The 57,671-nt window shown below is 74.1% G+C and carries 52 protein-coding genes, 1 tRNA gene and 1 pseudogene (1 of these 54 running past the window's edge); 18 read left to right on the top strand and 36 right to left on the bottom strand.

The window, feature by feature from the left end; genetic code table 11:
• From C5507_RS12000 to C5507_RS22310, 3 genes are all read right to left on the bottom strand, one after another.
• On the bottom strand, positions 1-415 hold the 5' portion of the coding sequence (locus tag C5507_RS12000; protein ID WP_104528792.1) for a DUF427 domain-containing protein. Its footprint begins 380 nt before the window's first position; the window shows 415 of its 795 coding nt (coding positions 1-415); the start codon lies at positions 413-415; the stop codon falls past the left edge of the window.
• Positions 416-632: 217 nt separating this feature from the next.
• Positions 633-1,337, bottom strand: a complete 705-nt coding sequence (locus C5507_RS11995; protein WP_242611403.1) for a TVP38/TMEM64 family protein — start codon at positions 1,335-1,337, stop codon at positions 633-635.
• A 163-nt stretch (positions 1,338-1,500) separates the two neighbouring features.
• Positions 1,501-1,653: a hypothetical protein gene (locus C5507_RS22310; RefSeq protein WP_158657590.1), complete on the bottom strand. Its 153-nt coding sequence runs from the start codon at positions 1,651-1,653 to the stop codon at positions 1,501-1,503.
• A gap of 408 nt (positions 1,654-2,061) precedes the next feature.
• On the opposite strand from C5507_RS22310, the gene C5507_RS11980 reads away from it, so the two are divergent.
• The 6 genes from C5507_RS11980 (at position 2,062) to C5507_RS11960 (ending at position 6,026) form a co-directional block, all read left to right on the top strand.
• Complete coding sequence (locus tag C5507_RS11980) at positions 2,062-2,772, top strand: Crp/Fnr family transcriptional regulator (protein ID WP_104528751.1); 711 nt, start codon at positions 2,062-2,064, stop codon at positions 2,770-2,772.
• Between the two features lie 196 nt (positions 2,773-2,968).
• Positions 2,969-3,619 (top strand): cysteine hydrolase family protein, encoded by a 651-nt coding sequence (locus C5507_RS11975; protein ID WP_242611335.1) that lies wholly within the window; start codon positions 2,969-2,971, stop codon positions 3,617-3,619.
• Positions 3,620-3,735: 116 nt separating this feature from the next.
• Positions 3,736-4,275, top strand: a complete 540-nt coding sequence (locus C5507_RS11970; RefSeq protein WP_104528750.1) for a carboxymuconolactone decarboxylase family protein — start codon at positions 3,736-3,738, stop codon at positions 4,273-4,275.
• Positions 4,276-4,349: 74 nt separating this feature from the next.
• Positions 4,350-4,478, top strand: a complete 129-nt coding sequence (locus tag C5507_RS23320) for a glutaredoxin domain-containing protein (protein ID WP_104528749.1) — start codon at positions 4,350-4,352, stop codon at positions 4,476-4,478.
• A 6-nt stretch (positions 4,479-4,484) separates the two neighbouring features.
• Positions 4,485-4,592 (top strand): thioredoxin domain-containing protein, encoded by a 108-nt coding sequence (locus C5507_RS23615; RefSeq protein WP_479722889.1) that lies wholly within the window; start codon positions 4,485-4,487, stop codon positions 4,590-4,592.
• Positions 4,593-4,628: 36 nt separating this feature from the next.
• Complete coding sequence (locus C5507_RS11960) at positions 4,629-6,026, top strand: dihydrolipoyl dehydrogenase family protein (RefSeq protein WP_104528748.1); 1,398 nt, start codon at positions 4,629-4,631, stop codon at positions 6,024-6,026.
• Between the two features lie 166 nt (positions 6,027-6,192).
• Here C5507_RS11960 and C5507_RS11955 read toward each other — a convergent pair whose 3' ends face one another.
• Positions 6,193-7,008, bottom strand: a complete 816-nt coding sequence (locus C5507_RS11955) for a discoidin domain-containing protein (RefSeq protein WP_158657589.1) — start codon at positions 7,006-7,008, stop codon at positions 6,193-6,195.
• A gap of 286 nt (positions 7,009-7,294) precedes the next feature.
• Here C5507_RS11955 and C5507_RS11950 point away from each other — a divergent pair, with 286 nt between their 5' ends.
• Positions 7,295-7,861 carry an AMIN-like domain-containing (lipo)protein gene (locus C5507_RS11950; RefSeq protein WP_104528746.1) on the top strand — a complete coding sequence of 189 codons (567 nt, stop codon included), beginning with the start codon at positions 7,295-7,297 and terminating at the stop codon, positions 7,859-7,861.
• 27 nt (positions 7,862-7,888) lie between these two features.
• Here C5507_RS11950 and C5507_RS11945 read toward each other — a convergent pair whose 3' ends face one another.
• On the bottom strand, positions 7,889-8,230 hold the full coding sequence (locus C5507_RS11945) for a hypothetical protein (protein WP_104528745.1): 342 nt from the start codon (positions 8,228-8,230) through the stop codon (positions 7,889-7,891).
• Entirely contained in the window at positions 8,227-9,114 is an 888-nt protein-coding gene (mca, locus tag C5507_RS11940) for a mycothiol conjugate amidase Mca (RefSeq protein WP_104528789.1), read from the bottom strand. The genes C5507_RS11945 and mca overlap by 4 nt, the downstream gene beginning before the upstream one ends.
• A 244-nt stretch (positions 9,115-9,358) precedes the next feature.
• Here mca and greA point away from each other — a divergent pair, with 244 nt between their 5' ends.
• The gene (gene greA / locus C5507_RS11935) at positions 9,359-9,862 is read left to right on the top strand and encodes a transcription elongation factor GreA (RefSeq protein ID WP_104528744.1); all 504 of its coding nucleotides are present in this window, start codon (positions 9,359-9,361) and stop codon (positions 9,860-9,862) included.
• 7 nt (positions 9,863-9,869) lie between these two features.
• Entirely contained in the window at positions 9,870-10,202 is a 333-nt protein-coding gene (locus tag C5507_RS11930; protein WP_165400491.1) for an RNHCP domain-containing protein, read from the top strand.
• Positions 10,203-10,350: 148 nt separating this feature from the next.
• Here C5507_RS11930 and C5507_RS11925 read toward each other — a convergent pair whose 3' ends face one another.
• The 5 genes from C5507_RS11925 to ilvA all read right to left on the bottom strand — a co-directional run bounded on the left by C5507_RS11925 (position 10,351) and on the right by ilvA (position 16,769).
• Complete coding sequence (locus C5507_RS11925; RefSeq protein WP_104528743.1) at positions 10,351-11,277, bottom strand: DUF5996 family protein; 927 nt, start codon at positions 11,275-11,277, stop codon at positions 10,351-10,353.
• Positions 11,278-11,390: 113 nt separating this feature from the next.
• Complete coding sequence (locus C5507_RS11920) at positions 11,391-13,454, bottom strand: M3 family metallopeptidase (protein ID WP_104528742.1); 2,064 nt, start codon at positions 13,452-13,454, stop codon at positions 11,391-11,393.
• A 144-nt stretch (positions 13,455-13,598) separates the two neighbouring features.
• Entirely contained in the window at positions 13,599-14,405 is an 807-nt protein-coding gene (locus C5507_RS11915) for an ABC transporter permease (protein WP_104528741.1), read from the bottom strand.
• Positions 14,402-15,403, bottom strand: a complete 1,002-nt coding sequence (locus C5507_RS11910) for an ATP-binding cassette domain-containing protein (RefSeq protein WP_104528787.1) — start codon at positions 15,401-15,403, stop codon at positions 14,402-14,404. Before C5507_RS11910 ends, C5507_RS11915 begins: the two co-directional genes overlap by 4 nt.
• Before the next feature lie 139 nt (positions 15,404-15,542).
• Positions 15,543-16,769, bottom strand: a complete 1,227-nt coding sequence (gene ilvA / locus C5507_RS11905; RefSeq protein ID WP_207225915.1) for a threonine ammonia-lyase — start codon at positions 16,767-16,769, stop codon at positions 15,543-15,545.
• Between the two features lie 220 nt (positions 16,770-16,989).
• Between ilvA and C5507_RS11900 the strand changes: the two genes are divergently transcribed.
• The 3 genes from C5507_RS11900 to C5507_RS11890 are packed head-to-tail and all read left to right on the top strand — an operon-like array spanning position 16,990 to position 20,931.
• Entirely contained in the window at positions 16,990-18,453 is a 1,464-nt protein-coding gene (locus tag C5507_RS11900) for a sigma 54-interacting transcriptional regulator (protein WP_242611334.1), read from the top strand.
• 1 nt (position 18,454) lies between these two features.
• Positions 18,455-20,440 carry a VWA domain-containing protein gene (locus C5507_RS11895; protein ID WP_104528739.1) on the top strand — a complete coding sequence of 662 codons (1,986 nt, stop codon included), beginning with the start codon at positions 18,455-18,457 and terminating at the stop codon, positions 20,438-20,440.
• Positions 20,441-20,448: 8 nt separating this feature from the next.
• Positions 20,449-20,931 carry a GNAT family N-acetyltransferase gene (locus tag C5507_RS11890; RefSeq protein WP_104528738.1) on the top strand — a complete coding sequence of 161 codons (483 nt, stop codon included), beginning with the start codon at positions 20,449-20,451 and terminating at the stop codon, positions 20,929-20,931.
• On the opposite strand, the gene C5507_RS11885 is transcribed toward C5507_RS11890, so the two are convergent.
• A complete protein-coding gene (locus C5507_RS11885; protein WP_242611333.1) occupies positions 20,885-22,237 on the bottom strand; it encodes a DUF2252 domain-containing protein in 1,353 nt (450 codons plus the stop codon). The genes C5507_RS11890 and C5507_RS11885 overlap by 47 nt on opposite strands.
• An 89-nt stretch (positions 22,238-22,326) precedes the next feature.
• On the opposite strand from C5507_RS11885, the gene C5507_RS11880 reads away from it, so the two are divergent.
• Together C5507_RS11880 and C5507_RS11875 are read left to right on the top strand one after the other, a co-directional pair.
• Positions 22,327-23,358, top strand: a complete 1,032-nt coding sequence (locus C5507_RS11880; RefSeq protein ID WP_104528736.1) for an SGNH/GDSL hydrolase family protein — start codon at positions 22,327-22,329, stop codon at positions 23,356-23,358.
• Positions 23,359-23,492: 134 nt separating this feature from the next.
• Positions 23,493-24,713, top strand: coding sequence for an acetyl-CoA C-acetyltransferase (locus tag C5507_RS11875; RefSeq protein WP_104528735.1), 1,221 nt, complete (start codon positions 23,493-23,495; stop codon positions 24,711-24,713).
• Between the two features lie 213 nt (positions 24,714-24,926).
• Here C5507_RS11875 and C5507_RS11870 read toward each other — a convergent pair whose 3' ends face one another.
• The 5 genes from C5507_RS11870 to C5507_RS11850 all read right to left on the bottom strand — a co-directional run bounded on the left by C5507_RS11870 (position 24,927) and on the right by C5507_RS11850 (position 29,337).
• Entirely contained in the window at positions 24,927-25,808 is an 882-nt protein-coding gene (locus C5507_RS11870) for a Bax inhibitor-1/YccA family protein (RefSeq protein ID WP_104528785.1), read from the bottom strand.
• A 152-nt stretch (positions 25,809-25,960) separates the two neighbouring features.
• On the bottom strand, positions 25,961-26,251 hold the full coding sequence (locus tag C5507_RS11865) for a hypothetical protein (protein WP_104528734.1): 291 nt from the start codon (positions 26,249-26,251) through the stop codon (positions 25,961-25,963).
• Positions 26,252-26,314: 63 nt separating this feature from the next.
• The gene (locus C5507_RS11860; protein WP_104528733.1) at positions 26,315-28,504 is read right to left on the bottom strand and encodes an MMPL family transporter; all 2,190 of its coding nucleotides are present in this window, start codon (positions 28,502-28,504) and stop codon (positions 26,315-26,317) included.
• A gap of 5 nt (positions 28,505-28,509) precedes the next feature.
• On the bottom strand, positions 28,510-29,103 hold the full coding sequence (locus C5507_RS11855) for a TetR/AcrR family transcriptional regulator (protein ID WP_104528732.1): 594 nt from the start codon (positions 29,101-29,103) through the stop codon (positions 28,510-28,512).
• 160 nt (positions 29,104-29,263) lie between these two features.
• Positions 29,264-29,337: transfer RNA gene (locus C5507_RS11850), tRNA-Leu, on the bottom strand.
• A gap of 55 nt (positions 29,338-29,392) precedes the next feature.
• Between C5507_RS11850 and C5507_RS11845 the strand changes: the two are divergent.
• A pseudogene (locus tag C5507_RS11845) lies at positions 29,393-29,824 on the top strand (alpha/beta hydrolase fold domain-containing protein); the annotation flags it as partial.
• A gap of 4 nt (positions 29,825-29,828) precedes the next feature.
• Here C5507_RS11845 and C5507_RS11840 read toward each other — a convergent pair.
• From C5507_RS11840 to C5507_RS11775, 15 genes are all read right to left on the bottom strand, one after another.
• Positions 29,829-30,599, bottom strand: coding sequence for a uracil-DNA glycosylase (locus C5507_RS11840; protein WP_104528730.1), 771 nt, complete (start codon positions 30,597-30,599; stop codon positions 29,829-29,831).
• A 62-nt stretch (positions 30,600-30,661) separates the two neighbouring features.
• The gene (locus C5507_RS11835; RefSeq protein ID WP_104528729.1) at positions 30,662-31,612 is read right to left on the bottom strand and encodes a Ppx/GppA phosphatase family protein; all 951 of its coding nucleotides are present in this window, start codon (positions 31,610-31,612) and stop codon (positions 30,662-30,664) included.
• Positions 31,609-32,178 (bottom strand): DUF501 domain-containing protein, encoded by a 570-nt coding sequence (locus tag C5507_RS11830; RefSeq protein ID WP_104528728.1) that lies wholly within the window; start codon positions 32,176-32,178, stop codon positions 31,609-31,611. The genes C5507_RS11835 and C5507_RS11830 overlap by 4 nt, the downstream gene beginning before the upstream one ends.
• 1 nt (position 32,179) lies before the next feature.
• Positions 32,180-32,788 carry a septum formation initiator family protein gene (locus C5507_RS11825; RefSeq protein WP_104528727.1) on the bottom strand — a complete coding sequence of 203 codons (609 nt, stop codon included), beginning with the start codon at positions 32,786-32,788 and terminating at the stop codon, positions 32,180-32,182.
• A 10-nt stretch (positions 32,789-32,798) separates the two neighbouring features.
• Positions 32,799-34,076 (bottom strand): phosphopyruvate hydratase, encoded by a 1,278-nt coding sequence (gene eno / locus C5507_RS11820; RefSeq protein WP_104528726.1) that lies wholly within the window; start codon positions 34,074-34,076, stop codon positions 32,799-32,801.
• 33 nt (positions 34,077-34,109) lie between these two features.
• Positions 34,110-35,351, bottom strand: a complete 1,242-nt coding sequence (locus C5507_RS11815) for a mechanosensitive ion channel family protein (protein ID WP_104528725.1) — start codon at positions 35,349-35,351, stop codon at positions 34,110-34,112.
• 131 nt (positions 35,352-35,482) lie between these two features.
• Complete coding sequence (locus tag C5507_RS11810) at positions 35,483-36,397, bottom strand: nucleoside triphosphate pyrophosphohydrolase (RefSeq protein WP_104528724.1); 915 nt, start codon at positions 36,395-36,397, stop codon at positions 35,483-35,485.
• A 4-nt stretch (positions 36,398-36,401) separates the two neighbouring features.
• Positions 36,402-37,439 (bottom strand): SurA N-terminal domain-containing protein, encoded by a 1,038-nt coding sequence (locus C5507_RS22840; protein ID WP_211295517.1) that lies wholly within the window; start codon positions 37,437-37,439, stop codon positions 36,402-36,404.
• A gap of 34 nt (positions 37,440-37,473) precedes the next feature.
• Complete coding sequence (locus C5507_RS11800) at positions 37,474-38,853, bottom strand: phenylacetate--CoA ligase family protein (protein WP_104528723.1); 1,380 nt, start codon at positions 38,851-38,853, stop codon at positions 37,474-37,476.
• Between the two features lie 225 nt (positions 38,854-39,078).
• The gene (gene mfd / locus C5507_RS11795) at positions 39,079-42,624 is read right to left on the bottom strand and encodes a transcription-repair coupling factor (RefSeq protein WP_104528722.1); all 3,546 of its coding nucleotides are present in this window, start codon (positions 42,622-42,624) and stop codon (positions 39,079-39,081) included.
• 67 nt (positions 42,625-42,691) lie between these two features.
• On the bottom strand, positions 42,692-43,825 hold the full coding sequence (locus C5507_RS22300; protein WP_158657588.1) for an acyltransferase family protein: 1,134 nt from the start codon (positions 43,823-43,825) through the stop codon (positions 42,692-42,694).
• Positions 43,822-44,580 carry a hypothetical protein gene (locus C5507_RS22295; RefSeq protein ID WP_158657587.1) on the bottom strand — a complete coding sequence of 253 codons (759 nt, stop codon included), beginning with the start codon at positions 44,578-44,580 and terminating at the stop codon, positions 43,822-43,824. The genes C5507_RS22300 and C5507_RS22295 overlap by 4 nt, the downstream gene beginning before the upstream one ends.
• 160 nt (positions 44,581-44,740) lie before the next feature.
• Positions 44,741-45,223: an FAD synthase family protein gene (locus C5507_RS11785; protein WP_104528721.1), complete on the bottom strand. Its 483-nt coding sequence runs from the start codon at positions 45,221-45,223 to the stop codon at positions 44,741-44,743.
• A gap of 136 nt (positions 45,224-45,359) precedes the next feature.
• Positions 45,360-45,944 carry an arsenate reductase/protein-tyrosine-phosphatase family protein gene (locus C5507_RS11780; RefSeq protein WP_104528720.1) on the bottom strand — a complete coding sequence of 195 codons (585 nt, stop codon included), beginning with the start codon at positions 45,942-45,944 and terminating at the stop codon, positions 45,360-45,362.
• On the bottom strand, positions 45,941-47,368 hold the full coding sequence (locus C5507_RS11775) for a tyrosine-protein kinase domain-containing protein (RefSeq protein ID WP_158657586.1): 1,428 nt from the start codon (positions 47,366-47,368) through the stop codon (positions 45,941-45,943). Before C5507_RS11775 ends, C5507_RS11780 begins: the two co-directional genes overlap by 4 nt.
• Positions 47,369-47,614: 246 nt before the next feature.
• Between C5507_RS11775 and C5507_RS11770 the strand changes: the two genes are divergently transcribed.
• The 3 genes from C5507_RS11770 to C5507_RS11760 all read left to right on the top strand — a co-directional run bounded on the left by C5507_RS11770 (position 47,615) and on the right by C5507_RS11760 (position 52,720).
• On the top strand, positions 47,615-50,026 hold the full coding sequence (locus C5507_RS11770; protein WP_104528718.1) for a GumC domain-containing protein: 2,412 nt from the start codon (positions 47,615-47,617) through the stop codon (positions 50,024-50,026).
• A gap of 92 nt (positions 50,027-50,118) precedes the next feature.
• Entirely contained in the window at positions 50,119-51,108 is a 990-nt protein-coding gene (locus C5507_RS11765; protein ID WP_158657585.1) for a glycosyltransferase family 2 protein, read from the top strand.
• Entirely contained in the window at positions 51,101-52,720 is a 1,620-nt protein-coding gene (locus C5507_RS11760) for a lipopolysaccharide biosynthesis protein (protein WP_104528716.1), read from the top strand. The genes C5507_RS11765 and C5507_RS11760 overlap by 8 nt, the downstream gene beginning before the upstream one ends.
• On the opposite strand, the gene C5507_RS11755 is transcribed toward C5507_RS11760, so the two are convergent.
• The 4 genes from C5507_RS11755 to C5507_RS11740 form a co-directional block, all read right to left on the bottom strand.
• The gene (locus tag C5507_RS11755; protein WP_104528715.1) at positions 52,642-53,385 is read right to left on the bottom strand and encodes a polysaccharide deacetylase family protein; all 744 of its coding nucleotides are present in this window, start codon (positions 53,383-53,385) and stop codon (positions 52,642-52,644) included. The genes C5507_RS11760 and C5507_RS11755 overlap by 79 nt on opposite strands.
• Positions 53,382-54,392 carry a glycosyltransferase family 2 protein gene (locus C5507_RS11750; protein ID WP_207225913.1) on the bottom strand — a complete coding sequence of 337 codons (1,011 nt, stop codon included), beginning with the start codon at positions 54,390-54,392 and terminating at the stop codon, positions 53,382-53,384. The genes C5507_RS11755 and C5507_RS11750 overlap by 4 nt, the downstream gene beginning before the upstream one ends.
• Complete coding sequence (locus tag C5507_RS11745; protein WP_158657584.1) at positions 54,389-56,488, bottom strand: glycosyltransferase; 2,100 nt, start codon at positions 56,486-56,488, stop codon at positions 54,389-54,391. The genes C5507_RS11750 and C5507_RS11745 overlap by 4 nt, the downstream gene beginning before the upstream one ends.
• Before the next feature lie 279 nt (positions 56,489-56,767).
• Positions 56,768-57,671: PKD domain-containing protein (locus tag C5507_RS11740; RefSeq protein WP_158657583.1), on the bottom strand; the 904-nt coding region annotated here is incomplete at its 5' end.

Here is a 57,671-nt window from a genome sequence, read left to right as displayed (position 1 = left end):
TCAGCCAGGTGTCGAGGCGCTCGGGGTAGAAGGAGACCAGCCCGGCCAACGGGGGGCACCCGGGAACCGGATCGGGATAGGACCAGGCGGCGTCCTCCACCCGGTGCTCGCCGACCTGCAGGTGCCAGTAGGTGGCCTCCCCCTTGAACGGACAGGTCGTGCGGGTGTCGCTGGCCTGCAGCAGGCCGGGTGCGATGTCAGCCAGCGGGAGGTACCAGCGGGGGAGCAGCCCGGTCTCGTGCAGCAGCAGCGCGCCGGTGGTGTCGACGACGGTCTGCCCGGCCAGCACTCCGCGGATGCGCTCCTGCAACGGGTGCAGGTAGAGCGCATGCGCCGGGGCGACCGACCACAGGTCGGCGTTCAGGCTGCCCTCCGAGGGCCGGGCGAGCGGGCCGGTGCCGAGAGTCAGCGACATGATCCGACCGTAGGCGGGACCGCCGGGATCCGCTCGGTCGTGCCGCGGCACCCCCCGATGGCCGGGCGGCACGGCAGGGCGCCGGGAGACGGGACGCCGGACCCGTCACCCGTGTCGGCCGGCGGGAACCGGTGCCTTCCTGCGCCGCCCTGGCCGGTCGGGCTCGGCGGCCGAACCGGTCACCGAGACGACCTCCGGCACGGCCCCGGAAGCGTCCTCACGATTCCGGCACCGTTCCGCGGCGGCGGTAGCGGCGCGCGGCGACCACGCCTCCGGCGGTCAGCGCGACGAGGACCAGGGCGGCCACGACGAACGGCCACGATCCCGGGGACGTGCCGTATGCGCCGAGCGCGACGTACGCGACCGTGCCGGGGATGATCCCGAGGGCGGTGCCGAGCACGTAGTCGCGGATGCGGACGGCGGTCAGCCCGGCGGCGTAGTTGATCGCGGTGAAGGGCAGCACCGGCACCAACCGCACGCCCAGGACCGCCAGCAGCCCATGCCGGCTGAGCAGCGCATCGACGCGGGCCACCCGTGCGCCGGTGAGTCGTTCGACCGCATCCCGGCCCAGCGCCCGTCCCAGCGCGAAGGCGGCCAGCGCACCCAGCAGCGCCCCCAGCAGGACGACCCCGACCCCCTCGACGAGCCCGAACAGCAGACCGGCCGCCGCGCTGAGCACGTTCTTCGGAAGCGGCGCGAGGGTCGCCCCGGCGTACAGCAGGATGAACAGCGCAGGCGCCGCCCGCCCCATCGCGGCGACGTCCGCCCGCACCTGCTCCGCATCGGGCAACCCGACCAGGGCCGCGACCACCGCCCCCATCGTGACCACGAGCACCAGCAGGGTCAGCCGGCCCCACACGAAACGTCGTCGTCCCTCGTCCTCGACGGGCCGGTCCGCTGACGGACCGAGGTGGGCGGTCATCGCCGCCACGGCCCGTCCCCGGCCCGTCCGGGGTCGACGCGCACGTACCGGTTGCCGACCGGGACGGGAGCGACCACCTCGACGATCCTCGCGTGGGCGGGCCCGGTCATGGCCGGCCGGCGTGCGGCACGGGCGAGGCGGAGCAGCGCGCTCCCGTGCACCATCACGTGCCACCCCACCCCTGCGGATCGATGTGGGCCGGGGACGCATCGCCCGGTGCACGCCGGAGGTCGCGGCCGGCGTCCAGGACGCCGGCATGCAGGACGCCGGCGTCCACACCGGCCAGGACGAGGACTGCGGGACCTCCTGCACTCACGACCAGCACCCGGACGTCATCCTCGTGGTCGCCGACGACCACCGCCAGGCGACTGCCGCGGCGGCGGTGCCGCGGTGCCGGCTGAGCTACCGGTGTGCGCCCGGTCGTCGAGGGGCCCGCGGTAGCCGGTGGCTCCGGCCGGTGCCGCGTCGCTGACCAGCTCCCTCGTGACCATCACTCCTCCTTGCGCCGGCGGACGGCACCAGGCCGGCGACTGGCGCGGTACAGCGGACTCACGAGCTGGTGCTCGACACGGCTCCGGTGACACTGTCACCGCACTCGAGGTGACAGTCAGGGCTTCGCACCGCCGCTCGTGCGTGGCTCGGCTCTCGGCGGTGCGCGCGCACGGAGCACCGACCGGCGGGCACGTGCACGATCCGAAGACCACCGCACACCAGAGGAGAGCACATGACCGTGGGGCCGCGCGGTCGCTGGATCAGCGGAGTCTCCGCCCGGCACGACCTGACGCTCCTGGAGGGTGAGATGCTCGCCCATCTGCGCAAGACCGGTACCCCGCGAGGGGCTGCGGCCGGGCAGCTCGTCGCCGCAGCCGGCCAGGAGACCCACCGGGTCCTGGTCGTCCTCGACGGTGAGCTGGAACTGCTGGCCCGGCTGCCCAGCGGCGGGCGGGTGGTCATGGCACTCGTGCGCCGCGGCGGCGTCATCGCCGACATCCCCGTCCTGCTCGGATCGCCGATGCCCTTCGACGCCGTCGCCTCCCGCGATACCTGGGTGATCGAGATCACCGACGATGAATGGATCCGCCTGTTGCAGCAGTTCCCGGCGCTCTCCCTGCGCTGGATGGCTTCGATCGCCCGCCGCCTGGATGCCGACCGCCGTCGGCTGGCCGTGATGATGACCCGCCGCCTGGAGGCGCAGGTGACCTTCATCCTGCTGGAACAGCAGGAGCAGCAATCCGGCCGGGTCGTCGTCCGGCTCACCCACGAAGTGATAGCCGACCTGGTCGGGGCCCGACGGCAGTCGGTGAGCCGGGTCATGCGCACCCTCACCGAGGCCGAGCTCATCAGGAACGGCTACGGCCAGGTGGAGCTGCTCGACGTCCCGGGGCTGAAGGCACTGCTCGGTGGGGATCTCCTGCCGCAACCAACGCGCGGATAGCCACCTGAGGCGCATTCACCTCTCGGCAGTGCCGGGTTCAGAGACGGCACCCACCACGGAGCACGGCAGCCGTCATTCACCGGGAATGGCCGGTGCCGACCGACTCGGCATCCGGGATGACAGTCGACGCCTCGACCTGCCCGCGCTGGGGATGGCCGGAGCACGACGAATCCCGTCCGACCGCCCTGGAGGACCCGTGCAACTCACCACCGGCGACACCGCCCTGGTACTGACCGACCCGCAGAACGACTTCCTCAGCCCCGACGGCGCCACCTGGGAACTGGTGGGCACCAGCGTCGAGGAGAACGGCACGGTCGAGCACATCGAGCAACTGCTGACCGCCGCCGAGCAGACCGGTATTCCCCTCTTCGTCAGCCCGCACTACTACTTCCCGCACGATCACGAGTGGGAGTTCGGCGGCACGCTGGAGCAGAAGATGCACGAGATCGGCATGTTCGACCGCCCCGGCCCATTGCAGATGCAGGGCTTCACCGGTTCCGGCGCCGACTGGCTCGAGCAGTACAAGCCCTACCTCGAGGACGGGCGGACCGTCGTGTGCAGCCCGCACAAGGTCTACGGGCCCGAGCAGAACGACCTCGTCCTGCAACTGCGCAAGCGCGGCGTCACCAAGGTCGTCCTCGCCGGCATGTCCGCGAACCTGTGCGTCGAGAGCCACCTGCGCGAACTGCTCGAGCAGGGCTTCGAGGTGGCCGTCGTCTCCGACGCCACCGCCGCCGCGCAGCACCCCGAGATGGGGGACGGGTACGCCGCCGCGCTCACCAATTTCCGGTACATCGCCGGCGCTGTCCTGACGACGGACGAGACGGTCCAGTCGCTCGCCGCGTGACGGATCGCCCCCAAGACTGCAATCCAGGTGACAAACCCGGCACAGCCACGCAGCCGGCGGCGCTGTGCCGCCGAGGCCGCAGGGCCGCATCTCCCACCTCCGACGAAAGGCGAACCATGCCCCGCATCCCCGTCCACACCGTCGACTCCGCGCCCGAGGGCAGCCGTGACGTGCTCAAGGCCCTCGAGGCCCGGTTCGGCAAGGTCCTCAACATCCACGGCGGGATGGCGCACTCCCCCGCCGTGCTCCAGACCTACGCCGCCATCCAGCAGGTCATGCAGGACACCGGCACGTTCGACGGCCGGACCCGTGAGGCCATCGCACTCGCCGTGGCCAACGTCGACGAGTGCTCCTACTGCCAGGCCGCGCACACCGCCGGCGGCAAGGCAGCCGGGCTCAGCCAGCAGGAGACGATCGACATCCGCCGCGGCCAGGTCGAGGACCCGAAGCTGGGTGCGCTGCTCGCACTGGTGCGCGAACAGACCAGCGAGGTCGGGCACGTCCAGGACGCCACCTGGCAGGCGGCGCTCGACGCCGGCTGGACCGACGCCGAGCTCACCGAGACGTCGGCGCACGTCGCGCTGAACCTGTTCACCAACTACTTCAACCACCTGGTCCAGACCGACCTGGACCTCCCCCCGGCCCCGGCCCTCTGACCCGAGTCGCCGCCGTCGCGGGCCGGGGCGGGAGCACCCGGCCCGCGACACCCCCACGAACGCAGGAGCGACCCATGCGTCGGGAACTCACCGTCTACAGCCCGCCGTGGTGCGGCTACTGCCATCGACTGATGAAGCAGCTCGACCGTGCCGGTATCGCCTACACCGCCGTCGACATCGAACGGGACCCCGATGCCGCGTAGTACGTGATGAGCGTCAACGGGGGCAACCAGACCGTCCCCACGGTCGTGTTCGACGACGGGTCGGCACTCACCAACCCGCCACTCGACGACGTCGTCGCCCGGCTCGGCGCGTAGCGGGCCATCCACCCTGAGACCCTCGGAGGGCACTCGATGAGCACCACCTACGACGTCATCGTCCTGGGAGCCGGATCGACCGGCACTAACGTCGCCTGGTACGCCCGCGACAACGGGCTGAGTGTGGCCGTCGTCGAGCGAGAGCTCGTCGGCGGGGAGTGCTCCTACTGGGCGTGCATCCCGAGCAAAGCGCTGCTCGGCCCCACCCATGCCCTTGCTGCCGCGCGCCGGCTGCCCGGCGCCGCGGAGGCGGTGACCGGGGACGTCGACACCGATGCGGTGCTGCGCCGGCGGGACGGCTTCATCTCCCACCTGCACGACGACGGGCAGGTGCAGTGGCTCGACGGCATCGACGCCACCCTGGTCCGGGGGCAGGCACGGCTGACCGGCGAGCGCGAGGTCACGGTGACCTCGGCCGACGGTGCGAGGCAGCGGTTGCTCGCCCGGCGAGCCGTCGTCGTTGCGACGGGGTCGCGGGCCACCACTCCCCCGGTCGACGGACTGGACGAGATCCGGCCCTGGGACAACCGCGACGTCACCACGGCCAAGGACATCCCCGACCGGCTGCTCGTCCTCGGTGGCGGCGTCGCCGGCTGCGAGATGGCCCAGGCGTACCGGCGACTGGGCGCGCGCGAGGTCACCGTCGTGGAGCGGTCCGACCGCCTGGTCGGCGGCTTCGAGCCCTGGGCGAGCGAGCTGCTCGCCGACGCGTTCCGCACCGAGGGCATCACCGTGCGCACCGGCAGGTCCGTCGTCCACGCCTCCCGGGACGGCGTGGACGGGCCGGTCACCATCGCGCTGGACGACGGCACCCAACTCGTCGGCGAGGAGCTCCTCGTCGCGGCCGGCCGGGCCGCCAACACCGACGACCTCGGCCTCGAGGCCGTCGGCCTGGAACCAGGCGGGCCGTTGCGGGTCGACGACCAGCTGCGGGTGACGGCGGTGGACGGCGGCTGGTTGTACGCCGCGGGGGACGTCAACGGGCGCGCGCTCCTCACGCACCAGGGCAAGTACCAGGCACGGCTGGTCGGCGACATCGTCGCCGGCAAGGACCGCTCGGCCTGGGCCGACCACACAGCCGTGCCCCAGGTCATGTTCACCGACCCGGAGCTCGCAGCGGTCGGGCGGACCGAGCAGCAGGCGCGCGACGCCGGGGTCGACGTGAAGACGGTCACCTACGAGATCGGCTCGGTGGCTGGTGGGGCGCTGCTCGGCGACGAGGTGCGCGGCCGGGCCCAACTGGTGATCGACCAGCAGCAGCGGGTCGTCGTCGGCGCGACGTTCGTGGGGCCGAACGTCGGCGAGATGCTGCATGCGGCGACGATCGCCGTCGTCGGCAAGGTTCCCATCGACACCCTGTGGCACGCCGTGCCCGCGTTCCCGACCGTCAGCGAGGTCTGGCTGCGACTGCTCGAAGCCGACCGGGGCCTGTGACCGCATCCAGCACCCGCCGCAGCGCCGGGCGACGCCCCGCACGGAACACGCGATCGTCGGGGTCGTCACAGCGCTCCTCGCCGCGAGGATCGACCCGGGAGCTCGCGTGGTCACCTGCTCGGCCTCGCCGGGGTGGACGTGGGCCACACCTCGGCGGCGCTGCGGCTCACTGCCGCTCGTAGACCTCGATCTCTGCAGCACCGGTGTTGCCGCCGCTGGTCGTCACGGCGTCGATCCTGAGCACCTGGCCGGTGAAGTCGGCCTCGTTGACCACGACGTCCGTGCCCGCCTCGAAGGGACCGTGGACCTGCCCACCGTCCACCGTGACGGTGAAGGTCTCGATGACCGACGAGCCGTCGCTCATCGACCGGCTGCGCAGCGCCACTCCCACCACGTCGACCGGTCGGCCCAGGTCCAGGGTGACCGACGCGTCGTCGCCATCGCCGTCACTGGACCACTCCGTGGCGAGGTCGCCGTCGACGGCGTTGGCTGCGGCGTAGGCAGCGGAGAACTCGGAGCTGACCCCGGCGACGTCCGCCTCCGGAGCCACGTTCGCACCGGGCACGGTGACGGTTTCCGCCGGCGCCGTCCGGAAGCTCATCAGCTCACTGCGGTAGAGGCTGCCGTCGGCGCCGGACCCCTGCACCCGGTAGAAGTACTCGGTGTCGGGCTCGAGCCCGCGCATGACCGCCTGGTGCTGGGCGTGGGCACCACCGCCCATGTCGGCATCCGTGGCGATCCCGTCCCCGAGGGACTCGTCGCGGCCGAACACCACCGCGCAGGCCATGTCGATGTCGGTCGAGACCTCCAGGGTCGCCGACGTACCCGAGGGATCGGGCACCACGGCCGGAGCCGCCGCGAACACCTCCTCCGCCGCGAGCACCTGCGGACCGGCGGACGTCGGGGCGGCCGGACCGGCACAACCGGTCAGGACGACGACGGCGCCGAGCACCAGCAGGAGCCGCCGCAGGCAGGAGATCACGACCAGCCCAACGGCGCGGCCGCACCATGCGTTCCGCCCCCCGCCCCGGAGACGTCGGAACGGCGGGCGCGGCGCCTGCCCGGGCAGCCTCGTGGAGCGCCGCCGTCCACCGGCGACATCCGCCCGATCACGATCAGTCACAGACCCGCGCATCACCACACATCCTGCCGGACGACACGCCGGAAGATCGGCAATACCTGGCATTCGCGACCCGTGGTGGTACGGGGCGTGTCGGCGGACTCTGACGGCGACGCAGCCGCGTCCGAAGCGCGCCAGGGAGGCCGCCATGACCAGTTCCATCCACCGCCCGCTCGTCCTCCTCGCCATCGCGGCGGTCGCCGCCGTGATGGCGCCCGCACCGGCGCAGGCCGCGCCCTACTGCGGGATCTCCTGGGGCTCGCTGGCGGAGACAGCAGCGTCCGGGGACCGGGAGATGGTCCACGACGTCCGATCCGGCCGGCATGCGTGCTTCGACCGCCTCGTCATCGACCTCAACGGCGAGGACACCCGGTTCGCCACCTTCGACGTCGGCTACGTGCCCACCGTCCACGAGGACGGTTCGGGCCGGCCGGTGCCCGTCCGCGGCGCCGCGGACCTGCAGGTCGTCGTCGGCGCACCGGCCCACGACCAGTACGGCAACGCGACCTACCGGCCGCCGAGCCGCACGGAGGTCGTGGACGTCACCGGTTACACGACCTTCCGGCAGGTCGCCTGGGCAGGCAGCTTCGAAGGACGGACGACCCTGGCGCTCGGGGTGCGCGCCCGGCTGCCGTTCCGCGTGTTCGTCCTGCCGGGCGTCGCGTCGTCCGGCGAGGGGCCGCGCCTGGTGATCGACGTCGCCCACCGTTGGTGAGGCATCCCCCGGCGGCGGCCGGACGGGTCACCCGCGCTCGGCGGGCCCACCCGTCCGGTCGTCGCCGGCGTCCGGGCGCGGCGGCTCGATCGCCAGCGGCGCGCGGCGCAGCGTGTCCAGGACGTCCTGCCCCGGCCGGGGCTCGTCCAGCTCGGAGAGGTCGTCGGGAACCTCGACGAGCGGCTCCTGGTCGACCGGGTCGAAGCTGCGCGGCAACCGCTTGAGGTGCGTGGTCATCGACCGCACCAGCAGCGCGGCGGCGATGAGCAGCAGCACCAGCAGCAGCAGGCCGAGCGGGCCGGCCTTGCCGACGTCCTCCGGCTGTTGGTTGACGGCGACGGCGAAGAGTTCTGTCACGGACGTGCTCATGGGACGGTCACCTCACTGCGGACTCCGGCGAACAGGTCGTCCTCGGGCGTCTCGGTGTCGACCAGCGAGCGGGCCAGCTCGTAGTCCTCGGTCGGCCACACCTGCTGCTGGGTGTCCACCGGGCAGGCGAACCAGCGCCCGAGCGGGTCGATCTGGGTGGCGTGCGCGATCAGCGCCGCATCGCGCACCGGGAAGTACTCGGCGCACGGGACGCGGGTCGTGACGCGGTGGGAGATGTCGTGAGCCGGGTCCCAGTTCGCCAGCCATTCGGCGTAGGGCGACTCGGACCCGGTGGCGAGGATGGCCTCGTGCAGCGCCTTCGTACGGGGCAGCGTGAAGCTCATGTGGTAGTAGAGCTTGCTCGGCTGCCACGGCTCGCCGAGCTCGGGGTACCGGTCGGGGTCACCGGCGGCCTCGAAGGCGTGGACCGAGATCTCGTGGGTCTTGATGTGGTCCGGGTGGGGGTACCCGCCGCGCTCGTCGTAGGTGGTGACCACCTGCGGCTTGAACCGGCGGATCAGCGCGACCAGGGGTGCCGCGGCCTCCTCCAGCGGGACGAGGGCGAAGCAGCCCTCCGGCAGCGGCGGCAGCGGGTCGCCCTCGGGCAGCCCGGAGTCCACGAAGCCGAGGAACTCCTGCTCGATGCCGAGGATCTCGCGGGCCTTCGCCATCTCCTCGACGCGGATCTGCGGCAGCCGCTCCCACACCTCGGGGCGGTCCATGGCCGGGTTCAGCACCGAGCCCCGCTCGCCTCCGGTGGCGGTCGCCACCATCACGCGCACGCCCTCGGCGACGTACTTCGCCATCGTGGCGGCGCCCTTGCTCGACTCGTCGTCCGGATGAGCGTGCACGGCGAGCAGCCGCAGCCGATCGGTTGAGGTCACCTGCACAGTGTCCCTCGCCCGGCCCGGCAGACGACGGAACCCCGGTCAGGTGTGGTCGACGCCTCTCCGCGGGCCACCCGGTCGGGCGTCTCAAGAGGTCCGGCACAACCGGATACCCTGGCGTCTCGTATCCGGTGCAGCGCGCCGCGTGACTGCATCGCGCTGTTTCGCGGTGTTAGCTTGGCTGGATCGACCTACGGCCGCCCGCCCGGGTGGCCTACCCGAGTTCCAGGAGTTCCTCCACGTGTCCACCCCCACTGACGAGCACGACCAGGGCATCTGGCTGACCCAGGACGCCTACGACCGGCTGAAGGCCGAGCTCGACCAGCTGGTGGCGAACCGCCCGGCCATGGCCGCCGAGATCAACGCCCGCCGCGAGGAGGGCGACCTCAAGGAGAACGGCGGGTACCACGCCGCCAAGGACGAGCAGGGCAAGCAGGAGGGCCGGATCCGCCAGCTCACCGACCTGCTGCGCAAGGCCCAGGTGGGCGAGCCGCCCACGAAGGTCACCCACGCCGCCACCGGCACCGTGATCACCATCCGGTTCGAGGGCGACGACGACACCGAGAAGTTCCTGCTGGGGTCCCGCGAGATCGCCGGGACGACGGCACTGACCGTCTACTCGCCGGAGTCGGCGCTCGGCTCGGCGATCATGGGTGCGAAGCCGGGCAAGAAGGTCACGTACCAGGCGCCGAACGGCCGGGACATCACCGTCGAGGTCGTCGGCATCGAGCCGTTCGTCCCCTGACCGTCAGGTGACGGCACCGCGCGCCCGCTCCCGGCGGGCGGAGAACACCGGCTTCCCGTGCGTGCACTGCGCCGCACCCGTACCGGCGAACACCGACGGGCACTACCGCAACCACTGCCCGTACTGCCTGTGGTCGCTGCACGTCGACGAGCTGCCCGGTGACCGCGCCAGCGGGTGCCGGCAGCCCATGGAGCCGATCGGCCTGGTGGAGAAGTCGGGCAAGGGCTGGCAGGTGGTCCACCGCTGCACGGCGTGCGGCCACCGCCAGCCCAACCGGCTGGTCCGCGACGGCGACGCCCCCGACGACCTCGACCTGGTGCTCTCGCTCCCCTGGCTCTGAGACCCCATGGCCTTCGGTCGCCTCGAACGGTGGAAGTCGCCGACTTCCTGCACAGCGGCCGACCACCCCGCGGCTCGGGGTCGGACTCGCGCGTGTCCTGCCCGGGTCCCCGACCGCGAGAAGAGCCGGCTGTCGCGAGGCCGTGGGCTCAGGCCCCGAGCAGGGGGTCGGTCACCCCGCCGTGGCAGGCCAGCCCCTCGACGTCCCACCCGGCCCGCGTGGCCCCCGCCTGGTACGCGGCCTCGAGGAAGTCCAGCACCGCTGCCTTCGGGTCGCCGGCGGCCCGCGCGGCGTCGTAGGGCAGGACGGCCAGGTGGCTGCCGCCCCGCGGGACCCAGGTAGCGCCGTGCGGCAGGGCCGCCTCGGCCAGCCCGGCAGGTTCAGGTGCTGTGTAGGAGTAGAAGGCCGGCTCGGGGAACGACGCGTCGCCGAACCAGAACCCGGAGCTGACCACCTCGCGGGAGTACGCCTCCCGGGTCACGGGGTCGGCGCCGTCGGCCGGCCGGACGACCCGGTCGGAGAACCGGGTGACCGCGATGTCGAAGGTGTGCCAGAAGTGGTGCACCGGGCTGGTCTTGCCGGAGAACCGGCCGGCGAACTCCTCGAGGACCACGTTGACCTGGCTGAGCACCTGCCAGTACCGGGTCACCGCCGCCGGGTCGTAGCTCGCGTGCTCGGTGTCCTCGGCGAACGGCCGGTCGGCGTCGGGCAGGTCGAACGGCCGCGCCCCGGCGATGTCCACGCCGTGCACCCCGACGGCCGCCAGCGCGTGCTGCAGCTCGCCGTGGAAGTCGGCCACGGAGCGGCCGACCAGGCCGAAGGACGCCCGGCGGCCGCTCACCGTGCTCACGTCGACCCGGTGGTCGAGCAGGTCGAGGTCGACGGTGAACGTGGGCTCCAGGCCCATCGGGCGGGTCGTGAGCCCACGCCCGGTCAGGTGCAGGGGCACGTTCCACCAGTGGTTGCGCCGCGGGCTCCGGAGCAGGCGGACCCGGCCGACCACCTGCGCGAACCGGTGGATCGTGGCAAGGGTGTCCGACCACGCCGCGTACGGCATCGGCGGGAAGAGGTCCATCGACTGCCTCCACGTGCAGTGGGACGACCGGCCTGGCGACCGGCCGCTTCGGGGGTGACCTTCGTGCTCGGCACGTCCTGCAGACGGCTCCGGGCGAACACTTCCAGAGCCGCTCAGGTGGCGGGTGCGAGGCCGCGCCGCCGGAGCAGCGGCTGCGGGTCGGCGTCCCGCCCCCGGACGGCGCGGAAGGCGGCCAGCGGGTCGATCGACCCGCCGACGGCGAGCAGCAGCTGCCGGAACGTGTCGCCGTTCTCCCGGCGCAGGCCGCCGTTCTCCTTGAACCACTCCACGGTGTCGGCGTCGAGCACCTCCGACCAGATGTAGGAGTAGTACCCGGCCGAGTAGCCGCCCGCGAAGACGTGCTGGAAGTACGTGGTGCGGTAGCGGGGCGGCACCAGCTCCGAGGCCACACCGGCGGCCTCCAGCGCGGCCCGCTCGAACTCCACCGGGTCGCCCACCTCCGTCTCCGGCGTGATGCGGTGCCAGGCCTGGTCGAGCAGCGTGGCGGCCAGGTACTCCAGGGTCCCGAACCCCTCGCCCCACAGCTGCGCGGCGTCGATGGCCTCCACGACGGCCGACGGCAGCGGCTCCCCGGTCTCGACGTGCCGGGCGTAGTGGGCGAGGACCTCCGGCCACATCGCCCACATCTCGTTGACCTGGCTCGGGAACTCGACGAAGTCCCGCGGCACGCTGGTGCCCGAGAACCGCGGGTAGGTCACCGCGGAGCTGAGCCCGTGCAGCGCGTGGCCGAACTCGTGGAAGAGAGTGTTCACCTCGTCGAGGGTGAGCAGCGTCGGCCGCCCCTGCGGAGCCCGCGAGACGTTGAGGTTGTTGACCACCACGGGGCGGGTGCCCAGCAGGCCGGACTGCCGGACGAAGGAGCTCATCCAGGCCCCGCCCCGCTTGCCGTCCCGGGCGAGGAAGTCGCCCAGGTACAGCCCCACCGCGGTGCCGTGGGAATCGGTGACCTCCCAGACGCGGACGTCGGGGTGGTACCCGGCCAGGTCGGCGCGGGGGGTGAAGCGGAAGCCGTAGAGCAGCTCGGCGGCGTGGAACACGCCATCGACCAGGACCCGGTCCAGCTCGAAGTACGGCCGCAGCGTCGTGGTGTCGACGGCGTAGCGCTCGGCCCGCACCCGCTCGCTGTAGAACGCCCAGTCCCAGGCGGCCAGCTCCACGCCGTCCCGGGCGGCCGCCTCGCGGAGGATCGTGGCCTCGGCCTCGGCGTTGGCCACCGACGCCGGCACCATCGACCCCAGCATCGCGTCGACCGCCCCGGTCGTCGCGGCGGTCTGGTCGGCCAGCACGAGGTCGGCGTGGGTGTCGAAGCCGAGCAGCCGGGCACGCTCGGCCCGCACCCGGGCGATGCGCTCGGCGACCGGACCGTTGTCGTACGCCCCGGTCGAGGCGCGGCCGGCCGACGCCTCGAACACCCGCCGGCGCAGCTCCCGGTTCCGCAGCTTCGCCAGGACCGGCTGGCCGGTGGGCAGCACGAGGGTGAGCAGGTACCCGTCGAAGTCGCGGTCACCGGCTGCCCGCGCGGCCGCGGCGATCTCCTCCTCGCCCAGCCCGTCGAGCTCCGCCGCGTCGGTGACGTGCACCGCCGCCGCCTCGGTGGCCAGCTGGAGGTTCTGCCCGAACGTCGTCGAGAGCTCCGAGAGCTCCTGGTTGAGCTCGCTCAGCCGGGCACGCCCGCTGTCGTCGAGCCGGGCGCCGGCCAGCACGAAGTCGAGGTGGTACCGCTCGACGAGGCGCAGCGCCTCGGCGTCCAGGCCCGCCTCGTGCCGCGCGCCGTGCACCGCGTCGACCCGGGCGAAGACGGCCGGGTCGAGTCGCAGGGCGTCGTCGTGCGCGGCGGCCAGCGGGGCGATCTCCCGCTCGATCTCGCGCAGCCGCGGCGTGGCGACCGAGGAGGAGAGGTTGCCGAAGACCGACCAGGCCCGGTCGAGCAGCGCCCCCGACCGCTCCAGCGCGACGATCGTGTTCTCGAGGGTGGGCGGCTCGGGGTCCGCGACCATGGCGGCCACCTCGCGCCGGTGCTCGGCCATGCCCGCCAGCAGTGCCTCCCGGCAGTGCTCGAGGGTGATCCCGGCGAACGGCGGCAGCCGGAACGGCAGCTCCGACGGCCGGGCCAGCGGGTTGTCGACGGACATCGTGGTGGCGTCGTCAGCAGTCATCGTCGCCCATTACATCGTGATCCTCCGGGTCACATCGCGGCGAGGAGCCGTGGTCGACCCGCGCGGCGCCCCGTCGTCGCACCTGCACGGAGTCCATCGGGCCCATTCGGTGCGACCAGGCACCGCTGGTCGGGGAGGCATCCCTCAGCGGCTGGCGGTCCGGCGGTAGGTCCGCACGGCCAGCGGCACGAAGACGGCGAGGAAGACGGCCACCCAGATGAACACGTACAGCACCGGGTTCTGCAGCGCCCACCCGTTGGGCTCCGGCGCACCCGGGACGACGTTGCCGAACAGCTCCCGGGCGCCCTGAACCACCGCCGACACCGGGTTCCACTCCGCGAACGTCTTCAGGACCGACGGGAAGTTGTCGATCGGCACGAACGTGTTGGCGATGAAGGTGATCGGGAAGATCACGATGAAGCTCGCGTTGTTCACCACCTCCGGCGTCCGGACCAGCAGCCCGACGAACGCCATCACCCACGACATCGCGTAGGCGAAGGTCAGCAGCAGGAGGACGCCGAGGACCGCCTCCCCGATGGAGGTGTTGATCCGCCACCCGACCACGAAGCCGGTGATCATCATGACGGCGATGGTGAGGACGTTGAGCAGCAGATCGGCGACGGTGCGCCCGACCAGCACCGCCGACCGCGCCATCGGCAGGGACCGGAAGCGGTCGATCAGGCCCTTCTGGAGGTCCTCGGCCAGGCTGGCGCCGGTGATGGTGCTGCCGAAGACCACGGTCTGGGCGAAGATCCCGGGCAGCAGGAACTCGGCGTAGCTGAGGCCGCCGGGCACGGGGATCGCGCTGCCGAAGACGTAGCGGAACAGCAGCACGAACATGATCGGCGAGAGCGTCGCGAAGACGATCAGGTCCGGCACCCGCTTGACCTTGATCAGGTTGCGGCGGGTGATCGTCAGGCTGTCGGAGACGGCCATGGCCAGCGCGGTCATCGGGTCCCTCCTGCGGCGGGCACCGGCTCGGACGTGGTCTCGTCGGCGGTCGGGACGTCCTCGGCCGCATGTCCGGTCAGGGTGAGGAAGACGTCGTCGAGGTCGGGCCGGCGCAGGCCCACGTCGAGCACCTCGACGCCGCTGCCCTCAAGCAGCCGCAGTGCCTCGGCCAGCAGCTCCGTGCCGCCGTGCACCGGCAGGCTCAGCCGCCGGGTCTGCTCGTCGGTCCGCGCGTCCTCGAAGGCCAGCGGACGCAGCCGGGCCGCTACCTCCGTCAGGTCCTCGGCCCGGCTCAGCGTGAACTCCAGCCGCTGCCCACCGACCTGCGCCTTGAGGTCGTCACCGGTGCCGCGCGCGATGACCCGGCCGCGGTCGATGACGACCATCCGGTCGGCCAGCCGGTCGGCCTCCTCCAGGTACTGGGTGGTGAGCAGGATCGTCGTCCCACCGTCGGCGAGCTCGGCGATGAACTCCCACATGGCCAGCCGGCTGCGCGGGTCCAGCCCGGTGGTCGGCTCGTCGAGGAAGAGGATGCGGGGGCGGTTGATCAGCGAGGCGGCGATGTCCAGCCGCCGGCGCATGCCCCCGGAGTACGTCTTGGCCGGCCGATCGGCCGCGCCGGACAGGTCGAACCGTTCCAGCAGCTCGCCGGCCCGGGACCGGGCCTCCGCCTTGGGCAGGTGGTAGAGGCGCCCCACCATCTCGAGGTTCTCGAAGCCGGTCAGGTACTCGTCGACCGCGGCGTACTGGCCGGTGAGGCCGATGGACGCGCGCACCGCATCGGCGTCGCGCACCACGTCCAGCCCGAGCACCTCGGCCCGTCCCGCGTCGGCGAGGAGCAACGTGGTGAGGATCCGCACCACCGTCGTCTTCCCCGCGCCGTTCGGGCCGAGGAGCCCGAGCACCGAGCCCTCGGCCACGGTCAGATCCACTCCGTCGAGGGCGGTGGTGACGCCGAAGCGCTTCGCCAACCCCTCGACGACGATCGCGTCGGTCATGACGGTCATGACGGCCACGCTAGGCGTCGACGGTGACAGTTCCCGACCGCTTTTTCCGGCCGGCTCGACAACTCCTCGAGAAGTTCCACGGAAGCCAGGACAGCCCCGGCGACCGGAACTCATCGGCGCCGGGGACCGCTCACTCCGTCGTGACGGCGTAGCCCCCGCGGCGCAGCGCGGCGATGACCTCCCCGGCGTGCACCGGGCCCCGGGTCTCCAGCACCACGAAGACCTCGACCTCGCCGACGCCGAGCCGGGCCGTCGTCCGCTCGTGCTCGACCTCCAGCACGTTGGCGCCCACCGCGGCCAGCTCCGCCAGGACGGCGGCCAGCGAGCCCGGGCGGTCGGGCACCTGCAACCGCAGCGACAGGTACCGCCCGGCCGCGGCCATGCCGTGCTGCACCACCTTGAGCAGCAGCACCGGGTCGATGTTGCCGCCGGAGAGCACCGCGACCACCGGCGGCGCGAAGGCGGTCGGGTCGGCCAGGACCGCCGCGACGGCGGCCACCCCGGCCGGCTCCACGACCAGCTTGGCCCGCTCCAGGCAGAACAGCAGCGCCCGGGAGAGCTCCTCCTCGCTGACCGTGCGCACCTCGTCGACGAGGCCCTGCACGTGCGCGAACGTGAGGTCGGTGGGCCGGGGGACGGCGATCCCGTCGGCCATGGTGGACATGGACTCCAGCGCCAGCGGCCGGCCGGCGGCCAGCGACCCCGGGAACGCCGCCGCCTCCTCCGCCTGCACCGCCACCACGCGGACGTCGGGGCGGCGGGCCTTGACCGCCGCGGCCATCCCCGAGACCAGTCCCCCGCCCCCGGCGCACACCAGCACCGTGGCCACCTCGGGGCACTGCTCGAGCACCTCGAGCCCGACGGTTCCCTGCCCGGCGATGACGTCGGGGTGGTCGAACGGGTGGATGAAGACGGCGCCGGTGCGCTCGGCGTGGTCGGCGGCGGCGAGCAGCGGCTCGGCCAGCGACTGGCCGAACATCTCGATCCGGGCGCCGTAGGCCTCGGTGGCCGCGACCTTCGGCAGCGGCGCGCTCTCGGGCATGTAGACGGTCGCGCGGGTGCCGAGCAGGCGGGCGGCCAGCGCCACGCCCTGCGCGTGGTTGCCGGCGCTGGCGGCCACGACACCGCGGGCCCGCTCCTCGTCGGTCAGCCGGGCGATGCGGCTGTAGGCGCCGCGGATCTTGAACGAGCCGGTGCGCTGCAGGTTCTCGCACTTGAGCCACACGGGCCCACCGACGCGGTCGGCCAGCCCCCGGGAGTGCTCCAGCGGAGTGCGCCGGACGACGCCCGCGAGGAGCTCGGCCGCCGCCTCGACGTCCGCGCCGCTGACCAGTGGGGCACTGCCGGGATCGACCACGCCCCCGATCCTGGCAGCAACGACCGGCCGCGGCGGTGCGCCGCCCGGGTGCGTCGCTCGCGCGGGTCGACCCGCACGCCCGGCAGCCGAGCCGCGCCGTGGCGCGGGCAGAGGGCCGGCCGCGCGGGTCGACCCCGGCCGGCGTCGCGGCCGCTGCGGCGCGACGGCGCGACGGCGCGACGGCGCCATGGACGCGCTCGACCGTCGTACCGTGGCTGAGGTGACGGACACCCCCGCACCGGCCGCCCCCTCCCCCGCCCCCACCACGCTCGGCGAGCTCCGCGCCACCGGCACCGCGTTCCGCCCGGTCAAGGCCGAGATCCGCGCCAACCTGCTGGCCCGTCTCGCCGCAGGCGTTCCGTCCCTGCCCGGCATGGTCGGGTTCGAGGACACCGTCCTGCCCGAGGTCGAGCGCGCGCTGATCGCCGGCCACGACCTGGTCCTGCTCGGTGAGCGCGGCCAGGGCAAGACCCGGCTCATCCGCACCCTCGTCGGCCTGCTCGACGAGTGGACCCCGGTCCTGGTCGGCAGCGAGCTCAACGAGCACCCGCTCGCCCCGATCAGCGTCTGGGGGCACCGGCAGGTCGCCGAGCACGGCGACGCCACCCCCGTCGGCTGGCTGCACCGCAGCGAGCGCTTCGGCGAGAAGCTGGCGACCCCGGACACCAGCGTCGGCGACCTGATCGGCGACGTCGACCCGATCAAGGTGGCCGAGGGCCGCACCCTCGGTGACCCCGAGACCGTGCACTACGGGCTGGTGCCGCGCACCAACCGCGGCATCTTCAGCGTCAACGAGCTGCCCGACCTGGCCGAGCGCATCCAGGTGGCGCTGCTCAACGTGCTGGAGGAGCGGGACATCCAGATCCGTGGCTACCGCGTGCGGCTGCCGCTGGATCTGCTGCTGGTCGCCAGCGCCAACCCCGAGGACTACACCAACCGCGGCCGGATCATCACCCCGCTGAAGGACCGGTTCGGCGCCGAGGTGCGCACCCACTACCCGATCGAGCTCGCCGACGAGATCCGGCTGCTCGAGCAGGAGGCCGCGGTCACCTGGCCGACGGCGTCCGGCGCCGACCACCTGGCCCAGCCGGTCGTCCCCCACCACCTGGTCGAGATCGTCGCCCGCTTCACCCGCCTGGTGCGCGAGTCCAGCCACGTCGACCAGCGGTCGGGCGTCAGCGCCCGCTTCGCCATCGCGGGGCTGGAGACGATCGCCGCCTCCGCCGTCCGCCGGGCCGCCGTCGCCGGGGAGACGCGACCGGTGGCCCGCGTCGTGGACCTGCCGAGCATCGTCCCGGCCAGCCGGGGCAAGGTGGAGTTCGCCGACGCCGGCTCCGACCCCGACGACGACCGCGAGGTGGAGATCCTCGAGCACCTGCTGCGCCAGGCCACCGCGCAGACGTTCCGGGCGCGGTGCGCCGGACTGGACCTCACCGGCCTGCAGGAGCACTTCACCGGCGGGGAGACCGTGGAGTCCGGCGAGCTGGTGCCCGCACCGGCGCTGCTCGGGCAGCTCGGCACCATCCCGAAGCTCGCCGAGCTGCTCGGCCGGCTCGGCGTGCCCGAGGGCGACCAGTCCGCCGAGCAGGCCGCCGCCGCGGTCGAGTTCGCGCTGGAGGGCCTGTACCTGACCCGCCGGCTGGCCAAGGACACCGACGGCGGCCGCACGGTCTACGGGGCCTGACGTGCCCGCCCGACCGCCACGCGGCTACCGGTACGGCAAGTGGCACGGCGGACCCGACCCGCTGGCGCCACCGTACGACCTGGGCAACGCCGTCGACGAGATCGGCGACTCGGTGCTCGGGGGCAGCGGCGTCCGGGAGGCGCTGCGCGAGCTGCTGCGCCGCGGCACCGAGGGCCGCCGCGGGCTGGACGAGCTGCGCCGGGCGGTGCGCGACCGGCTGCGCAAGGCCCGCACCGCCGGCCGGCTGGACGGCACGTTGCAGGAGGTCCGCGAGCTGCTCGACCGCGCCGTCGAGGCGGAGCGGCGGGAGCTGTTCCCCGACCCGGACGACGCCGCGCGGCTGGCCGAGGCGGAGCTGGACGCCCTGCCGGAGGACACCGCCGGTGCCGTGCGGGCGCTCAAGGACCGGCAGTGGCGCTCGGAGGAGGCGCGGCAGGCCTACGAGCAGATCCAGGACCTGCTGCGCCGGGAGGTGCTCGACAGCTCCTTCGCCTCGATGAAGCAGGCCCTGGAGAACGCCACCGCCGAGGACATGCAGGCGGTCAAGGACATGGTCGCCGACCTGTCCCGGCTCGTCGACGCGCACAACCGCGGCGAGGACACCGACCAGCAGTTCACCGAGTTCATGGCGAAGCACGGCCAGTTCTTCCCGGACGACCCGCAGTCGGTCGAGGAGCTCATCGACTCCCTCGCCCGCCGCGCCGCCGCCCAGGAGCGGATGATGGCCGGCCTCTCCCCCGAGCAGCGCGCCGAGCTCGGCGAGCTGATGGCCCAGACCATGGAGGACATGGGGCTGGCCAGCGAGATGGCGCACCTGTCGGACGCGCTGCGCCAGGCCCGTCCCGACCTGCCGTGGGGGCAGCGCGGGCAGGTCCCCGACGGCGAGCAGGCCCTCGGCCTCGGGGACGCCACCACCGCCGTCGCCGAGATGGCCGACCTGGAGGCGCTGTCCAACCAGCTGTCGCAGGGCTACGCCGGCGCCTCGCTCGCCGACGTCGACGAGGAGCTGCTGGCGCGCGCCCTGGGCCGCTCGGCCGCCGACGACCTGGCCGCCCTGCGCCGGCTGGAGCGCGAGCTGGAGCGCCAGGGCTACCTGCACCGCACCGACGGCACGCTCGAGCTCTCCCCCAAGGCGGTCCGCCGGCTGGGGGCGACGGCGCTGCGCCGGGTGTTCGCCAAGCTCGACGCCGCCGGCCGCGGTGAGCACGACGTCGCCGACGCCGGGGCCGCCGGTGAGCTCACCGGGAGCTCGCGGGAGTGGCGGTTCGGCGACGAGCAGCCGCTCGACGTCGTCCGCACGGTGAAGAACGCCGTCCTCCGGACGGCCGGGATCCCTCGGGGCGACGGCGACCGACGCGTCCGGATCGCCGTCGAGGACTTCGAGGTCGTGGAGACCGAGCGGCGCACCGGCGCCGCCGTGGCCCTGCTGGTCGACCTCTCCTACTCGATGGCGCTGCGCGGCACCTGGGGGGCGGCGAAGTCGACGGCGATGGCGCTGCACTCCCTGGTGACCACCCGATTCCCGCAGGACGCCATCGAGATCATCGGGTTCTCCTCCACCGCGCAGGTGCTGCGTCCGGAGACCCTCGCCGAGCTGTCGGTCGACACCCTGCAGGGCACGAACCTCCAGCACGGCCTGATGCTGGCCCGGCGCTTCCTCGCCCATCACCGGGATGCCGAGCCGGTGGTCCTGGTGGTCACCGACGGCGAGCCGACCGCGCACCTGGAGGACGACGGGACGCCGTTCTTCTGCTGGCCGCCGATGCCCGAGACGATCGCCCGCACCGTGGCCGAGGTCGAGCGGGTGGCCCGGTCGGGCGCGACGGTGAACGTGTTCGCGCTGGACCCCGACCCGGGGCTGATCCACTTCGTGCACGACCTCACCCAGCGCGCCGGCGGCCGGGTGTTCCAGCCCGATCCCGAGCGGCTCGGCGAGTACGTCGTCGCCGACTACCTGCGCACCCGCCGCGGCCGCCGGGCCCGCTGAGCCGCCGGGTGGACGACGACAGCGGCACGGTCACCGTCGAGCGGTCCGACGCCGCGACGACCTACCCGCTGTGGCGGGACGTGCTGCGCGACGGCCGTCCCGTCGACCGGCCCGCGGACCCGCCGGGAACGCTCCACCTGGCGGCGCGGACCCCCGACGGTCGGGTGGTCGGCGTCGTCCGCTTCGTCCCCGCTCCCTGCCCGTACCGGCCCGGGGCGCTGGCGCCCTGGCAGCTGCGCGGCATGGCCACCGACCCGTCGGTCCGCGGCTCGGGGGTCGGCCGGGCGCTGGTGACCGAGGGCCTGGCCCGCGTGGCCGCCCTCGGCGGCGACCTCGTCTGGTGCGACGCCCGCACCACCGCGGTCGGCTTCTACGAGCGGCTCGGGTTCTCCGTGGTGAGCGGTCCGTTCGACAAGCCGGACGTGGGCCCGTCCGTCGGCATGCTCACCGCCGTCGGTCCCCGGGCAGCGGGTGCGAGCCGCTCGAGCTGATCCCCGGGATCTGCCCGGCCCGGAACGCGTCGACGAACAACCGGAAGTCTTCCTGCGTCCGCCGCGCGTAGGAGTGCGCGAACTCCACCAGGTCGGCGACGAACTCCTGCCGCCGATCCCCGACCATCGCGGAGATGGCCTCCTCGGTCTGGAACGGCACGAGGGAGTGGTCGCTGTCGGCGTCCCCCACGCAGTGCAGCTTCGCGGTGGCCCGTCCCAGCTGGACCATGACTGGGGCGATGTCCTCCGGCTCGGTGAGGTCCTCCCAGTCCAGGTCCAGCTCGTACGGCGAGAGCTCGGCGACGACGAAGCCGCGGCCGTCGATCTCGGTGTAGCCGAGGAACTGCGAGGTGTTGGCCTGCAGCGCCCGCTGGCTCACCGCGGTCCGGTGGCCCTCGTTCTCGAAGTAGGCCCGGATCTCCGGATCGGTCACCACCCGGCTGGGCGCCGGCACGTTGCCCTGCTTCAGCGACAGGACGACGTCGTTCTCCAGCGCCTGGTCGTACCCCTCCAGCAGCACGTTGTAGGCCGGGAGCCCCGCGCTGCCGATGCCGAATCCGCCGGTGGCGATGACGTCCTTGACGTCGTAGGTGACCTCCCGGCGCCGCTGACCCTTGGGCACGGTCTCCCGGTAGCGCTCGAGGGCGGCCAGCACGCGGTCGCGCTCGTCGTCCTCCAGCCGCCGGTTGCGCGGGCGGTCGGCGAACCGCCGGTGGTACCCCTCGATGACCGTCATCCGCTCCAGCAGGCCGAGCCGGGTGCGGGTGGTGGTCTCGTGGATGACCTCGCGGACCGCCCCCTCGGTGTTGTCGGCCCGCAGCGCGAAGGAGCGGTCCTCGTCGGAGTGGGTGAAGGCCTCCACCTGGTCGAGGTAGGCCTGCAGGTAGCCGCTCAGCAGCTCGGAGATGACGTCGTCGCCCAGCGCCTTGCGCCAGGCCAGCAGCGCGAAGCTGGCCGCGAACCGGCGCAGATCCCAGCTGACGTGGCCGAGGTAGGCCTCGTCGAAGTCGTTGACGTCGAACACGATCCGGCCGGCGCTGTCCATGTACGTGCCGAAGTTCTCCGCGTGCAGGTCACCCTGGATCCACACGCGCGACGTCCGCTCGTCGCACCACCGGTCCTCGACCGTCGCCATGTCCGCGTAGAACAGGGGTGCACTGCCGCGGTAGAAGGCGAACGGATCGGCCGCCATCTTCCGGAACTTGGTGCGGAACGCGTCGGCGTCGGCGTCCATCAGGTCGCCGAAGGCGTCGACGAGGACGTCGACGATCTGCCTGGTCCGGTCGTCGTCTGTGGGACGGGTCACACCAGCGGGGGAGGAGGCCACAGCTTGCACCGTAGGCGGCCGATAACGTCAGTGGTGCTACGACGGCGCCGAGCAGGGACGGAGGCACGATGATGCGTACCGATACCGCCCGACGGCTCGCGCCCTACGCCGCCTACGGCGGTGGCAGCGTGACCATCGCCGGAGCGGCCCTGGTGGCCCTCCTCCGGGAGGAGGCCCGCGCCGCACGCCGCAAGGTCGAGGCCCGGACGACGAAGCTGGACCCGCCGTCGGGGGACGGCGTCTACGGACGCGGCCGCGCCGAGCCGATCGTCTTCACGGTGCTGGGCGACTCCAGCGCCGTCGGCCTCGGCGTCACCCGGGCGTCGGAAACCCCCGGGGTGCTGGTGGCCGCGGGGCTGACCGAGCTCGCCGAGCGGCCCGTGCGCCTCGTCCGGCTCGCTGTGTCCGGTGCCCGGGCGCGTGACCTCGACGCCCAGGTCGACCGCGCGCTCGAGGAGCGCCCCGCCGTCGCGCTGATCATGATCGGCGCCAACGACGTGACCAGCCGGACGCCCACCTCCGTCTCCGTCGCCCACCTCACCGACGCCGTGCGCCGGCTGACCGCCGTCGGCTGCGAGGTCGTGGTCGGCACCTGCCCCGACCTGGGCACGATCCGGCCGATCGCCCAGCCGCTGCGCACCCTCGCCCGCCGATGGAGCCGGCAGATGGCCGCCGCGCAGACCGTCGCCGTGGTCGAGGCCGGCGGGCGCACGGTGTCCCTGGGCTCGCTGCTGGGCCCCGCCTTCGCCTCGGACCACGGCATGTTCAGTAATGACCAGTTCCACCCCAGCGCGGTCGGCTACGCCGCGGCCGCCGCCGTCCTGCTGCCGGCGGTCGCAGACGCGGTCGGCGTGTGGCCCACCGGAACCGGACGCGGTCTGCGGGCGCTGCGCCGCGAGTCGGTCCGGCCCGTGGCCCTCGCGGCCGCGCGCGCGGCCAACCGGCCGGGCACCGAGGTGCAGGGCACCGAGGTCGCGGGCTCCGACACCGGACCGCGCGGGCCCTGGGCGCTGCTGCGCCGCCCGCGCCCCACCGAGGTGCCCACCCCGGAAGAGGCCGAGCGCGCCGAGACCGAGGCGGAGGCGGAGGCGTCCCACTGACCGCTGCGTGACGCGGACCACAACGGGCGATCGGGGCCCCGACGGCAGGATCCCGCGACCCGGGGCCGGGGTAGTTTCCGAGGTGACCGACGTCCGGCGACCCGCCCGGACCCGCCTCATCGTGGAGGACTCCCATGCCCGAAGCCGTCATCGTCGCGACTGCGCGCTCGCCCATCGGCCGCGCGTTCAAGGGGTCGCTCAAGGACATGCGGCCCGACGACCTGGCCGCCGCCGTCGTCCGCGCCGCCCTGGACAAGGTGCCCTCGCTCGACCCCACCGACATCGACGACCTGATGCTCGGCTGCGGCCTCCCCGGCGGTGAGCAGGGCTACAACATGGGCCGCGTGGTGAGCGTGCTGCTCGGCATGGACCACCTGCCCGGCACCACGATCACCCGCTACTGCTCCTCGTCGCTGCAGACCACCCGCATGGCCATGCACGCCATCAAGGCCGGCGAGGGCGACGTCTTCATCTCCGCCGGCGTCGAGACCGTCTCCCGGTTCGTGAAGGGCAACAGCGACGCGCTGCCCGACACCCAGAACCCGGTGTTCGCCGACGCGCAGGCGCGGGTGGCCAAGGTCGCCGAGAGCGGCGCCGACTCCTGGACCGACCCGCGCGAGAACGGCGATGTCCCCGACGTCTACATCGCCATGGGCCAGACCGCCGAGAACCTGGCGCTGCTCAAGGGCGTCTCGCGCCAGGAGATGGACGAGTTCGCCGTCCGCAGCCAGAACCTGGCCGAGGAGTCCATCGACAACGGGTTCTGGGACCGCGAGATCGTCCCGATCACGCTGCCCGACGGCACCGTGGTCACCAAGGACGACGGCCCGCGCCCCGGCACCACGCTCGAGGGCATCTCCGGCCTCAAGCCGGTCTTCCGCCCCGACGGCCGGGTCACCGCCGGCAACGCCTGCCCGCTCAACGACGGCGCCTCCGCCGTGGTGGTCATGAGCGACACCAAGGCCGCCGAGCTGGGCCTCACCCCGCTGGCCCGCGTGGTCTCCACCGCGGTCACCGGCCTGTCGCCGGAGATCATGGGCTACGGCCCGGTCGACGCCTCGAAGCTCGCCCTGCAGCGCGCGGGCATGACCATCGACGACATCGACCTCGTCGAGATCAACGAGGCGTTCGCCGCGCAGGTCATCCCCAGCTACCGCGACCTGGGCGTCGACATCGACAAGCTGAACGTGCACGGTGGCGCCATCGCCGTCGGGCACCCGTTCGGCAGCACCGGCGCCCGCATCACCGGCACGCTGATCAACGGCCTCCAGACTCGGGACAAGACGTTCGGTCTGGAGACCATGTGCGTCGGCGGCGGCATGGGCATGGCGATGGTGCTGGAGCGCCTCTCCTGACCCACCCCAGCATGGGAAGCGATACACCCGTTCTGGCCGCCCCAACGGGTGTATCGCTTCCCATGCCCGGGGGTTGATCGCTCTACTGCGAGTCCCCGGATCCGGACATGACAGTGGCCCGGCCCCCTCACGGGGACCGGGCCACTGCTCGTTCTCAGGCCCCCTGCAGGGTCCCGCCGCGAGCTTGCGCGGCGGGGGCAGGGAGTGCTTCTGTCAGTCGTCCTGGAGGTAGCTCAGGAGACGCAGGATCTCCAGGTACAGCCACACCACGGTCACGAGCAGACCGAAGGCGATGTACCAGGCGAACTTCGCCGGGGCGCCGCGGCGGATGGCCTCGTCGGCCATGTCGAAGTCGAGCAGCAGCGAGAACGCCGCCACACCGATCACGACCAGGCTGAAGATGATGGCCAGCGGGCCACCGTCACGCAGGCCCAGACCGCCGTCGGTGAAGAAGCCGGCGACCAGGTTGGCGACCATCAGGACCAGGACACCGATCAGCGCCGCCATCATCCAGCGGGTGAACTTCGGCGTCACGCGGATGGCGCCGGTCTTGTAGACCACCAGCATGCCGGCGAAGACACCGAACGTGCCGATCAGCGCCTGCACCACGATGCCGGGGTAGATGCTGTTGAAGGCCTCGCTGATCGCGCCGAGCGCGACGCCGTACAGGGCGCCGTAGGCCAGCGTCGCGACCGGGTTGGCGATCTGCTTGAAGGCGATCACCAGGCCGAGGACGAACGCGACCAGCACTGCCGGGAGGGCGAAGCCCCAGGCGGCGTTGCCCGGCAGCGCCCAGACGGCGGCCGCGGTCAGGACGGTCACCAGGAACGAGAGGCCCGTCTTGGTGACGACGTCGTCCATCGTCATGTAGCGCGTGTCCGGCGTGGTCCCGTACGGGGACGGCGCGGCGTACTGGTCCTGCTGGGGGGCGGGCGCACCGTACTGCGGAGCACCGTACTGCGGAGCGCCGTACTGGGGCGCCCCGTACTGGGGGGCCCCGTGCTGCTGCTGCGGAGCGTTGCCCCAACCCGCGTACGGCTGGCCGGGGCCCGCGTTGCCGAAGCCACGGCTGAACGCCGGGTTCTTACTGGGCATCGTCATCTCCTCGAGGTGACTCGTCGGTCGTGGAGTCAATTTCCTGCACTCCACTCGGTCAGGTCAACGCCCGACACGCCTGAAGCGTTCCACGGAGCCGCACCGATCCCCCGCGCGGGTGGCGCACGGGGGGCGGTGCGCACCGTGTGCGGTCAGGGGCGGGGGTCGGTGCGCTGCCAGCCGCGGTCGTCCCGGCGGCCGCCGAGGCCCGCGCGGCAGCGCCGGCACACCGACCGCACCTCCTCGGCGTGCCGGCCGGACTCGGGCTGGACGTCGGCCCAGGGCACGTGCGGGAAGCGCGCCAGGGCCGATCTGCTCAGGGAGAGGCCGCAGACCGTCTCGTTCCGCCCGGGCTCCCACCCGTGGACCTCACCGGCGGGATACCGGATCCCGTCGTCGGGATCGACCCACCGGCCGGTCGCCGCCACCCGCGCCGCCGTCACCGGCTGCCCGTTCCCGTTCCGGCCGGCGATCGAACCACCGTGCCCGGGAAAGGCCGGGAACGCTCAGCGGCGGGTCGCGCCGACCAGGTCCGGCCGCTCGGCGTGCCGGCCCGCCGCCTTCTCCAGCGCCGCGCCCTCCACGTCCAGGACGGGCAGCCACCGGAGCCAGCGGGGCAGCCACCAGGCCCGCTCACCCAGCAGGGCGAGCGCGGCCGGGACGATGACCATCCGGACGACGAAGGCGTCGAAGAGGATGCCCGACGCCAGCGCGAAGGCGATCGACTTGATGGTCGCCTCACCGGCGGGGACGAAGCCGGCGAAGACCGAGGACATGATCAGCGCGGCCGCGACGACCACCGGGGCGGCCTGGCGGAAGCCGGTGCGGATGGACTCCAGCGGCGAGACACCGTGGCTGTGCGCCTCGTGCATCCGGGACACCAGGAAGATCTGGTAGTCCATCGCCAGGCCGAACAGGATGCCGATCACCAGGATGGGCGTGAGGCTGATCAGCGGGCCGGTCGAGTCGAGGTTGACCGCGTCGGCCAGCCAGCCCCACTGGAAGACCGCGACGGTCGCGCCGAGCGAGGCGCCGATGGTGAGCAGGAAGCCCAGGACGCCGACCAGCGGCACCAGGATCGAGCGGAAGACCAGCACGAGCAGCACCAGGGCCAGGCCGACGACGAGGGTCAGGTACACCGGCAGCGCGTCGTCCAGGCTGCGCGCGACGTCGACGCTGACGGCGGTCTGGCCGGTGACGGAGGCCTGCACGCCGCCGTCGAGGTCGGTCAGCTCCGCCCGCAGGTCGGCCACGAGCTGCTCGGTCGCGGGATCGGTCGGTCCCGACTCCGGGATCACGGTGAGCAGCGCCGCGTCCCCGTCGGCGTCGGGGATGGGCGGGGTGACGATGACGACGTCGTCGAGCTCGGCCACGGCCGGGGTTACCCGGGCCGCCGTCTCGGCCGCGCCGTCACCCTCGAAGAGCACGGTGAGCGGGCCGTTGAAGCCCTCGCCGAAGCCCCGGGCGAGCAGGTCGTCGGCCCGCGCCTGGGTGCTGCCCTCCGGCGGCATCTGCACGAGGGTCGTCTGCATCGAGAAGAACGGGACGGAGATGACGGCGAGAGCCACCACCGCGAGCAGCAGGCTGCCGACGCGGCGGCGGGTCACCGTGCCGGCCCACCCGAGGAGGAACCCACGGCCGCCGGCCTCGCCGCCGCCGTCGGCCGCGGCGCCGCGCTGCGTGCGCGGCAGCGCACGCAGGCCCAGGAAGCCGAGGGCGGCGGGCACCAGGGTGAGCGCGACCAGGACGGCGACGACGATGGTCGCGGCCGCGGCCACACCCATCTGGGTCAGGAACGGGATGCCGACGACGAACAGACCGGCCAGCGCGATGACCACGGTGAGCCCGGCGGTGACCACGGCCGAGCCGGCGGTGCCCACGGCGGTCGCGATCGCGGTGCCGACGTCGGAACCGTGGCGCAGCTCCTGCCGGTAGCGCGTGATGATGAAGAGGGCGTAGTCGATGCCCACGGCCAGGCCCAGCATCGCGGCCAGCGTCGGGGTCGTGGACGACAGGTCGACGAACCCGGTGGCGATCGTGACGCCCATGACGCCGATGCCGACGCCGACCAGTGCCGACAGCAGGTTCATGCCGGCGACGGCCAGCGCGCCGTAGGTGACGGCCAGGACGAGCAGCGCGACGACGACGCCGATCGCCTCGGCCGGCCCGCCGACGTGCGGGGGTTCCTGGGTGGCCTCGCCGGTCACCTCGACGGTGAGACCGCCCTCGCCGGCGCCCTCGACCACGTCGAGCAGCGCCTCCTGCTGGGCCGGCGTCACCTCGCCGGGCGCGGCGTCGAAGGTGACCGTGCTGTAGGCGGTCGTCTGCTCGCGGTTCACCGAGGGGGCCGCCGGGTCCAGCGGGTTGGTGGCGGAGGTGACGCCGGGCAGCTCGCCGATCTCGGCCACCAGCGCACCGAGGGCACCGGCGTTCTCCGGCGTCGTGACGGTCTGGCCGTCGGGGGCCACCACCACGACCCGCGCGGTGGCGCCCTCGCTGCCGGCGCCGAACTCCTCGCCGATCCGGTCCAGGGCCACCGTGGACTCCTGGCCCGGGATGTCGAACCTGCTCGACGTCTCACCGGCCAGGGTCACCGCACCGACGCCGCCCGCGACGAGGACGACGAGCCAGACGAGGACCACTGCCAGCCGGTGCCGGTGCGAGAAGGCACCGAGTCGGGACAACGCAAGAGCCATGCTGATCAGGCCTCCACCTGGTCGGAGCTGGGACGTTCGGCGCCGGGTCGGCGGTGGCCGAGCGCGTCGAAGCAGGTGGCGGCGACGTGCGCCCGCCACGCGGTGGTCTGGCCCTCGTGGTGGGCCGCGAGCGACAGGACGGCGAGCGCACCGAGGGCGCCCAGCACCCGCACCAGGCGCTCGGGATCCGACGTCTCCAGGTCGACACCGAACGCCGCGAGCGCGGCCCCGGAGGCGCCCTTTCCCGCCCCGGGGTCGGCGTCGGCCTGCAGCACCGGGGCGAGCATGAGCGCCACGAGCCCGGGGTGGGCGAGGGCGACGTCGAGGACGACGTCGACGGCGCGGCGGTCGCGGGCCTCGCCGAACGGCAGCGGCCCGACCTCGTCGAGCACCCCGCGGGCCTTCGCCTCCGCCTGCGCCAGCACGGCCTCGTGGAGCGCGTCCTTGCTCGGGAAGTGGTGCAGCAGCCCGGCCTTGGACAGGCCCACGGCGTCGGCGACGTCCTGCAGCGAGGTCTTCGCGAAGCCGCGGCGGGCGAACAGCGCGGCGGCACGATCGAGGATGCCCTCGTCGATCTGCTGCCGGAACGGTCGCGCCACGCGTCCACGGTACGAGAGACCGACCGAATCGGTCGGTTTTCCGCCCGAAGAGGTCGGTGCAGTTGCTCACAATGGATCCCCCGGGCGATTGCGCAGAAAAGGACCCCATCGGGCCGCCGAGGGGTGCTTCTGCGCGCAATCGCCCAGGCGAGCCGGCGCGTGCCCCCGGTCGGATTCGAACCGACACTGGGACCCTTTTAAGGGGCCTGCCTCTGCCGATTGGGCTACGGGGGCGCTGGAGGAACGCTAGCGGTGCCGGGCGCAGCAGGACGGGACCGGCTGGCTCGCCCTCACCGCGGCCCTGCGGCTGCGCGACGAGGGCAGCCCGCTGCCGGCCGCGCTCGCTCTCATCCCCCCGTTGCTGGACCTCTCCGGCGACGACCGGCCCGGCGACCGGGTCGACCCGATGCTGCAGCCCGCGTGGCTGGCCCGCTGCGCCGCCGACTTCGCGCCCGGTCGCGACCTGCGCGGCCCCGAGCTGGTCCCGCTCGCCGCCGAGCTCGCCTATCTCCCGCCGCTGGTCGTGCAGGCGGCGACGAGATCCTGCTCGGGGAGGCCGTGCGGCTCGCCGATCGCGCCCGCGCCGCCGGCGTGCCGGTCGACCTGCGCCGGTTCGACGGCATGGGTACGTCTTCCAGGTCTCGGCCGGCTCGGTCTGCGAGTCCACGACTGCTGTCGCGCACTGGGCGAGGCGCTGGCCGCACACCTGGAGGCGGTCTGACCGGTCAGCCGCCCGGGGCCGCCAGCTCGGTGGCCCGGCTGAGCACGGCGTCGAGCATCGACTCGGTGAGCCTGCCGGTGAAGGTGTTCTGCTGGCTGACGTGGTAGCTGCCCAGCAGGGTCAGCGGGCCGCGCGGCCCCTCCAGCGCCACCTCGACGCCGTGCCCGAAGACCGGCCGCGGTCGGGGCAGGGCGTACCCGGCCGCGGCGAGCACCGGCCACAGCGCCGTCCAGCCGAACCCGCCGAGCACGACGACCACCCGCAGGCGCGGCAGGAGCTCCAGCTCCCGCGCCAGCCACGGCGAGCAGGTGTCGCGCTCCTCCGGGGTCGGGGCGTTGGCCGGCGGCGCGCAGCGCACGGCTGCGGCGACCCGGACGTCGGTGAGCTCGAGGCCGTCCCCCAGGTGCGTGGAGGTCGGCTGGTTGGCCAGGCCCGCCCGCCAGAGGGCGGCGAAGATCCAGTCGCCGCTGCGGTCCCCGGTGAACACCCGTCCGGTCCGGTTCCCGCCGTGCGCGGCCGGCGCCAGCCCGACGACGGCGATCCGTGCATCGGCCGGGCCCAGGCCCGGCACCGGCCGGCCCCAGTAGTCCTCCTCCCGGAAGGACGCGCGCTTGACCCGCGCGACCTCCTCCCGCCAGGCGACCAGTCGGGGGCAGGCGTAGCAACCGGAGATCCGCGTGTCGAGGACGGCCAGGTCCGGGGTGCTCCGGGCCGACCGGACGACCCCGGCCGGGGTCCGCGTGACCGGGAAACCGCCCGCGTCCCGTGCGGTCACGGCACGGCCCCGGTGCAGGGTTCCGCGGCGAACGGGCGAGTCGTGGGGGGCACCGGCGTCCTTCAGCCGCGGGCGAGCCGCAGCGCGATGCCGTCGAGGATGTCGTGCTCGCTGACCGTCACCTCGGGCAGGCCGAACTCGTCCATGAGCACCCGGAGGATCAGCGCCCCGGCACCGATGACGTCGACCCGGCCCGGGTGCATCACCGGCGAGGCGGCCCGGCGGGCACGGGTGGCGGCGAGCAGGTCCGCGGAGATCCGGCGCACGTCGGCGACGGGGATCCGGGAGCCGTGGATCGCGTCGGAGTCGTAGGTGGGCAGGTCGAGGGCGAGCGCGGCCACGGTGGTCACCGAGCCGGCCAGCCCGACCAGGCTCGCGGCCCGGCCGACGGGGACCGCGGCGGCGACGTCGGCCAGCGCCGCGCGGATGTCCCGCTCGGCGAGCGCGATCTGCTCGTTGGTCGGCGGGTCGTCGCGCAGGTGCCGCTCGGTGAGCCGGACGCAGCCGATGTCGACCGACCGCGCGGCCGTCACGCCCGCGGCGTCGCCCAGCACGAACTCCGTCGACCCGCCGCCGATGTCCACCACCAGGTACGGGGCCTCGGGTGGCCGCAGCCCGTGGCCGGCGGCCGCGGCGTCGACCGACCCCGTGGCGCCGAGGAAGGACAGCTCCGCCTCCTCCCGGCCGGTGACCACGTCGGGCGTGCGGCCGAGGGTGCTGCGCACCATGCCCTCGAAGTCGGCGCGGTTGGCGGCGTCGCGGGTGGCGCTGGTGGCGACCATGCGGACGTCGGCGGCGCCGAGGTCGCGGGCGGCCGCGGCGTACTCGGCCAGGACCACCCGCGTGCGCTCGATGGCCTCGGGCGCCAGGCGGCCGGTGGCGTCGACCCCCTGACCCAGGCGCACCACCTCCATGCGGCGCAGCAGGTCGGTGTGCCCGCCCTCGGCCGGCACGTCGGCGACCAGCAGGCGGATCGAGTTGGTGCCGCAGTCGATGGCGGCGACCCGGGTCATGCCCGGTCCCCGGGCCCCTCGGGCAGGGCGCACGGGCCCTTGGCCCACCACTCCCCCATCCCGTCGACCGCGCGGTCACCGATCGGGTTCACCCCGCGGCCGGCGGCAAGCGCGTGCCCCGCCAGGGCGTGCAGGCACTTGACGCGATCGGGCATGCCACCGGCGGTGGCCCGGGTCGGCAGCACGTCCTTGGCGTCGCGGGCGGCCAGGTAGGACTCGTGCGCCGCGCGGTAACCGGCCGCCAGCTCCGGATCGGTGCCGAGCTCCTCCTGCCACTCGCGCATCCGGCCGGCGGATTCCAGCCGGCTCGCGGCGGCCGACGCCCGGGGGCAGGTCAGGTAGTACATCGTGGGGAACGGGGTGCCGTCCTCCAGCCGCGGGGCGGTCTCCACGACGTCGGGCTGCCCGCACGGGCAGCGGTGCGCGACGGCGACCAGCGCCCGCGGGGGGCGGCCGAGCTGTCGGGCGACGATCTCGCGGTCCTCCTCGCTGACGGGGCTGGAACGGCCCCGCTGCAGGGGCCCGGGCCGAGCGGGCGAGGTCTGGGGGGCAGTGGGGTCCTTCATCTCACTCGCCCGTTCCTCCGTTGCGCGGCTCGTCGTCCGCCTCGTCGTCGCCGTCGGCGGTGGCCACCGACTCCATGAGCCCCTCGTACCAGGGCCGCGGTTCGAGCTGCCGGGCCGCCGCGGCCAGGGTCCCCGCGTCGCCCTCGACCGCCTCGCCGTCGACCACGATGACCAGCCGGTCGCCGGGGAGCACGTACGCGAGCCGTTCCCGCGCCTGCCGCTCGGCGTAGGCGGGGTCGGACTGGCGGTCCAGCTGCGCCTCCAGGTCGGCGGCACGCAGGTCCAGCTCGCGCCCCTCCGCGGCCAGCTGCGCCAGCTCCGCCTGACCGGCGAGGTACTGGCGGATCGGGCCGGCCAGGGTGAGCGCGAGCACCAGGATGAGCCCGACCAGCAGGACGGCGCGCCCGGTGAACAGCGGCCGCCGGCGGGCCGACGCCCCGGCCGGCCGGCGCTCGGGGCGGCGGTCGGTGCGCCGCTGCCCGGGGCGGCTGGACGCGCCCGACCGCAGGCCGGTGCGCACCGGCCGGGTGGTGTGCACCCGCGGGACCCGGCCGGTCGCGCGCCGTCCGTCGGCCGCGGGCCCGCCCCGCCGACCCCGAACGCTGCTCATCCGCCCCTGCTCAGCCCTTCAGCCGGGGGAAGGCGGCGGCGCCGGCGTAGCGGGCGGCGTCGTCGAGCTCCTCCTCGATCCGCAGCAGCTGGTTGTACTTGGCGACGCGCTCGCTGCGGGCCGGGGCACCGGTCTTGATCTGCCCGCAGTCGGTGGCGACGGCGAGGTCGGCGATCGTGGTGTCCTCGGTCTCGCCGGAGCGGTGGCTCATCATCGAGCGGTAGCCGTTGCGGTGGGCCAGGTTGACCGCGTCGAGGGTCTCGGTCAGCGTGCCGATCTGGTTGACCTTGACCAGCAGCGCGTTGGCCGCGCCCCGCGCGATGCCGTCGGCCAACCGGGTCGGGTTGGTGACGAACAGGTCGTCGCCGACGATCTGGACGCGGTCCCCCAGCGCCGTGGTCATGCCGATCCAGCCGTCCCAGTCCTCCTCGGAGAGCGGGTCCTCGATCGAGACGATCGGGTAGGCGTCGACCAGGTCGCGGTAGTAGTCGACCAGGAACTCCGCCGAGCGGGACTGGCCCTCGAAGTCGTAGCCGCCGTCGCTGTGGAACTCGGTCGCGGCCACGTCCAGGGCGAAGGCGATGTCGGAGCCCAGGGCGTAGCCGGCCTTCTCGACGGCCTCGGCGATGAGGTCGAGGGCGTCGCGGTTGCTCGGCAGGTCGGGGGCGAAGCCGCCCTCGTCGCCCAGGCCCGTGGACAGGCCCCGGCCCTTCAGGACGGCCTTGAGCGCGTGGTAGGTCTCGGTGCCCATGGCCAGCGCCTCGGCGAAGGTGGCCGCCCCGATCGGCGCGATCATGAACTCCTGCACGTCGACGTTGCTGTCGGCGTGGGCGCCACCGTTGAGGATGTTCATCATCGGCACGGGGAGCAGGTGCGCCGACGGGCCGCCGACGTAGCGGAACAGCGGCAGGCCGGTGGAGTCCGCGGCGGCCCGGGCGACGGCGAGGCTGACGCCGAGGATGGCGTTGGCGCCCAGCCGCGACTTGTCCGGCGTGCCGTCGAGGTCGATCAGCCGCTGGTCCACGAGGCGCTGCTCGGTCGCCTCGTAGCCGACGAGCTCGGGGCCGATGACGTCGAGGACGCCGTCCACGGCCTTGGTCACGCCCTTGCCGCCGTACCGCTCACCCCCGTCGCGCAGCTCGACCGCCTCGAACGCGCCCGTGGAGGCGCCGCTGGGCACCGCGGCGCGGGCGATCGTCCCGTCGTCGAGGGCGACCTCGACCTCAACGGTGGGGTTTCCGCGCGAGTCCAGGATCTCCCGCGCGCCTACGGCATCGATGCTCGGCACGCCGGACAGCCTAACCAGCCGCGCCAGCCGAGCTCAGCTGCCGCGTGCGGGGCGGTCGTCGTCCGGAGGTCCGGGGGTCGTGTCGCGGTCGGCGACCTCCTCCTGGTTCGGTCCGGCGAAGGCCCGCGAGCGCTCCAGCGCCTCGCTGCTGCCGGTGAACAACGAGCTGTCGGTCGCCGACTGCGCCGGGGCCCGCCGATCTCCGCGGGCGGAGGCCGGGGCGGCCCCGGCCCCCTCGACCCGCACCCTCGGCAGCCCCTCGGGGTGCTCGCGCTGCAGCCAGCCCACCAGCTGCTCGCGCACGTGGCAGCGCAGGTCGAACAGCGTCCCGGCGTCCTGGGCGCTGACCAGCACGCGCGCCCGCACCACCGAGCCGACCGCGTCGGTCACCTGGAGCACGCCCACCCGGCCGTCCCACAGCTCCGGCCCCCGGCCGCCCTCGTCCTCCAGCAGCCGGTGCAGCTCGGTGCGCATGTCGTCGAACGGCGTCGTCCAGTCCACGTCCAGCTCCACCGACCCGAGCACCGCGGACTCCTTGCGGGTCCAGTTCTCGAAGGGGGTGGTCGTGAAGTAGGTGGAGGGCAGCACCAGCCGGCGGTCGTCCCAGATGTGGACGACGACGTAGGTGAGGGTGATCTCCTCGATCCGTCCCCACTCCTCCTCCACGACGACGACGTCGTCCACCCGGATGGCGTCGGTGAAGGCCAGCTGCAGCCCGGCGAAGACGTTGGCCAGGGAGGTCTGGGCGGCCAGGCCGGCGACGATCGAGATGACCCCGGCGCTGGCCAGGATGCTGGCACCGGCCGCCCGGGCGGACGGGAAGGTCAGCAGCATGGCCGCGACGGTCAGCAGCCCCACGACGACGACCGCCAGCCGGCGCAGCAGCGAGATCTGCGTGCGCACCCGGCGGGCGTGCCGGTTGTCGACGACGTCCACGTCGTAGCGGGCCAGCGCCGCGTCCGCGACCACGTGGACCGCGACGGCCAGCAGCCAGCCGACGGTCGCGATCAGCGCCAGGCCGAGCCCGCGCACCACCGGGTCCCGCCAGCCGCCCAGCGCGGGGCCGGCGTCGAGGACCACCGTGACCGCGATGAGGACGAGCAGGGTGCGCAGCGGCGCCCGGCCGCGCCGGGAGAGGTCGGCGGCCACCGGGGAGCGGCGGGCCAGCCGGCGCACGAGAACCCCGATCAGCACACCCACCAGCCACGCGCCGAGGGCGGCGACGGCGACCAGCACCAGGGCCTGCCAGGCCTCGTCCGGGACGAGGTCCTCCACCTCGTCGACGGCCGGCGACGGTGCGGCGAACGGTTCGCGGGACAGGGCGGGCTCCTTCCGGGGCGGGGGCTTCCGAGCGGCTGCCGGACGTCCACGCTAGGGGTCGGCCCGTCCGCGCCGGCACCGGCCCGTCAGCCCCGGAGGCGCTCCTGCGCCGCGGCGTCCAGCTCGCCGGCGTAGCGGCGGACCGCCTCGCGCAGCGCGTCCTCGACGTCCCAGCCGCGGGCCTCGGCGGCCGTGACGACGCCCAGCAGCCGCTCCCCCAGCTCCTCGGGGCTGCGGACGGTCAGCTCCGCCGGCGCCGGCGTCGGCAACCCGGCCCGCCCGGCCCGGCGGACGAGCGCCGCCCCCCAGGAGGCCGCCGGTTGCGAGCGGGAGACCCCCTCGGTGGGCGAGCTGCGCTGCTTCTCAGCCTTCTTGATCTCCTCCCAGCCGGCCTCGACCTGGGCGACATCACGCGGGCCGGCGTCCCCGAAGACGTGCGGGTGCCGGCGGACCAGCTTGTCCACCAGGTCGCCGGCGACGTCGTCCACGTCGAAGCGGCGCTCCGCACCGGCCTCGGCGGCGACGCGGGCGTGGAAGACGACCTGCAGCAGCACGTCACCCAGCTCCTCGCGCATGCCGACGGGGTCGTCGTCGACGATGGCGTCGTAGGCCTCGTGCGCCTCCTCCAGCAGGTAGCCGCGCAGCGAGGCGTGCGTCTGCTCGGCGTCCCACGGGCAGCCCCCGGGCGAGCGGAGCCGGTCCATGACGGCGACGACGTCGAGCAGCCGGGCGCCCGGCGGCTCGGGGACGCCCGCCACCGTCTCCGCCCCCGGGACCGCTTCGCCGGCGGGGACGAGCAGGACGACGTCGCCGTCCAGCTCGCCGACGGCGGCGACGTCGGGCACGTCGGCGACCGCCATCCCCTCGCCGCGCAGCACCTCCGCGGTGCCGGCTGCGCCGGGCAGGGCGGCCAGCGGGTGGCCGGCGGAGACCGCCCGCCACCCGGCGGGGCTCAGCAGACCGGGCAGGCGGGGGCTGACGGGAACGGCGATGACGGGCACCCGGTCAGTCTGCCGGGCCGCCCTCCGGCGCCGGAGGCTGCTCGGCCGCGGCGGGTTCCTCGAGCAGGTCGACCACGCCGTCCTCGCCGGGGACGAGCCGGCCGTCGCGCAGCACCCCGTAGCGCGGGTTGACCGTGACGTCGAGATCCTCGCGGACGTCGTCGACCAGTTCGGCTCCGACGGCCTCCACCTGACCGGCGGCCTCCTCCTCCAGCTGCGGCCGGATCTCCTCGAAGGTCGGGTAGACGGTGTCGCCGAGGAAGCCGACGACGACGCCGCCGGCCTCGGGCACCGGAACGGTGAAGGCGGTGCCGGGGGGCGTGGTGCCCTGCCGCTCGGCGAAGGCGGGCGGGAGCTCCTCCGCCGGCTGCCGCTGCAGTTCAGCGAGCGTGTACGGCCCGGCGAAGGGCGCCGCCAGCTCGGCGTACCGAGCGGGATCCGCCGACAGGTCGGCCACCAGCGCGTCGGCGGTGGGCTGGTCGGGCACCGTGATGTAGCCGAACTCGACCTCGGCCAGCTCCTCGCGCACCTCGTCGTACCGCTGCCGCAGGGCGGCCGCGTCGAGCGCGCCGGCCTCCCCCTCGGCCTCGGCGAGCTCGCGGCGCAGCAGCTGCTGGCGGACGGTCTCCTGCACGTCGGCCCGGCCGATGCCCTGCTCGGCCAGCTGGGCGAAGACCGCCTCGGGGTCGTCCCCGGCGAGCAGCGCGTCGATGCGGTCGCGGACCTCGCGGTCGCCGACGCTGACGCCGTAGCGCTCCGCCGCGGCCGCGTGGACCTGGCGTGCGACCAGCCCGTCGAGCACCCGGCGGGTGAACTCGTCCCTGCGCCCCTCGGCGAACGCGGCGATCCGCTCGTCGTCCAGCCGTTCGGTGACGGCGGCCTCCAGCTCGGTGACCGTGATCTGCTCGTCGCCCACGTAGGCGGCGACGGCGGGCGCGGACCGGCACCCGACCAGGACCGGTAGGGCCACGGCCACCAGGAGCACGGCGGCACGCGCGCGGGCAGCTCGACGCATCAGCACGCCGGGAGACTCCCACACCACGCGTGATCCGCGCCGCAGGCGTCGCCCGCTCCGGTCAGGCCGGAACCGGGGCGGCGACGTCGGAGACCACGTACTTGACCTTCCCGCCGGTGAACGGCAACTGGTCCACGTACTCCGTCGTGACCGGCACCTCGTAGCCGATGCGCCGGCGCAGGTCCTCGACCGCGGCCTCGACGTGGACCCGGTGGTCGGCGACGGGTCCGGGAACGACACGGACGACGATCGAGTGGTCGGCACGCTGGTGGATCTGGAACAGGCGCACGCTGTCGGGGTGGCCGCTGAACATGGCCATGAGCCGGTGCCCGACCGCCTTGCCGCTCGGCAGCCGGAGCACGTCGGTGGAACGGCCCTCCGGCTGGCGCATCAGAGGGAGCGTGACCCCGCAGCTGCACTGCTCCTCGACCAGCGCACCCCGGTCGCCGATCTTGTAGCGGATGAGCGGGAACACGCGGTTGCTGAGATCGGTGACGACGAGGTCGCCGACCTCACCCGGCGGGAGACGCCGGCCCTGCTCGTCGACCACCTCCACGAGGCGGACGTCGGCGAACAGGTGCAGGCCCCTGCGCTCGCGGCACTCACCCGCCATCCAGCCGAACTCGGAGCAGCGGTACTCGTCGTACACGGGGGCGTCGAAGAAGGACTCCAGCCGCCGGCGGACCGACGTGGTGAGCGGCGCCGCGGTCGTCGCGACCGCGGCGAGGCGCGGGGCCTGCAGACCCTCATCCTCGAGGAAGTCGGCGAACTCCAGCATCGAGCCGACATAACCCTCGAGGAGGGCCGGCCGGGACGCGCTGATGCGCCGGTGGAACGCGCGCATCGACTCCTGGCCCAGCAGGGCGGCGTCCAGGTAGGTCTGGCGTGAGGGCCACCACTGGACGCCGTTCTTCAGGGCGTCCCTCCGACCGAAGCCCCACTTCCCGATCCGGGCCAGGTCGTCCCACGGCTGGACGCCCCACCAGGAGTACATCCGCCAGGCCAGCGCCAGCGAGGGGACGCGAGCATCCTGCATGGTGCGCAGCGGCTGCCCGGTGCTGCCACCGGTCCTGGCCTCGCGGATGTTCCCACCGACGGCTTCCGTGGAGGGGAAGTCCGCGGCGTGGTCCTTGACGACGGTGCGGTCGATGAGCGGGATCGCCTCCCAGTCGTCCCACCCGCGGACGGCAGGGACGTCGACACCGGCACGCGCGTAGTGCGCCGGGTAGAAGGCGGTGGCCTCGGTGGCCCAGCGCAGGAGCCGGGCCGCCCGGTCCCACTGGAGGTCCCGCAGCGCCTCGGGCGGCAGGGCCTGCTGGGTCATCAGCTCGTCGAGGAAGGCTCCGCTGCGACGGCGGATCGTCGCCGACTTGGCCTGGAACGCGCGGCGCGCGAACGCAGTCCGCGCAGGCAGAGCCTGGTGGTCATGGTCAGTGCGCACAGCGGAATCCCCCTGTTCACCACACGTCGGACGAGCGCGCACCGCCGACTCTCGCGCACCGCGCCGGGCGCCGGCACCCCGTCCGATCCCAACGGGTGAGGCCCCGTCGGCCGGGCCCCCGCGTCCTGCCCCCGTCGGGCCGCAGCTCGGGAGGCAGGGCGACCCCGCAGACAGCCGCCGTGCGCGCGCGTTCCGCGCCTCGCGCGGTGGCGCCCGCCGCGGCTGTCAGGCGGCGATCGGCTGGTCGAGGACGGCCCGCAGCACCGAGTGCAGGTTCTCCAGCAACGCCACGTCGCGCAGCGGGGTGCGGCGGTCCGGCCCGACCGGGACCTTCAGCGCGACCGTCTGCACCGCGGCCTTGTACGAGGCGCCGTCGGCCAGGCGGGCCAGCCGCATCTGCTTGGACTCCGGCAGGTCGACCGGCCCGACCCGGATGGTGCGGCCCTGCAGCGTCACCTCGGTGATGCCCAGCGCCCGCATCGCCACCCGGAAGCGGGCCACGGCCAGCAGGTTGAGCACCGGTGCCGGCGGGGCGCCGTACCGGTCGGTGAGCTCGTCCAGCACGGCCTGCGCCTGCTCGTCGTCGCCGATGGCGGCGACCTTGCGGTAGGCCTCCATGCGCAGCCGCTCGCCGGGCACGTAGTCGTGCGGCAGGTGCGCGTCCACCGGCAGGTCGACGCGGACCTCGACCGGCTCGGCGGGCGCCTCCTCGCCGGTGACCTGGGCGCGGTAGTCGGCCACCGCCTCCCCGACCAGCCGCACGTACAGGTCGAAGCCGACGCCGGCGATGTGCCCGGACTGCTCGCCGCCGAGCAGGTTGCCCGAGCCGCGGATCTCCAGGTCCTTCATCGCCACCGCCATGCCGGCACCCAGGTCGGTGTTGTTGGCGATCGTGGTCAGCCGGTCCACCGAGGTCTCGGTGAGGGTGCGCGTCGGGTCGTAGGTGAAGTAGGCGTACGCCCGCTCCCGGCCCCGGCCCACCCGGCCGCGGATCTGGTGCAGCTGGGAGAGGCCGAAGGTGTCGGCGCGGTCGACGATCAGGGTGTTGGCGTTGGGGATGTCCAGGCCGGACTCGACGATCGTCGTCGCCACCAGGACGTCGTACTCCTTCTCCCAGAAGCCGACCATGATCCGCTCGAGCTCGTGCTCCTTCATCTGCCCGTGCCCGACGGCGATCCGGGCCTCGGGGACGAGGTGGCGGATCTTGGCGGCCGCCTTGTCGATCGACTGCACCCGGTTGTGGATGACGAACACCTGACCGTCGCGCAGCAGCTCCCGGCGGATCGCGGCGGCCATCTGCTTGTCGCTCCAGGCGCCCACGTAGGTGAGCACCGGGTGCCGCTCCTCGGGCGGGGTGAGGATCGTCGACATCTCGCGGATGCCGGTGAGGCTCATCTCCAGGGTGCGCGGGATCGGGGTGGCCGACATCGACAGGACGTCGACCGCCGTCCGCATGGTCTTCAGGTACTCCTTGTGCTCGACGCCGAAGCGCTGCTCCTCGTCGACGACGACCAGGCCGAGGTCCTTCCACCGGGTGGTGGGCTGCAGCAGCCGGTGGGTGCCGACCAGGATGTCGATCTCACCGGCCGCCAGCTGGCGCAGGATCTCGGTGGTCTCCTTGTCCGACTGGAACCGGGAGAGCACCTTCACGGTCACCGGGAACTGGGCGACCCGCTCGGAGAACGTCTTGAAGTGCTGGTTGGCCAGCAGCGTCGTCGGCACCAGGACGGCGACCTGCTTGCCGTCCTGCACCGCCTTGAACGCCGCGCGCACCGCGATCTCGGTCTTGCCGTAGCCGACGTCGCCGCAGATGATCCGGTCCATCGGGACCGGGTTCTGCATGTCGCCCTTGACCTCGTCGATCGCGGCCAGCTGGTCGGGCGTCTCCTGGAACGGGAAGGCGTCCTCCAGCTCGCGCTGCCAGACCGTGTCGGGACCGAACGCGTGGCCCTTGGTGGCCATCCGCGCCGAGTAGAGCCGGATGAGCTCGCCGGCGATCTGCTTGACCGCCTTGCGCGCCTGGCTCTTGGTCTTCTGCCAGTCGGCGCCGCCGAGCTTGGACAGCGACGGGGCCTCGCCGCCGACGTAGCGGGTCAGCTGGTCGAGGGCGTCGGTGGGCACGAACAGCCGGTCCGGCGGCTGGTTCCGCCGCGACGGGGCGTACTCGACGATCAGGTAGTCCCGTTGCCCGCCGTTCACGGTGCGGCTGATCATCTCGATGTAGCGGCCGATGCCGTGCTGCTCGTGCACCACGAGGTCGCCGGGCTGCAGCTGCACGAGGTCGACGGCGTTGCGGCGGCGCGCCGGCATCTTGGCCGCGTCGCGCATCGAGGTCCCGCGCTGGCCGGTCAGGTCGTGCTCGGTGAGCAGCGCCAGGCCCACGCCGGGAAAGGCGAAGCCGGCCTCGATGCTGCCCTGGGTCACGTGGGTCAGCCCGGCGTCGGGGGCCCGGTCGATGTCGGGCACCAGCCGGGCGCCGAGCTCGGCCTCCATGAACTGGTCGGCGGCCCGCTGGGCGGGGCCCGGGCCGGCGAAGGTGACGACGACCCGCCAGCCCTGCCGGTGCCACTGGCGCATGCTCCGCACGGCGGTGACCTGGTCGCCGTGGAACCGCTCGACGCTCGTCGCGTCGAGGGTGACCTGCTGGTCGTCGTCCTCCGCGGCCAGGGTGAACTGCCCGGTCGTCCACCACGGCAGCCCGCGGGTGCGCGCGGCGTCCTCGACGTCGGCGAGGTCGCGGAACGACGACGCCCCCAGGTCCAGGGGCGCCTCCCCCGCCTCACCGGCGGTCGCCCACGAGGCGGCGAGGAACTCCTCCGCCGTGCGCACCAGGTCGGCGGCGCGGCTGCGCACCCGCTCCGGGTCGCAGACCAGCACGTGCGTGCCGGCCGGCACGAGGTCGGTGAGCAGCTGCATCGCCTCGTCGCCGATGAGGGCCGGGGTCAGCGACTCCATGCCCTCGACGGCGATGCCCTCGGCCAGCTTGCCGAGCACCTCGATCAGGCCCGGGTGCTCGACGGCGAGCGCGGCGGCGCGGGCACGCACCTGCTCGGTGAGCAGCAGCTCGCGGCACGGCGGCGCCCACAGCCGGTCGGGCCGCTCGTCGAGCGAGCGCTGGTCGGCGGCGGAGAAGTAGCGCAGCTCGTCGACCTCGTCGCCCCAGAACTCGACCCGCACCGGGTGCGGCTCGGTGGGCGGGAAGACGTCGACCAGCCCACCGCGGACGGCGAACTCGCCGCGCTTCTCCACGAGTTCCACGCGGGTGTAGGCGGCATCGGCCAGGGCGCGGGCGACGGCGTCGAGGTCGGCGGAGTCGCCCGGCTTCAGCTCGACCGGGGTCAGGTCACCGAGGCCGGGGGCCAGCGGCTGCAGGATGCTGCGCACCGGGGCGACGAGCACGTCGATGGTGCCGTTGGCGCCGGGGTGCACCAGGTCGCGCAGCACGGCCAGCCGGCGGCCGACGGTGTCCGCGCGGGGGCTCAGCCGTTCGTGCGGCAGCGTCTCCCACGCCGGGAACGTCTCGACCCGGCGTTGCGGGAGGAAGCAGCGCAGCAGGTCGGCGGCGGCGTCGGCGTCCCGCTCCCCGGCCGTGACCAGGAGGACGGGCACGCCGGTGCCCTCGCCCCCGCCCGCGGCGGCCAGCGCGGCGGCGACCAGCGGCTGGACCGTCGGAGGGGCGGTGACCGCGAGCTGCGCCCGGCCGGCCGCGGCGACCACGCGGGCCATGCCGGGGTCGGTGAGGACGACGTCGAGCACGCCGCGCAGGGTCACGCAGAATCTCCTGGGTTCCGTCGGCCGCACACGCCGCGCCGGATGCGCGGAGGGCCGGACAGCCAGGTTAGCCCTGGTGCCGCCGCGACGCCCGGCTACCGGGGACCCGCCCGAGCTCCACCCGGGCACCGACCCCCGGTGCCCGGTCCGCCTCCGCACTCCGCGACCACTCACGGCCGAGGCGGATGAAGGGCCGCTCGACCAGCCGGTGGGCCACGTCGCTGACCACGAGGGTGAGCGCCAGGCACCCGGCGCCGACCCACAGGTCGCGGGCGGGCAGGCCGGCGGGCAGCGCCTTCGCGCACACCGTGAGGGCCAGCGTGTGCAGCAGGTAGATCCCGTAGCTGCGCCGGCCCAGCCACCGCATCGGGGCGGTGCCGAGGAACCGCGTCACCGCGGAACGGCCGTGCACCAGGTGCAGGAGCAGGACGGCCACCAATGGGCAGAGGAGCAGGTAGACGACGGAGTCGTCGGCCGGGACGTTCGCGGCGACGAGCACGCCGGCGACGGCCAGGGTGCTCAGCCAGCCGGCGACCGGCCGTGCGAGGGCACCCGGCAGCCCGTCCGCCACCCAGCCGCAGCGGCGCTCCAGGAAGGCCAGCGCTGCCCCCACGAGGAGACCGGCATAGCCGCTGAGCCCCGGGACGGGCAGCAGGACGGCGGTCACCAGGCACAGCACCGCTGCGGTACCCGTGGCCGGCAGGCGGCCACGACGTCCGGCGAACAGCGCGAAGGCCACGATCGGCCAGAGCAGGTAGAACTTCTCCTCGATGCCGAGTGACCAGGCGACGCTCATCGGGCCGTCCTCGACGAACTCCCCGTTGAAGGTCAGGTAGTACGGCAGGGTTCGTGCGACCGTCGACCAACCGCCACCTTCGCCGACGAAGGGCAGGACCATGAACGCGGCCACGGCGAGCAGGTAGAGCGGGACTATGCGGGCGACCCGGCGGATCCAGAATCCCCGGAAGGAGAACCCCCGCCCCGCTTCGTCGGCGAGCGAGAGCCGGGTGATGAGGTAGCCGCTCAGGACGAAGAAGATCGCCACGCCGGCCCAGCCCACGTCGAGGGGCCAGGTCGTCAGTGCGGCGTGGTAGCCGACCACCAGGAGAGCGGCCACCGCCCGGAGCCCGTCGAGCGCGGGCAGGAACTGCCGGTCGTCCCCGGGCACCGCGGACCGGACGACCGCGACGGTCCCGGTCACCTGCCTGGTGCCATCACGGCTTCGGGCACCGGCGTCGACTCCGGCAGCTGCGGCGTCCGGTGCCGGCCGGCTGCGAGGAGACGGCCGACGACGTAGCCGACGGAGGCACTGAGGACCAGCAGTTCCCCGCCGTCCTCGAGCGTCCCGACGACGTCGCCGAGCCAGCTCCCGAGGAACAGCACGTGGACCTGGTCCAGGACGGCGCCGAAGAAGACGTAGGCCCCGAGGAGGGCGGCCATGCCGAGGCTGGCCCGGCGGTTCCAGCCGTCGCTGCGCCGGTGCAGGAGGATGGCGGCGAGGATGGGCACCACGCCCAGCAGGCCCCAGACGATCATCTCGCCGAGGTCGTTGGCGCGCAGGCCCAGGAACCCGTCGGCCGGGAACCAGAGGTCCTGCGACAACTGCTCGGCCAGCCAGGCGCCCTTGCTCTCGTGCAGGCGCAGGTAGTCGTCGGCCAGGGCGCCGAGGAAGACCAGGGCGTAGGCGACCCAGACCAGGTGCCCGGTGAGCCGGCACAGGGCCAGCAGCAGGACGACGAGAGCCGCCTGCTGCGCGTAACCGGCGAACTCCGCGACCCCGCGGTCGGTCTCGAGCAGCCACGGGTCGCCGTCGTCGGGCCCGGCCGTGACGAGGCGGACGACCGAGGTGACGACGAGCGCGAGGTCCACCGCCACCAATGCCGCCAGCAGCGGCATCGGGCCGACCGATGCGATGCGCGCGCGCACCGACGGTCCGGTCTTGGTGTCCACGGTCATCGCCCAGCCCCTCCGGCCCGACCCCGACGGGGCCCCGGTCCTCACGTCAGTCCACCGGTGGACGGGCGCTTTTCCAACGGTCCAGCCGCGGCACCACCCCCAACGGGGCAGTCGACCGCGGGCCGGCCGGTCGCCGTCGCCGGTCGGCGACGCCATCGCGTCAGCTCCGGCGGTCGTGGGCGAAGGCCATGGCCTGCGCCCTGTGGGACTCGCGCACCGCAGCCCCTTCGAGGGCGGCCAGGGCACGGCGCAGCGCCGTGCTCGAGGTGTGCACGGTGTACGGGAAGTAGCGGACCTCGACGCCGACGGCGGCGAAGTCCCGCTCGAGCCGGCGGCCCTTCTCGCTGCCGCGCCAGTCATCGCCCTTGAAGATGACGTCGAAGCCCACCTCGCGCCAGGTGTCCAGCTTGTCGGGCACCACCTCGGCGTGCACCTGGTCGACGATGCGCAGGCTGCGGACGATGTCCATCCGCTCGGCCAGCGGGATGAGCGGCGCCCGCCCCTTAGTCTGCACGAGCACCTCGTCGGCGACGACACCCGCGATGAGGTGGTCGCAGTGCTGGGCCGCATGCCGGAGCAGGTTGAGGTGTCCGACGTGGAACAGGTCGTACGCGCCCGGCGCGTAGCCGACGACTCGAGTCATGCTGCATCTCCCCCGTGGCAGTCCACTGCCGATGTCAGTGACCAGTCCACCAGGACTGACTACGTACTGTCATCGCCCCGAGGGGTCATTCACCTGATGGTGCGGGACCGAGTAGGGCCCGACCAGGCGCGCCCCCTCACGCAGAGTCGCTGACGAACCCGGGGGTCAGGACGTCGAGGAGCGTGGCCACGTCGGACTCGATCCGAGTCAGCACACGCACGAACGTCTCCTCGGACCTCCGGTAGGGATCCTCGATGTCGTCGTCCCGGGCGCCGGTGCGCAGGGCGCGCAGCCGGGGCGCCGCCGCGACGAGGGCGGACAGCCGGCCCGCGGGCCCACCGTCGCCCGCAAGGGCGCCCGACAACCGGGCCAGCCCGGCGAACTCGTGCAGCGTGAACGCCCGGCGGACGGTGGCCGGGGCCTGGGCCACCACCGCCGAGCGCTGGGCGCGCGTCATGGTCAGCACCACCCCGGCCGTGCGCAGGAGCGCCGGCTCCAGCTGACGGGCGACGAAGCCACCGGGCTCTAGCCCGCGCGCGGCCAGCAGCCGGGCCGTCGGCGGCGCGAGCGGTTCACCGGCACGGGCGTCGAGGCCGGCACTGGCGACGGCGATGCCGGCGTCGTCCCCCAGGCCTGCGCGGAGCAGCAGCTCTGCGGCCGGCGAACGGCAGATGTTGCCCGTGCACACGACGAGCAGCGGCCCTACTCCGGTGCCGCTCACCCGACCGGCTGGCGGGCGACGGGGTCCGCGCTCGCCTGCAGGGCGCCGTCGGCCGGCTCCGCCGCGGAGGGCGTGCGCGCGTAGGAGTACGCCTCCTCGTCGCGGCGCACCTGGTTGAGGACGACCCCGAGGACGCGGGCGGAGACCTGGGCCAGACCGGCCAGGGTCTGGCCCACCTGGCGCCGGCGGACCCGGCGGGCGTTGGCCACCACGATCATCCCGTCCACGACCCGGGAGAGCACGGTCGCGTCAGCCACCGGCAGCACGGGTGTCGTGTCGACGACCACGTACTGGTACGTGCCGCGCAGCCGGGCCATCAGTGCGCGCATCGCCGGCGAGCTCAGCAGCTCGGCCGGGTTCGGCGGGACGGCGCCGGAGGGCAGCACGTGCAGCCCGACCGGGCCCCATTCCTGGACGACGTCCTCGACGTCGGCCTGGCCGGCCAGCACGGTGGTCAGCCCGACACCGCCCTCGATCCCGAGCACGCCGGCCACCGCCGGACGACGGAGGTCGGCATCCACGAGAAGGACCCGCGCGCCGGTCTCGGCCAGGGTCGCGGCCAGGTTCACGGACACCGTCGACTTGCCCTCACCGGACAGCGCCGAGGTCACGGCGAGGACCTGGGCCCGTCCCTCGTCGAGGACGCCCCCCTCGCCCACGCGGAGGAACTCCAGGTTGGTACGCAGCTGGCGGAAGCTCTCCGCCGCCGGGCTGTGCGGCGCAGCGGTCACCACCACCTGCCCGCTGTCCGCCGGCCAGGCCGGCAGGCTGCCGACGACCGGGAGGTCGGTCAGCTCCGCCACCACCTCGGCGTCGCGGACCCGCGTGTCGAAGGCCTCCAGCAGCCAGGCGAGCGCGAACCCGGCGAGCAGGCCCAGTACGAGACCGGCGACGACGGCCAGGGGCACGTCCGGCGACGCCGGAGCGGTCGGGACCTCCGCGGGGGCCACCGTGGTGGCCACGACGGTCGACCGGCCGCCCTCGTCCTTCGGGGCGATCCGCTCGACGACGTCGGACAGCGAGATGATCACCGCGTTGGCCAGCGCGGCACTGCGCTCGGCGGACTCGTCGGTCGCCGTCACCTGGACGATCACGGTGCCCGTCGGCACGGTCGGCTCGATCTGGGCGGCGAGCTGGGCCGGGGTCGCGGCCAACCCCAGCTCGTCGATGACCGGCTGGAGGACCTCCGGGGTCCTGGCCAGCTGGGCGAAGGACTCCACCTGGTTCTGGGCGTACGTCGATCCCTGCACCAGGTCCGAGGCCGAGCTGCCCGAGACGAGCGAGAAGAAGGCCCCTGCTGTGGCTTCGTGGGTGACCGGCGCCGTCGCGGAGTACACCAGCCCACCGAGCAGGCCGACCACGGTCGTGGCGAGGACCGCGGTCCACCGCCGGCGAAGGACGTGCAACGCACCTCGGGTGTTCACGACTGGCACTCCTCGTCTGTGCACACGGGCGCAGCGGGACGCTGCCGCCCGGGACGCACGGGGCCGTCCGGCCCTGCGCCGGCCGGCTCAATGCACGCGAGTGTGCTGCTCGCGACGTCGTACGGGCGGCGCTGCACGGGCCGGAGCCACCCCATGGGGTCATGCAGGGGCACGGATCACCGCCGAGCCGGCCGATCGGCACGGGATGTGCGACACGATGGCCCACGGACGCCGGGAGGGGGCACCGTGGAACTGAGGGATTACGCCCGGGCGATCGCCGGCCGCTGGGTCTGGGTGGTCACGGCCGGTGCGGTCGGCATGCTCCTGGCCGCTGCCGCCGCCCTGCTGACCCCGGCCGCCTACCAGGCGCAGGCAACCCTCTACGTGGACGCGGCGGTCGTCGCCGATGAGCAGGACCCGTCGTCGGCCGCCCGGGTGCGGACGACCGTCCTGCCCTCGGTGGCGGAGCTCGCGTCGTCGTCGTCCGTTCTCGCCCGGGTGGCCGACCGCCTGGATCCGGGCGGATCGCCCGGCGCCGGCCTCGAAGTCACCGTCGACCGCGACGCGAGCGTCCTCCACCTCGTCTCCACCCGGGGCACACCGGCCGAGGCGGCCGCCGTGGCGCGGACCGTGGCCGAGGAGACGCGGCGCAGCGCTGTGGAACTCTTCGCCGGCGACGACGGACCGCAGCTGGCCGTGACCGTGGTGGAGGACGCCGCGGCACCCGTGCCGGCCTCCCGCCCGGCGGCCGTCCTGCTCGTGCTCGGTGCAGCGGCCGGCGCCGGTGCGGCGGCGGTCGCCGCCGGCCTGGCGGAGCTGGGCCGTCCCCGCGTCCGCGGGCGCTGGGACGTGGCCCGCCTGACCAACGCGCCCGTGCTCGGCCTGCTGCCCGGGGCGGCACTCGCGGTCGAGGGGCGCCGCTCCCCGTGGGCAGTGCGCCGGTCGTCGGTCGACCTGCCGGATCGGGCCGAGGAGATCATCCGGCTGCGATGGACCCTGCGCCCGGGGCCCACCGGCGGGTCCGGTCGGCGGATCGCCCTCCTGGGGGCGGCCACGGACACCGGGCCGCTCGCCGCCGAGCTGAGCGCCCCGGGTCTGGAGCTGATCGCGCTCCGCCCGCACGAGCTGCGCGGGAGCGGCGGGCCGTGGGATGGCGTGCTCGTCGTCGCCGACGGGCGGGCGACGACCGCTCCCGATCTCAGCTCAGCGCTGGAGGACGTGCACTCCTCCGGTCTTCCGCTCACCGGGGTGGTGGTCGACGGCCTCCTGCCGGCGAACGCCGGTGCGCGGGCGGTGCTGCTGGCCGGTCTCCGTGGAGACGCGACCCGGTGGCTCGACGGCCGCTGCGCGGCGACCGACCTCTCGTCCCCGAATCGTGCGGTACCCGCAGCCGCCCAGGTCGCGGCATCCCGGGCCGTCGCGGTGGTGGCCACCACGATGGTCGGTGTCACCCGCCCCCTGCCCATGGGCCTGTCCGCAGGTCTGCTCGCCGCGGTGGCCCTGCTGCCGCTCTGGTTGCCCGCCGTGCGCCGGCACCGCGGGATGACCCTCCTGCTCGTCCTCACCGGCGTCGGACTGCTGTCGGGGGCCCTGCTCGCCTGGTGGTACTCCCCCGACCACGGCTTCGCACCGTACGAAGCTGCCGCCCGCGGGTCGGCGGTCCTCGGCGCCGTGGGCGGGGTCGGGGTGCTGCTGTGGGCACGCGGGGTGCTGCCGATACCGGTGCTCGGCATCGCCTTCGGGGTCGGCATGCTGCTCACCGAGCTCAGCTCCGCAGCCGGCACGGCCAACCTCTGGAAGTTCCAGCTCTCCTCACCGCTCATGGTGATCGCGCTGTCGCTGGCCGTCGGCGCACGCCGACCAGCCCTCGGTGCGGCCGCGCTCGGCGTCCTCGCCCTCCTGAACGTCACGAACGACGCCCGCAGCGCCTTCGGCTTCTGCGTGGTGGGGGCGGCGCTGGTCCTCTGGCAACGGCGACCTGCGCCGGACCGCCCGGTGCACCGGCGGTGGCGCTGGCCGGCCCTGCCGGTGGTCGCCGCGATCGGTTACGGCGGTTACCGGCTGCTGACCGAGCTCATGCTCGCCGGGGCGCTCGGCGCCGAGGTCCAGCAGCGGACGGCCACCCAGATCGCCCAGACCGGTTCCCTCCTGCTCGGCGGTCGCCCCGAGTGGACGGTGACCTGGGCGCTGCTCCCGGCGCATCCCTTCGGCTTCGGGCTGGGCACCGTGCCCAACAGCGAGGACCTGCTGCTCGCGAAGGCCGGCATCGCGGTGACCAACATCCCCACGGCCGAGAGCTACGTCGAGAACTTCATGCTGGCCCGCGGGGTGCAGCTGCACTCGATCGTCGCCGACCTGTGGGCGGCGCTCGGACCGGCCGGCGCCCTGCTCGGCCTGGCCACGGGGGTGCTCGTGCTGATCGGGCTGGCCGAGCAGCTCGCCCGCCGGCAGGCCTCTGGCCTGGTGTGCCTGCTCGTGCCGATGGCCCTCTGGGGCCTGTTCTTCGGCCCGATGGCCAGCAACGTGGACACCCTGGTGCTGGCACTGGGGCTCCTTCTGCGGCCTCGCGTACCGATCCGCGAGGACGGCGCGATCGCCGCGGCCCCCGCTCCCAAGCCGGCCTTCGCGCTGCCGCGCCTGTCGGCCACCGCCCCATGACCGTGCCCGGGCACGGAACGGGACGGGTCAAGCTCCGGGCGTCTGCGGTCGATGGAGCACTACGGGCTGGACCGACGACCGAGGAGCCGCACGTGGTGGAGGAAGACGCCGGGGCCGCCACGGTCATCGCCGTGCTCACCTACCGGCGCACGCATCTGCTGCCCACCCTGCTGGCGGATCTGGTGGCCCAGGCCTCCACCGTGGTGCCCCGCGCCGGCATCCTGGTCGTGGACAACGATCCCGACGGCGACGCTTCCGAGGTCGTGCAGCGCTGGGCGGGGCGGGGTGTCCGGTACGTGCACGAGCCCCGGCCAGGTATCTCCGCGGCCCGCAACCGTGCGCTGGCCGAAGCCGGGCAGGCTGCGGTCCTGGTGTTCGTCGACGACGACGAGCGGCCCTTCCCCGACTGGCTGCGCCGGCTCACCGACGCCTGGCGCGACTGGGGCTGCGCCGCGGTGGCCGGTCCCGTGAGCAGTGCGGTCCCCGAGTCGATCGACCCCTGGATCGCCGGTAGCGGTGTCTTCGACCGCCCCCGCAAGCCGACCGGGTCGCGCGTTGCCGGCGCCGGCGCCGGCAACCTCCTGCTCCATCTGCCCACGGTGCGGGCGCTGGGCCTCCGGTTCGACGAGCAGCTGGGCCTCACCGGCGGCGAGGACACCCTCTTCACGCATGCCCTCGTCCGTGCGGGCGAGGAGATCCGCTGGTGCGACGAGGCCGAAGCCGTCGAGCCCGTGCCCGCCGACCGGCTGACGCGGCGGTGGGTGCTGCGCCGCTGCTTCCGGTCCGGCAGCTCCTGGAGCCGGGCCGAGCTCGTGCTCTCGCAGGGCCCGGCCGGGCGGATGCGGTTGCGCGCCACCGTCGTGGCCAGGGCCGCCGTCCGGCTGATCCAGGCAGCCGGCGCATGGGCTGTGGCCGTGGGTACCGGCCGTCTCCGCGCCCGGGGACGGGCGGCGGCCACGCTGGCCAGCTATGCCGGCCTGGTCACCGGCGCCTTCGGCCACGTGATGGGCGAGTACGCCCGCGTCGCCGGCGCCCCGCTCCCACGCGAGGCCCCCGCGCTCCAGGACCCGACGCATGCGTGAGAGCACCGCTCCCGCCGTGCCCGCGCCGTCGCAGGGGGACACGGTCGGACGGTCGCCGGAGGGCCTCGGCCGGGCAGCCGCCCGGGGGGCCGGCGTCACCCTGGCCGGTCAGGGCCTGCGCATCCTCCTCCAACTGGCGTCCGTCGTCGTCCTCGCCCGGCTGCTCAGCCCCGAGGACTACGGCCTGCTCGCCGTCGGACTGGTCGTCGTGGGCATCGGGGAGGTCTTCCGGGACCTGGGCCTGTCGACCGCGGCCATCCGGGCCCCCAAGCTCTCCGCCGCGCAGCGGGACGGCCTGTTCTGGCTCAACGTCACCGCGGGCCTTGCGCTGGCAGGGGTCGCGGTGCTCGCCGCTGAGCCGGTGGCCGGGGCATTCGGGGAGGCGGAGCTCACCGGGGTCGTCCGCTGCCTGGCGTTGACCTTCGTGCTCAACGGGCTGGCCGCCCAGTACCGGGCGGGGCTGATCCGCGACCTCCGCTTCGGGGGCGTGGCCGGCTGCGATCTGGCGGCCCAGCTGGCGGCCTTCGGGGTCGCGATCAGTGCCGCTGCCGCCGGGGCCGGTTACTGGGCGCTGGTTGCCCAGCAGCTGACCCAGGGAACCGTTGCGCTGGTGATCGTGGTCCGCCTCGGCCGGTGGAGGCCGCGCCGGCCCAGGAGGGGCGTGGGGCTGACCCCTCTCGTACGGTTCGGCAGCGGCCTCACCGGGACCCAGCTGGTGTACTACGTCGGCAACAACCTGGACAACCTGCTGCTGGGCCTCACCGCCGGACCGGCGGCCCTCGGCATCTACAACCGGGGCTTCCAGTTGCTGATGACCCCCCTCAACCAGCTGCGTTCGCCGGCGACGACGGTCGCCGTCCCGGTGCTGTCACGGCTCCAGGACGATCCGGACCGGGCGGCTGAGTACCTGCGCCGCAGCCAGCTCGCGCTGGGGTACTCCCTCGTGGCCGGGATGGCACTGGCCGCCGGCGCCGCAGGGCCCCTCGTCGACGTCATGCTGGGCGACCGGTGGACGGAGGTGGCCCCCGTGCTGGCGCTGCTGGCCGTGGCCGGCAGCGCCCAGACGCTGTCCTTCGTGGGCTACTGGGTCTACCTCTCCCGGGGGCTGTCCGGTGCCCTGTTCCGGTACACCCTCGTATCCCTGGTGCTCAGCGCGGTGTGCATCGGCGTCGGCAGCCGTTTCGGGGTGGTGGGGGTGGCGGCCGGCTACGCGACGGCCGCGCTGATCGAGTGGCCGCTGTCCCTGTGGTGGCTGTCCCGCACCACGGTGGTGCCGGTCCGGGACCTCTACCTCGGCGCGCTACGGGTCACCGCGTGCGCCGGTACCGCCGGCGCGGCATGCTTCGCCGCGACCCAGATGTCGGTCGGCTGGCCCTCGGCCGGCCGCCTGGCTGCCGGCCTGCTCACCGGGCTGGCCGCCTACGCCCTGGCCGCCGTGGCGCCGCCGATCCGGCGGGACCTGGCCGGCGTCGCGGCCTGGGGACGGCAGATGGCCTCGCGGCGGGGCGGGGGTGACCCCTCGGACCGGGTCGCTCAGCCCGGGAACCAGGTCTCGCGGACCAGGTCACCGGAGAGCAGCGCGTGCTCCAGCGAGCAGGCGGAGAGGCCGTGATCGGCGTACGCCTCCAGCACCCCGGCGATCACCTCTCCGCGGTCCAGTACCGGCGGCGGCCCGTCGCAGGCGCCGTCCGCCGGCCCGGCGAAGCCGTCATGGGCCAGGACGATCGCGCCGGACCGGACGCCCTGCTGCGACTTGGCGACGCGCTCGGCGACCGACACGTCCTTCCAGTCCCAGGTGGTGGGCCCCCACAGCACCGGGATCAATCCTGCACCGGTGACCGAACGCCAGTTCCGGAACGTCTGCCGGCCGTACGGCGGGCGGAACCAGCGCACCGGCCGGCCGGTCGCATCCTCCAGCTCCGCCCGGCCACCGCGCACCAGCCGAGCCACCTCGTCCGCGGGCAACGTGGGCAACGCCCGGTGGTCGACCCCGTGCAGGGCGACCTCGTGCCCGGCGGCCAGCACCTCGTCGAGCAGTGAGCGATACCTCCGGACCCGGGTGAGCAGCACGAAGAACGTCGCGGTCGCCCCGGCGCCGTCCAGGGCGGACAGCACCTTGTCGGTCCCGCCCGGCTCCGGGCCGTCGTCGAAGGTGAGCACCACCTCCGGCCGCTCGGTGCGCACCTCGACCGCCGAGCCCAGCAGCGTCCCGGCCGAGCGGCGGGCGGACCGCCGCGCGGCCACGGCGGCCGATCGTGCTGTTGCCAGCGCATTCATCGGACTCCTCCTCGTGCCAGCCGCCAGCGGCGACCGGACCGGGCGTACTCCTCGAAGACCAGGCCGCAGGCCCCGCCGACCATGCCGGCGCCGCGCAGGAGCGCCCGCAGCCCTCGGGCCTGGTGGCGGTCCGACCGCGACAGCATCCCCCAGCTCCAGCGCACGGCCCCGGCGACGACCCGCCCCACCCCGCCGCCCAGCCCGGCTGCGCGCACGCGCAGCCGGGCTGACGCACCGGTGGTCAGTCGCAGCTCGGTGAGGACCGCGGTGTTCCCGTGGCTCCAGGCCCGGGTCAGCACCCAGGCCCGGGTCATCCGTTCGACCGGCACGCAGTCGATCGCGGCCGACTCGTCGCACCACACGATGCGGCCGCCGGCGCGGGTCAGGGCACGACTGAAGAGGGTGTCCTCGCCGCCGGCCAGGCCGAGGGCGGACTCGAACCGCACGCCGAGGGACCGGATCTGGTCCAGGTCGAGGAGCAGGCTCCCGCAGGCGGCCACGTCGATGGGGGTGCCGGTGGGCCTGCGGCTGCGGAAGTAGAAGTTCCCCGCGTCGATCCACGGATCCAGCGCACCGGCGTACTCGCTGATGACCACGCCGGACACCGCGGCGGCGCCGGTGGCCGACCACGTGTCGAGCAGGGCCGCCAGCCAGCCCGGCTGCGGGCGCTCGTCGTCGTCGATGAAGGCCAGCAGCGTCGCACCGGCGGCCTCGGCGAGCGCGCGGTTGCGGACGGCGGCGATCCCCGGGGTCGGTTCCGCGGCGTACCGCAGCTCCGGAGCGGTCATTTCCGACACCGTGACCGCGGCTCCGCGGCCCGGGTCGTTGTCCACCACCAGGACGTCGACGGCATAGCCGCCGGCCGCCACCTCGCGCGCCTGCGCCAGCAGGAGCGGCAGCAGCGCGCGGAGCTCGTCGGGGCGCCGGTAGGTGGGCACGGCGATGGTCACCCGGACCGCGTCCTGCGCGGTGCCCGGGACGGACGGCGCCGGCATCCGGGCGGTCATGCGCCCCCCGCCGGGCCGACGACGATGTCGGCCAGCCGTTCGCGGTACCGGGCGGGCGCGTGCCGGTCCCGGGCGGTCGCGGCGTCGTCGAGGGCCAGCCGACGGAACGTGGCCCAGTCCGCCGCGACCCGTTCGACCGCGTCGGCCCAGGCCGCCGGCCGGGCCGGGTCGACCGCCTGGGCGGAGGCGTACCCCGCCGCGGCCTCACGCAGGCCGCTGGTGGCACTCACCACGAGCGGCCGGGCGGCTAGCACCGCTTCGACCGCGGTGTTGCCGAACGGCTCGTCGACCACCGAGGGCACGAGCACGACGTCGGCTGCGGCCAGGTGCGGCCAGACGTCCCGGTGGAACCCGAGGAACTCCACCCGGTCGTCGAGCCCGCCGGCCGAGACGGCGGCGCGCAGCTCGTCCTCGAACCACTCGTAGCCCTCGAACACCGAGCCGAGCAGCGCCAGGCGGGCGTCCACGCCGCGGGCGACCAGTTCGCGCAGCGCGGCGACCGCCACCTGCGGCCCCTTCCGCGCGGACAGCCGGCCGATGAAGAGGAGACGGACCGGGCCCGTCAGCCCGGCCCGCGCGGGAACCGGCGTCCCCGGTCCCCGCACTCCGTTGTAGAGGACCGTGCTGCGGCCGCGCAGCCGCGGGGTGACCTCGACGAGCACCTCGAGGCTGAAGCGGCTGTTGACCACCACCCCGTGCGCGAGCGCCGGCCCCAGCGCCATGCCCCGGCGCAGCAGCCGGGGTGCACCCCGCTCGGCCTCGTGCACGTGGCACACCACCCGCCGGCGGGCGGCCCGGGCCAGCAGCACCCAGGAGGGGATCGTCAGCGTGCTGACGTACACCCCGCCGGCACCGTGCCGCCGCAGCAGGCGGTACGCCGGCACCAGTCCCCGGACGGCGTCACCGAGCAACCGGAGGGCGCCGCGAGGGCGCAGGGCCGCCCTGCGCAGCACCGGCATCGGGCAGTGGACCACCTGGGCCCCGCGCGCTTCGAGCTCGGCCTCGAGTGGGCCTGGCCCGGGGAGTGCGACGGTCACCGCGCTCCGCCGGACCAGGGCCTCGACCGATTCCAGCAGCACCCGGTCGGAACCGTAGAGTTCCGCGCCGGGATGGACGACGAGGACTGCCGGGCGGGGCGGCCGGTGGCCGGTCACGACCACGGGCAGCGCGATCGCCAGCCCCGCGAGCGAGCCGGCCACCGCCGCCCACAGCAGCCGTGGGGAGCGCAGCAGCTGGCGCCGGCCTCCGCGCAGGAGCATGTCCCAGCTCACCGCCGGGGTGGCGAGCACCCACCGCAGCAGCAGCCGCCGGTCCAGATTCCGCGCCGCGAAGGCGAGGCGGTTGCGGCAGTTCCAGCGGTAGTACAGAGCGGACTTGGCGCGTCCGTGGCGCGGGCCGTGGGTGCCACCCTCGTCGTGCACGGCCACCAGGTCCTCGCGCAGGACCACGGTGGCACCTGCGGCGACCGCCCGGTAGCCGAGGTCGACGTCCTCCCAGTAGAGGAAGTAGTCCTCGTCGTAGCCGCCGATCCGGCTGAACAGCTCGTCGTGGACGACCATGCAGGCGCCGCAGAGCCAGTCCCCGGGCTCGGTGCTGCGCGGACCGTCGGCACTCGGGCGGCGGCGCACCCGGCCGTCGCGCAGGTCGGTGCGGGCCGCGAGGAAGACGACGTCCCCGTCGCTCGACAGCAGGCGCGGGCTGATGAGCGAGAGCGGCTCGCGCAGGCTCTGTGCACGCAACTCGGCCACCACGCCGGGCGTGACGACCGCGTCGGGGTTGAGGAACAGGAAGGTGCGGCAGCCCAGTTCCCGGGCGACCTCGACCCCAGCGTTGCACGCGGCGCCGAAGCCGCGGTTGTCGGGCATGGCGACGACGTGCCAGCCGTGCGCCGCGCCGAGCTCCTGGACCGCGCCCCGCTCGGCCGCCGAGGAGAAGTTGTCGACGACGACGACGCGCACGTCCGTACCCGGCAGGCCCGCGGGGGCGAGGTTGCGCCTGAGGAGCTCGGCGCTGCCGTAGGAGACGACGACGACGCCCAGCGGGGCGCCGGTACCGCTCCGGTGCAGCCGGGGCCCGGAGGGGACGATCGTGCTCACCGCCCTCGGAACCGCCTGTCGCGTGGAACCACTCCGGCCTGGCCGCCCGGTTCCCACAGGGTGTGCCTCCTTCCCCGTCCGGGCGGTGGCGTCGGATCACCACGACCGCCCCGCAATCCTCCGGCCGGCCGGGCGGGACGTCTTCCCCCGGCGGGGTGAGTGCCGTGGCACGGACTCGGACGACGGTGGGCAGACCGGCCCGTAGGCGGGTCCGCCCACCGTCGTCCGGCGGCGCGTCGAGCAACGGTGCCGGCGGGACGAGCCCCACCGGCACCCCGTTCAGGGAGTGGCCCCCAGGTCCTGCACGGACAGGTTGTCCACGCGGGCGGCCTGCGCCGAGGTCGCGGAGGTGGAGTTGTAGAGATTCACCCGCACCGCTCCCGGTCGCTGGAGTGCGGCGGTGGTGTCGGTGGCCTCGAGCTGCCACTCCGCCGGCTGCTCGCTGCCCGCGGCCCAGATGCTGGCTCGCAGCGCCGTCGTGCCGCTACCGGCCGTCTCGAACCGGGCCGTCAGCACGGTGCCCGGCACGTAGCTCTCCGCCACCCGGTAGGAGTCGAGCACGGTCCCGACCTCGTTCACGACCGCGAGCAGGTTGGCCGTCACCGAACCGGTGGCGCTGTATCGCAGGCGCAGCTCGTAGCGGGTCGCGCCGACGTGCCGGCTGATCAGTCGTACGTAGCTGCCACCGCCCGTGGCGGCGGCGTCCAGCCGCACGTCCGCCTGCACCGCAAGGTCCTCGGCCGCCACCGGCAACTCGGCACCGAGGAAGGCCCCCACGGCCGCGGACAGCACACCCGTCCCGCCGGTCACCGTGGCGCCGACCACGGCACCGAAGACCGTCCAGTTCCCGCCGAGGTCGGCGGGACCCCAGCCCCCGGTCACCTCGCGGTCGAAGGCGTCCGCGGCCACCAACCCGTCGGCCGGCGCCGGCCCGGTCACCGCCACCTGCCGGGTCACCCTGCCCGTCGACCCCGCCGAGTCGGTCACCGTCAACGTCACCGGGTACTCCCCCGCCGACGCATAGGTGTGCGACGCCCTGGCACCCGACGCGGTCCCGCCGTCCCCGAAGTCCCACGCGTAGGACGCCACCGGCCCCTCCGCATCAGCCGACGACGAACCGTCCACCGCCACCGCCAGCCCGTCCACCACCGAGGTGAACGCCGCCGTCGGCGCCGCATCCGGC

Source organism: Blastococcus saxobsidens (assembly GCF_002938435.1).
Classification (GTDB): Bacteria; Actinomycetota; Actinomycetes; order Mycobacteriales; family Geodermatophilaceae; genus Blastococcus; species Blastococcus saxobsidens.
Note: the sequence above shows the minus strand (reverse complement) of the source record. Positions and strands in the feature narration are given on the sequence as shown.

Bases quoted from the DNA above. Each gene is read 5' to 3' on its own strand.
- C5507_RS11785 (WP_104528721.1), bottom strand. From the start codon at position 45,223: ATGACTCGAGTCGTCGGCTACGCGCCGGGCGCGTACGACCTGTTCCAC.
- C5507_RS11995 (WP_242611403.1), bottom strand. From the start codon at position 1,337: ATGACCGCCCACCTCGGTCCGTCAGCGGACCGGCCCGTCGAGGACGAG.
- C5507_RS11835 (WP_104528729.1), bottom strand. From the start codon at position 31,612: ATGACCCGGGTCGCCGCCATCGACTGCGGCACCAACTCGATCCGCCTG.
- C5507_RS11750 (WP_207225913.1), bottom strand. From the start codon at position 54,392: ATGACCGCCCGGATGCCGGCGCCGTCCGTCCCGGGCACCGCGCAGGAC.
- C5507_RS11760 (WP_104528716.1), top strand. From the start codon at position 51,101: ATGCGTGAGAGCACCGCTCCCGCCGTGCCCGCGCCGTCGCAGGGGGAC.
- C5507_RS11915 (WP_104528741.1), bottom strand. From the start codon at position 14,405: ATGACCGCGCTGGCCATGGCCGTCTCCGACAGCCTGACGATCACCCGC.
- C5507_RS23615 (WP_479722889.1), top strand. From the start codon at position 4,485: ATGAGCGTCAACGGGGGCAACCAGACCGTCCCCACGGTCGTGTTCGAC.
- C5507_RS11860 (WP_104528733.1), bottom strand. From the start codon at position 28,504: ATGGCTCTTGCGTTGTCCCGACTCGGTGCCTTCTCGCACCGGCACCGG.
- C5507_RS11925 (WP_104528743.1), bottom strand. From the start codon at position 11,277: ATGGACCTCTTCCCGCCGATGCCGTACGCGGCGTGGTCGGACACCCTT.
- C5507_RS11910 (WP_104528787.1), bottom strand. From the start codon at position 15,403: ATGACCGACGCGATCGTCGTCGAGGGGTTGGCGAAGCGCTTCGGCGTC.
- C5507_RS11980 (WP_104528751.1), top strand. From the start codon at position 2,062: ATGACCGTGGGGCCGCGCGGTCGCTGGATCAGCGGAGTCTCCGCCCGG.
- C5507_RS11970 (WP_104528750.1), top strand. From the start codon at position 3,736: ATGCCCCGCATCCCCGTCCACACCGTCGACTCCGCGCCCGAGGGCAGC.
- C5507_RS11755 (WP_104528715.1), bottom strand. From the start codon at position 53,385: ATGAATGCGCTGGCAACAGCACGATCGGCCGCCGTGGCCGCGCGGCGG.
- C5507_RS11945 (WP_104528745.1), bottom strand. From the start codon at position 8,230: ATGAGCACGTCCGTGACAGAACTCTTCGCCGTCGCCGTCAACCAACAG.
- C5507_RS11950 (WP_104528746.1), top strand. From the start codon at position 7,295: ATGACCAGTTCCATCCACCGCCCGCTCGTCCTCCTCGCCATCGCGGCG.
- C5507_RS11825 (WP_104528727.1), bottom strand. From the start codon at position 32,788: ATGAGCAGCGTTCGGGGTCGGCGGGGCGGGCCCGCGGCCGACGGACGG.
- C5507_RS11875 (WP_104528735.1), top strand. From the start codon at position 23,493: ATGCCCGAAGCCGTCATCGTCGCGACTGCGCGCTCGCCCATCGGCCGC.
- C5507_RS11960 (WP_104528748.1), top strand. From the start codon at position 4,629: ATGAGCACCACCTACGACGTCATCGTCCTGGGAGCCGGATCGACCGGC.
- C5507_RS23320 (WP_104528749.1), top strand. From the start codon at position 4,350: ATGCGTCGGGAACTCACCGTCTACAGCCCGCCGTGGTGCGGCTACTGC.
- C5507_RS11880 (WP_104528736.1), top strand. From the start codon at position 22,327: ATGATGCGTACCGATACCGCCCGACGGCTCGCGCCCTACGCCGCCTAC.
- C5507_RS11920 (WP_104528742.1), bottom strand. From the start codon at position 13,454: ATGACTGCTGACGACGCCACCACGATGTCCGTCGACAACCCGCTGGCC.
- C5507_RS22295 (WP_158657587.1), bottom strand. From the start codon at position 44,580: ATGACCGTGGACACCAAGACCGGACCGTCGGTGCGCGCGCGCATCGCA.
- C5507_RS11870 (WP_104528785.1), bottom strand. From the start codon at position 25,808: ATGCCCAGTAAGAACCCGGCGTTCAGCCGTGGCTTCGGCAACGCGGGC.
- C5507_RS11830 (WP_104528728.1), bottom strand. From the start codon at position 32,178: ATGAAGGACCCCACTGCCCCCCAGACCTCGCCCGCTCGGCCCGGGCCC.